Source organism: Pontibacter litorisediminis (assembly GCF_029360645.1).
Lineage (GTDB): Bacteria > Bacteroidota > Bacteroidia > Cytophagales > Hymenobacteraceae > Pontibacter > Pontibacter litorisediminis.
This window is the reverse complement of record NZ_JARDUA010000001.1, coordinates 1,324,175-1,381,845: the sequence shown is the minus strand read 5'-3', so window position 1 is coordinate 1,381,845 and position 57,671 is coordinate 1,324,175. Positions and strand designations below refer to the sequence as shown.

Annotated in this window: 43 protein-coding genes and 4 tRNA genes (2 of these 47 running past the window's edge); 25 read left to right on the top strand and 22 right to left on the bottom strand. The window is 51.3% G+C overall.

Annotated elements, in window-relative coordinates:
• Positions 1-1,248, bottom strand: partial view of a UDP-N-acetylmuramate--L-alanine ligase gene (locus PXG97_RS05805; protein ID WP_276496770.1) — the 5' portion only. Its footprint begins 138 nt before the window's first position; only the first 1,248 of its 1,386 coding nucleotides appear in the window; it begins with the start codon at positions 1,246-1,248; its stop codon lies off the left edge, out of view.
• 210 nt (positions 1,249-1,458) lie between these two features.
• Between PXG97_RS05805 and dnaB the strand changes: the two genes are divergently transcribed.
• From dnaB to PXG97_RS05780, 5 genes are all read left to right on the top strand, one after another.
• Positions 1,459-3,033, top strand: a complete 1,575-nt coding sequence (dnaB, locus tag PXG97_RS05800) for a replicative DNA helicase (RefSeq protein WP_276496769.1) — start codon at positions 1,459-1,461, stop codon at positions 3,031-3,033.
• A 996-nt stretch (positions 3,034-4,029) separates the two neighbouring features.
• Positions 4,030-6,732, top strand: a complete 2,703-nt coding sequence (locus tag PXG97_RS05795; RefSeq protein ID WP_276496768.1) for a D-alanine--D-alanine ligase family protein — start codon at positions 4,030-4,032, stop codon at positions 6,730-6,732.
• A gap of 84 nt (positions 6,733-6,816) precedes the next feature.
• Positions 6,817-7,593, top strand: coding sequence for a PASTA domain-containing protein (locus PXG97_RS05790; RefSeq protein ID WP_276496767.1), 777 nt, complete (start codon positions 6,817-6,819; stop codon positions 7,591-7,593).
• 250 nt (positions 7,594-7,843) lie between these two features.
• Entirely contained in the window at positions 7,844-9,661 is a 1,818-nt protein-coding gene (locus PXG97_RS05785) for a T9SS type A sorting domain-containing protein (protein WP_276496766.1), read from the top strand.
• 3 nt (positions 9,662-9,664) lie between these two features.
• Entirely contained in the window at positions 9,665-9,970 is a 306-nt protein-coding gene (locus tag PXG97_RS05780; RefSeq protein ID WP_276496765.1) for a rhodanese-like domain-containing protein, read from the top strand.
• 90 nt (positions 9,971-10,060) lie between these two features.
• Here PXG97_RS05780 and PXG97_RS05775 read toward each other — a convergent pair whose 3' ends face one another.
• Positions 10,061-11,347, bottom strand: coding sequence for a site-2 protease family protein (locus tag PXG97_RS05775; RefSeq protein WP_276496764.1), 1,287 nt, complete (start codon positions 11,345-11,347; stop codon positions 10,061-10,063).
• Positions 11,334-11,966, bottom strand: a complete 633-nt coding sequence (locus PXG97_RS05770) for an HAD family hydrolase (protein WP_276496763.1) — start codon at positions 11,964-11,966, stop codon at positions 11,334-11,336. The genes PXG97_RS05775 and PXG97_RS05770 overlap by 14 nt, the downstream gene beginning before the upstream one ends.
• 93 nt (positions 11,967-12,059) lie before the next feature.
• Between PXG97_RS05770 and PXG97_RS05765 the strand changes: the two genes are divergently transcribed.
• Positions 12,060-12,133 (top strand) — tRNA-Ile (locus PXG97_RS05765).
• Positions 12,134-12,462: 329 nt separating this feature from the next.
• Here the strand turns inward: PXG97_RS05765 and PXG97_RS05760 are convergent.
• On the bottom strand, positions 12,463-13,020 hold the full coding sequence (locus tag PXG97_RS05760; protein WP_276496762.1) for an RNA polymerase sigma-70 factor: 558 nt from the start codon (positions 13,018-13,020) through the stop codon (positions 12,463-12,465).
• 528 nt (positions 13,021-13,548) lie between these two features.
• On the opposite strand from PXG97_RS05760, the gene PXG97_RS05755 reads away from it, so the two are divergent.
• From PXG97_RS05755 to PXG97_RS05715, 9 genes are all read left to right on the top strand, one after another.
• Positions 13,549-14,742: a FecR domain-containing protein gene (locus PXG97_RS05755; protein ID WP_276496761.1), complete on the top strand. Its 1,194-nt coding sequence runs from the start codon at positions 13,549-13,551 to the stop codon at positions 14,740-14,742.
• A 199-nt stretch (positions 14,743-14,941) separates the two neighbouring features.
• On the top strand, positions 14,942-18,412 hold the full coding sequence (locus PXG97_RS05750; RefSeq protein ID WP_276496760.1) for a TonB-dependent receptor: 3,471 nt from the start codon (positions 14,942-14,944) through the stop codon (positions 18,410-18,412).
• 27 nt (positions 18,413-18,439) lie between these two features.
• A complete protein-coding gene (locus PXG97_RS05745) occupies positions 18,440-20,176 on the top strand; it encodes a RagB/SusD family nutrient uptake outer membrane protein (protein WP_276496759.1) in 1,737 nt (578 codons plus the stop codon).
• Positions 20,177-20,187: 11 nt separating this feature from the next.
• Entirely contained in the window at positions 20,188-21,150 is a 963-nt protein-coding gene (locus tag PXG97_RS05740; protein WP_276496758.1) for a sugar phosphate isomerase/epimerase family protein, read from the top strand.
• A 63-nt stretch (positions 21,151-21,213) separates the two neighbouring features.
• Complete coding sequence (locus PXG97_RS05735) at positions 21,214-22,899, top strand: right-handed parallel beta-helix repeat-containing protein (RefSeq protein ID WP_276496757.1); 1,686 nt, start codon at positions 21,214-21,216, stop codon at positions 22,897-22,899.
• 147 nt (positions 22,900-23,046) lie between these two features.
• Positions 23,047-24,285, top strand: a complete 1,239-nt coding sequence (locus tag PXG97_RS05730; protein WP_276496756.1) for a hemopexin repeat-containing protein — start codon at positions 23,047-23,049, stop codon at positions 24,283-24,285.
• 50 nt (positions 24,286-24,335) lie between these two features.
• Complete coding sequence (locus tag PXG97_RS05725) at positions 24,336-25,220, top strand: phosphodiester glycosidase family protein (RefSeq protein ID WP_276496755.1); 885 nt, start codon at positions 24,336-24,338, stop codon at positions 25,218-25,220.
• A gap of 110 nt (positions 25,221-25,330) precedes the next feature.
• Positions 25,331-26,422: an SGNH/GDSL hydrolase family protein gene (locus tag PXG97_RS05720; protein WP_338088597.1), complete on the top strand. Its 1,092-nt coding sequence runs from the start codon at positions 25,331-25,333 to the stop codon at positions 26,420-26,422.
• 935 nt (positions 26,423-27,357) lie between these two features.
• Positions 27,358-27,753, top strand: a complete 396-nt coding sequence (locus PXG97_RS05715) for a hypothetical protein (RefSeq protein ID WP_276496754.1) — start codon at positions 27,358-27,360, stop codon at positions 27,751-27,753.
• A 123-nt stretch (positions 27,754-27,876) separates the two neighbouring features.
• On the opposite strand, the gene PXG97_RS05710 is transcribed toward PXG97_RS05715, so the two are convergent.
• Positions 27,877-28,524, bottom strand: a complete 648-nt coding sequence (locus tag PXG97_RS05710; RefSeq protein WP_276496753.1) for an SIMPL domain-containing protein — start codon at positions 28,522-28,524, stop codon at positions 27,877-27,879.
• Between the two features lie 245 nt (positions 28,525-28,769).
• Here PXG97_RS05710 and PXG97_RS05705 point away from each other — a divergent pair, with 245 nt between their 5' ends.
• Positions 28,770-29,276 (top strand): cupin domain-containing protein, encoded by a 507-nt coding sequence (locus PXG97_RS05705; RefSeq protein ID WP_276496752.1) that lies wholly within the window; start codon positions 28,770-28,772, stop codon positions 29,274-29,276.
• Positions 29,277-29,384: 108 nt separating this feature from the next.
• Here PXG97_RS05705 and PXG97_RS05700 read toward each other — a convergent pair whose 3' ends face one another.
• The 3 genes from PXG97_RS05700 to PXG97_RS05690 all read right to left on the bottom strand — a co-directional run bounded on the left by PXG97_RS05700 (position 29,385) and on the right by PXG97_RS05690 (position 33,488).
• On the bottom strand, positions 29,385-30,449 hold the full coding sequence (locus PXG97_RS05700; protein WP_276496751.1) for an SDR family oxidoreductase: 1,065 nt from the start codon (positions 30,447-30,449) through the stop codon (positions 29,385-29,387).
• Positions 30,450-30,726: 277 nt separating this feature from the next.
• Entirely contained in the window at positions 30,727-32,046 is a 1,320-nt protein-coding gene (locus PXG97_RS05695) for a toxin-antitoxin system YwqK family antitoxin (RefSeq protein ID WP_276496750.1), read from the bottom strand.
• Between the two features lie 257 nt (positions 32,047-32,303).
• Positions 32,304-33,488, bottom strand: a complete 1,185-nt coding sequence (locus PXG97_RS05690; protein ID WP_276496749.1) for an acetyl-CoA C-acyltransferase — start codon at positions 33,486-33,488, stop codon at positions 32,304-32,306.
• A 342-nt stretch (positions 33,489-33,830) separates the two neighbouring features.
• On the opposite strand from PXG97_RS05690, the gene PXG97_RS05685 reads away from it, so the two are divergent.
• The gene (locus PXG97_RS05685) at positions 33,831-36,704 is read left to right on the top strand and encodes a prolyl oligopeptidase family serine peptidase (protein ID WP_276496748.1); all 2,874 of its coding nucleotides are present in this window, start codon (positions 33,831-33,833) and stop codon (positions 36,702-36,704) included.
• A gap of 89 nt (positions 36,705-36,793) precedes the next feature.
• Here PXG97_RS05685 and PXG97_RS05680 read toward each other — a convergent pair whose 3' ends face one another.
• Complete coding sequence (locus tag PXG97_RS05680; protein ID WP_276496747.1) at positions 36,794-37,405, bottom strand: hypothetical protein; 612 nt, start codon at positions 37,403-37,405, stop codon at positions 36,794-36,796.
• 367 nt (positions 37,406-37,772) lie between these two features.
• The gene (locus tag PXG97_RS05675; RefSeq protein WP_276496746.1) at positions 37,773-38,210 is read right to left on the bottom strand and encodes a PaaI family thioesterase; all 438 of its coding nucleotides are present in this window, start codon (positions 38,208-38,210) and stop codon (positions 37,773-37,775) included.
• 102 nt (positions 38,211-38,312) lie between these two features.
• On the opposite strand from PXG97_RS05675, the gene PXG97_RS05670 reads away from it, so the two are divergent.
• Positions 38,313-38,702 (top strand): VOC family protein, encoded by a 390-nt coding sequence (locus tag PXG97_RS05670; RefSeq protein ID WP_276496745.1) that lies wholly within the window; start codon positions 38,313-38,315, stop codon positions 38,700-38,702.
• A 175-nt stretch (positions 38,703-38,877) separates the two neighbouring features.
• Here PXG97_RS05670 and PXG97_RS05665 read toward each other — a convergent pair whose 3' ends face one another.
• The 3 genes from PXG97_RS05665 to PXG97_RS05655 all read right to left on the bottom strand — a co-directional run bounded on the left by PXG97_RS05665 (position 38,878) and on the right by PXG97_RS05655 (position 41,616).
• Positions 38,878-39,516, bottom strand: coding sequence for an HD domain-containing protein (locus tag PXG97_RS05665; protein ID WP_276496744.1), 639 nt, complete (start codon positions 39,514-39,516; stop codon positions 38,878-38,880).
• A gap of 184 nt (positions 39,517-39,700) precedes the next feature.
• On the bottom strand, positions 39,701-40,648 hold the full coding sequence (locus PXG97_RS05660; RefSeq protein ID WP_276496743.1) for a tetratricopeptide repeat protein: 948 nt from the start codon (positions 40,646-40,648) through the stop codon (positions 39,701-39,703).
• A complete protein-coding gene (locus tag PXG97_RS05655; protein ID WP_276496742.1) occupies positions 40,645-41,616 on the bottom strand; it encodes a VWA domain-containing protein in 972 nt (323 codons plus the stop codon). The genes PXG97_RS05660 and PXG97_RS05655 overlap by 4 nt, the downstream gene beginning before the upstream one ends.
• 330 nt (positions 41,617-41,946) lie before the next feature.
• On the opposite strand from PXG97_RS05655, the gene PXG97_RS05650 reads away from it, so the two are divergent.
• The 3 genes from PXG97_RS05650 (at position 41,947) to PXG97_RS05640 (ending at position 42,372) form a co-directional block, all read left to right on the top strand.
• A tRNA-Ser gene (locus tag PXG97_RS05650) sits at positions 41,947-42,033 on the top strand.
• 121 nt (positions 42,034-42,154) lie between these two features.
• A tRNA-Pro gene (locus PXG97_RS05645) sits at positions 42,155-42,228 on the top strand.
• Positions 42,229-42,298: 70 nt separating this feature from the next.
• Positions 42,299-42,372 (top strand) — tRNA-Arg (locus PXG97_RS05640).
• A gap of 79 nt (positions 42,373-42,451) precedes the next feature.
• On the opposite strand, the gene PXG97_RS05635 is transcribed toward PXG97_RS05640, so the two are convergent.
• From PXG97_RS05635 to PXG97_RS05610, 6 genes are read right to left on the bottom strand one after another with little or no spacing between them, the layout of a single operon-like run.
• Positions 42,452-45,355 carry a phage tail tape measure protein gene (locus PXG97_RS05635; protein WP_276496741.1) on the bottom strand — a complete coding sequence of 968 codons (2,904 nt, stop codon included), beginning with the start codon at positions 45,353-45,355 and terminating at the stop codon, positions 42,452-42,454.
• On the bottom strand, positions 45,355-45,789 hold the full coding sequence (locus PXG97_RS05630) for a hypothetical protein (protein WP_276496740.1): 435 nt from the start codon (positions 45,787-45,789) through the stop codon (positions 45,355-45,357). The genes PXG97_RS05635 and PXG97_RS05630 overlap by 1 nt, the downstream gene beginning before the upstream one ends.
• On the bottom strand, positions 45,789-47,006 hold the full coding sequence (locus tag PXG97_RS05625) for a hypothetical protein (protein WP_276496739.1): 1,218 nt from the start codon (positions 47,004-47,006) through the stop codon (positions 45,789-45,791). Before PXG97_RS05625 ends, PXG97_RS05630 begins: the two co-directional genes overlap by 1 nt.
• A complete protein-coding gene (locus PXG97_RS05620) occupies positions 47,003-49,105 on the bottom strand; it encodes a SprB repeat-containing protein (RefSeq protein ID WP_276496738.1) in 2,103 nt (700 codons plus the stop codon). Before PXG97_RS05620 ends, PXG97_RS05625 begins: the two co-directional genes overlap by 4 nt.
• A gap of 3 nt (positions 49,106-49,108) precedes the next feature.
• Complete coding sequence (locus PXG97_RS05615) at positions 49,109-49,645, bottom strand: hypothetical protein (RefSeq protein ID WP_276496737.1); 537 nt, start codon at positions 49,643-49,645, stop codon at positions 49,109-49,111.
• Complete coding sequence (locus PXG97_RS05610; protein WP_276496736.1) at positions 49,642-50,490, bottom strand: hypothetical protein; 849 nt, start codon at positions 50,488-50,490, stop codon at positions 49,642-49,644. The genes PXG97_RS05615 and PXG97_RS05610 overlap by 4 nt, the downstream gene beginning before the upstream one ends.
• A gap of 182 nt (positions 50,491-50,672) precedes the next feature.
• Here PXG97_RS05610 and PXG97_RS05605 point away from each other — a divergent pair, with 182 nt between their 5' ends.
• The gene (locus PXG97_RS05605; RefSeq protein WP_276496735.1) at positions 50,673-53,528 is read left to right on the top strand and encodes a DNA methyltransferase; all 2,856 of its coding nucleotides are present in this window, start codon (positions 50,673-50,675) and stop codon (positions 53,526-53,528) included.
• A gap of 24 nt (positions 53,529-53,552) precedes the next feature.
• Entirely contained in the window at positions 53,553-54,461 is a 909-nt protein-coding gene (locus tag PXG97_RS05600) for a DUF4062 domain-containing protein (RefSeq protein ID WP_276496733.1), read from the top strand.
• 60 nt (positions 54,462-54,521) lie between these two features.
• Here PXG97_RS05600 and PXG97_RS05595 read toward each other — a convergent pair whose 3' ends face one another.
• Complete coding sequence (locus tag PXG97_RS05595; RefSeq protein ID WP_276496732.1) at positions 54,522-54,800, bottom strand: hypothetical protein; 279 nt, start codon at positions 54,798-54,800, stop codon at positions 54,522-54,524.
• A gap of 2 nt (positions 54,801-54,802) precedes the next feature.
• Entirely contained in the window at positions 54,803-55,075 is a 273-nt protein-coding gene (locus PXG97_RS05590; RefSeq protein WP_276496731.1) for a hypothetical protein, read from the bottom strand.
• A 291-nt stretch (positions 55,076-55,366) separates the two neighbouring features.
• On the opposite strand from PXG97_RS05590, the gene PXG97_RS05585 reads away from it, so the two are divergent.
• Complete coding sequence (locus PXG97_RS05585) at positions 55,367-55,540, top strand: hypothetical protein (protein ID WP_276496730.1); 174 nt, start codon at positions 55,367-55,369, stop codon at positions 55,538-55,540.
• A gap of 50 nt (positions 55,541-55,590) precedes the next feature.
• On the top strand, positions 55,591-56,592 hold the full coding sequence (locus tag PXG97_RS05580) for a hypothetical protein (protein WP_276496729.1): 1,002 nt from the start codon (positions 55,591-55,593) through the stop codon (positions 56,590-56,592).
• Positions 56,593-56,649: 57 nt separating this feature from the next.
• Here the strand turns inward: PXG97_RS05580 and PXG97_RS05575 are convergent, their stop codons facing one another.
• Positions 56,650-57,671, bottom strand: the 3' portion of a protein-coding gene (locus tag PXG97_RS05575) for an ATP-dependent nuclease (RefSeq protein WP_276496728.1). The gene runs 646 nt beyond the window's last position; 1,022 of the gene's 1,668 nt are visible here — the last part of the coding sequence; its start codon lies off the right edge, out of view — the gene reads right to left on this strand; it ends in the stop codon at positions 56,650-56,652.

Genomic DNA, 57,671 nt, shown 5'->3' with positions numbered 1-57,671 from the left:
GTTCAGGTTTTGGTTTTTGAAAGCGTCTTTCAGCTCCTGCTCCGTCAGCATCTCCATGCGTTTGTGCTCCAGCGTTTTGGGGCTGAAGAACACGATCGGTTCATCGGCCAGGTCCAGGGCGCCGGCATACTGCGGAATAAATTTCTTGTTCAGGCTGCTGAAAGTATGCAGCTCCAGCACCGCCACCAGCGCACGCTGCGGGAACTGCTTTTTCACGGCCTCGGTGCTGGCCTTTACTTTAGACGGGGCGTGGGCAAAGTCGCGGTAGATGTTGGCCGTGGCCGACTCGCCTAATTTCTGCAGGCGCTTGGCGGCACCCTTAAAGGTCTTCATGGCCTCGTAAAAGTCATGCGCTTTTACACCAATCTTCTTGCACACTTCTTTGGCCGCGTTCAGGTTGCGCAGGTTGTGCTCCCCAAACAGCTGCACTTCCACATCGCCGTCCTTCTTCGTATGCAGTATAGTTTTGCCGTTGCGGATGCTATGCTCGTGCACGCCGTAGCCGATGTAGGAAATATCGGCTGGGTTGCGCGGCACGCTCACCAGCTGCACCTGCTCGTCGTCCTGGTTATAGATCAGGGTCCCGGCCTTCGGCGTCATCTCAGCAAAGATGCGGAATTGGTCGCGGTACATGTCCGGGTCCGGGAACACGTTGATGTGGTCCCAGCTGATGCCGCTGATCACAGCGATGTGGTGGTGGTAGAGGTGGAACTTCGGCACGCGCTTGATCGGGTCCGAGAGGTACTCGTCCCCCTCAATGATGATGACCGGGGCATCGTCCGAAAGTTTCACCATGCGGTCGAAGCCCTCCAGCTGCGCGCCCACGGCATAATCGAACTTGCGGCCGATATGCTGGAGCACGTGCATGATCATGCTGGTGATGGTGGTTTTGCCGTGGCTGCCGCCTATCACCACGCGCTGTTTGTCGCGGCTCTGCTCGTAGATAAACTCCGGAAAGGAGTAGATCGGGATATTCAGTTCCTGGGCGCGCTGCAGCTCCGGGTTATCGGGGCGGGCGTGCATGCCCAGAATAACGGCATCAGGCCGGCTGTCCAACTTCTCCGGGCACCAGCCTTCCTGCTCCGGCAGAATGCCGGCGGCAGCCAACCGGCTTTTGGCCGGCTCGTAAATCTCGTCATCCGAACCCGTCACTTTCAGCCCCTTGTCGTGCAGGGCCAGCGCCAGGTTGTGCATAATGCTACCGCCCATGGCGATGAGGTGTATATGCTGAAAATCCTTCTTCTCCATATGCAACAATTGTGTACTCAATCAGACAAAGTTAGAAGTCCTCGCTTAATATAAAATAGCTATAGGTTAATATGTGGATACTTTGTGGATATGTGTATATTGGTGTGGATAACCTGTGTAAAGCAAGCCCTGCAGCTGTTGAAACCCTAGTGGGCAAGTTTTACGAACATTTTTCGGGCGCAGGTTATATAAGGATATATCTTTGTGCTTATGGAGGAGATGAAAATGAATGTGCGACCTGCGGGAAACCGCAACGGCTGGCAGAAAAAAGCCCCCGTAGTTTCGGAGTTGGGCAAGAAGCCGCCGCAGGCACTTGATCTGGAAGAGGCCGTTTTAGGCGCTCTGATGTTGGAGAAGGACGCCCTGACTAACGTGATCGATATTCTGCGCCCGCAGAGCTTTTACAAAGAGGCGCACCAGCGCATTTTCAGGGCCATACTCTCCCTGTTCGATAAATCAGAACCTATTGATATCCTGACGGTAACGCAGGAGCTGCGCGAGCACGGGGAGCTGGAACTGGCGGGCGGAGCCTACTACGTCACGCAGCTGACCACCCGCGTGAACTCGGCCGCTAACATCGAGTACCACGCCCGTATCATCACGGAGAACTCCATCAAGCGCGACCTGATCTCGATCTCTTCCGAGGTGCTTTCCAGTGCCTTTGAGGATACCACCGACGTGTTCGAGCTGCTCGACAAGACCGAAGCCAAACTCTATGAGGTATCGGAATCCAACATCCGCAAGAATTTTGACGACATGCGCTCGCTCATGCACCAGGCCATTAAGGAACTGGAGGAGAAGCGTAAGCAGTCGGATGGCCTGACGGGGGTACCGAGTGGCTTGACGGCCCTGGACCGCGTAACCTCAGGCTGGCAGAAGTCTGACCTGGTTATACTTGCGGCACGTCCGGCGATGGGTAAAACGGCCTTCGTTCTGTCGTGTATGCGTAACGCTGCGGTGGACTTTGGCAAAGGTGTGGCTATTTTCTCGCTGGAGATGTCCTCGCTGCAGCTTGTGAATCGACTCATTTCCTCGGAGGCAGAGCTGGAGTCGGAGAAGATCAAGAAAGGTAGCCTGGAAGAGTATGAGTGGGCACAGCTCAACCATAAAATCGCTAAGCTCACCGAGGCACCTATTTACATTGACGATACGCCGGGCCTTTCAATCCGGGAGCTGCGTACCAAGTGCCGCCGCCTGAAGGCGCAGTACGACATCCAGATGATCATCATTGACTACCTGCAGCTGATGAGCGGCAACGCCGACGGCAAGGGTGGGGGTAACCGAGAGCAGGAAATTGCTTCCATTTCACGGGCCCTCAAGATGCTGGCCAAGGAACTCAATGTGCCGGTGATCGCGCTCTCGCAGCTGAGCCGCGCCGTGGAAACCCGTGGTGGCGACAAGCGGCCGCAACTCTCTGACCTTCGTGAATCCGGCTCGATTGAGCAGGACGCTGACATGGTATGCTTCCTGTACCGTCCGGAATACTACGGCATCACCGAAGATGAAATGGGCAACCCAACGGCAGGGGTAGGGGAAGTGATCATTGCCAAGCACCGTAACGGCTCCCTGGAGAACGTGCAGTTGAAATTCATTGGTAAGTTCACTAAGTTTACGAACCTCGACAATGACTTCGGGGGAGATGCCATGGGCGGTTTTAACGCGCTGCCGAATAGCACCTTCGACACGGAAACGCCCGGAGCCATACGCTTGGGTAGCCGCATGAACGACGGTGGCGGTGGGGGAGGTTTCCCGGCCTCGAATTTTGATGAGGAGCCGCCGTTTTAAAGAAATTTGAATCAGTACCTGTGCGTGGTCTGCGTTTCGTGCCTACGTCACAAGTATAAACGAATAGCCAAAGGAGGATTAGCCGCTGTGCCGCAAGCCAGTGGCTTTTCTGTTTTTATAGCTCTAGCAGCGTCTGAAAGTCCTGCGAGCGTCTGGCTTTTCCTAGCACAGACTTTCGCCTGAGCCTTTGTCCCTCCTCCTGGCGCAAGCGTCCGCTTGTGCCTCTCTTTGCTACTGCTTTCCATAGCCTGAGCCAAGCCCCCCTGCTGGTGCGGGTTTGCAACCCGTGCCTTTCTACAACCTCGGATTTGAAATCCGAGTGGCTTGAAAAGCCATACTTTATACTTTGGCTATAATTCCCTAATCAACCGCTTTCCGCAACCTGAAGCAAGCTATTCTTACTAGCCACTGTTCATCCTCCAGCTTTACATACCTAATGTTTCATAGTATACTTTCTGCCCTCCCAGGCCGGGAGGCCTCGCCTTCGGGCATCGCGCTGTGTTCCCTTCCTTTGCTACCCTTCGGTCGCAATACCGCCAAGGCGGCACCGGAATCTCACAAGGCGCTCAACCCAAAGGCTGGGAGCAAGTTCGATAGCCACTGCCTTTGCTATGAAACAAGTATAGCTCCTCTTGGAAAGGGGCAGGGGGATGACAATTGTTCATTAATTCCCCTCCTCGGAGGGGCAGGGGTGGTTAAACCCGGTACTGCAGAACTCCCTTCATTTGGATTAGCTACACGAGAGTTCATAGCTAGCGAGCATAGCTCTTAGGGTGGGTTTACACTTCTGCTGATGCTACGACCAGCCGCCATGAAGCTTATACTTCAGCCAAAGCAGCTACATCACCGCAGGTCCGGCTAAAGTATAAAAGCCCTTTGCTTTACACAGCCCTTTTAACCGTGTAAGTATGCTGCAAATGAAAGTATCAGGAGGCTGCATTTTTAAGCTCCTAAATTCTACTTAACTTAAGCCCCTCATTTATTACCTTTGCTTCAATGAAAGTAGGAATCATCTTTGGTGGCCCTTCGCGCGAGCGTGAAATCTCGTTTGCAGGTGGCCGTACGGTATACGATAATCTAGACAAGTCTCTGTTTGAGGCCGTTCCGGTGTTTGTAGACAGCCTGGGCAACTTTATTCTGCTCGACTGGCAGTTTATCTACAAAGGCACCATCCGCGACTTTTACCCACCGGTAGAGGCCTTGCCCGAGAGCGAGCACGGCCTGCAGATTTACCTGGAGTCGCTGGGTGAGCTAAGAGTGGAGGAGCAGGACAGGATTATCGCCAAAGCCGGTAAGCGCCTGCAGCCAAACGAGTTTAAGCAGCATTTCGACTTCGCCTTTCTGGCATTGCATGGCCCGTATGGCGAGGACGGCAGCATTCAGGGCCTGCTGGAGTGGTACCATATTCCGTACTCCGGGTCCGGTATACTTCCGTCGGCAATTGGTATCGATAAAGCCGCGCAGAAGGAAATGCTCAAGCAGCATGGCTTCCCGACGCCGGACTACAGAACGATACAGTACGCTGCGTGGAGCAACAAGGAAAACCGCCGTCAGATATTTGAGCAGTTAAAAGCTGACTTAAACTTGCCGCTGGTGCTCAAGGCGCCGCACCAGGGTTCCTCAATCGGTGTGTCCATCGTCAAAGAGGATGATTTTGATGCGTTTGAGGCAGGCGTAGAGCGCAGCTTCTTCACCAAGACCATTTACAAGAGCCAGTGGCTGGCGATGGGCGAGGAGAGGCAGCTGATGAGCATGAAGCAGCTGGTGGATATCCGTGAAGGAATTGGCATGCCGGTGGTGCTGGAAGATGGCCAGATCATTTACCACCCGGAGGAGCTATTCAACTACATCAACCATACGTTCAGCGCTACTGCCACCGACAGCATCACGCTGACAAACGTGGAACACGAGCAGCAGGTGCTGGTAGAGGCCTTTATACTGGGCCGGGAGTTCTCGTGCATTGTGGTGCAGGATGAGCAGGGGCAGCCAATTGCCCTGCCGCCAACCGAGATTGTGAAAGGCAGCGAAGTGTTCGACTACCGTTCGAAATACCTGCCGGGCCTGAGCCGCAAGATCACGCCAATTAACCTGCCAACCGAGCAGATACAAGAGATACGCAAAGCCACCAGCAGGCTATTCACTGCCTTCGGGTTTAACGTGTACGCCCGCCTGGACGGCTTTATTACTGAAGCAGGAGAGATTTTCCTGAACGACCCGAACACGACCTCGGGCATGCTGCCCTCGTCGTTCTTCTTCCATCAGGCGGCTGAGATCGGGTTGAACCCGTCGCAGTTCCTGACTTACATTATCCGCACCTCGGTGGCCGAGCGCCTGAAGACCGGTAAGGACACGGTAAGGCTGTCGCGCTTACTGCAGCAGCTGGATAAAAGTATAAAAGATGAGCAGGCGCACCGCCAGGAGAAGATCCGCGTGGGTGTGATCATGGGCGGTTACTCTTCGGAGCGCCATATTTCCGTGGAGAGCGGACGCAATATTTACGAGAAGCTGTCGTCTTCTGTCAAGTATGAGCCGCTTCCGATCTTTTTAACCGGAAGCAACGAGGCGCACCGCCTGTACACGATTCCGATCAACATCATGCTGAAGGATAACGCCGACGATATTAAGGAGAAGGTGCTATACTTTGAACAGGGCGGCAAGCCGCACCCGGTGTTGGCCCAGATCACGGAGGAAGCTGCCACTATTACCCGCAAGTATACAGGCCGCAGCCTGCAGGAGCCGCAGCGCATCACCTATGACCAGTTGAAGAACCTGGTGGATGTGGTGTTCATTGCCCTGCATGGCCGCCCGGGAGAGGATGGGGCGCTGCAGCAGGAGCTGGAGAAACTGCACATCCCGTACAACGGGTCGGGCATCCGCTCCTCGCAGATCACCATCAACAAGTATGAAACCAACGAGATCCTGGCTAAGCATGGCGTGCCGGTGGCGCACCATAAAATGGCCTGGAAAGAGGATTGGCTGCAGGATAAAGAAGCCTTCTTCCAAAGCCTGGAGGCGGAGTTCAGGTATCCGTTCATTGCCAAGCCCGCCGACGATGGCTGCAGCTCTGCCGTGAAGAAGATCAAGAACCGTCAGGAGTTGGAGGCCTTCACTACCCTGATTTTCCGGGAGATGGAGGAGCTGGACACAGAGTGTGCCCGCACCCTGTCGCTGGGCTTTAAAGAGGAATTTCCGAACAAGGCTGGCTTCCTGGTGGAGACGCTGATCAGTAAAAACGGCGCGAAGCACTTCCTGGAAATCACCGGCGGTTTGCTGACCAAGTATAACCCCGACGGCACCATTGGCTACGAGGTGTTTGAGGCCTCGGAGGCGCTGGCTGAGGGCGAAGTGCTATCGCTGGAGGAGAAGTTCCTGGCCGGAGAGGGACAGAACATCACGCCTGCCCGCTATGCTGCCGACCCGGAGCGCCGCCAGAAGATCTCCGACAAAGTGAAGGAGGACCTGAAGCGTGTGGCCCAGATTTTGAACATAGAAGGCTATGCCCGTATCGACGCCTTTGTGCGTGTGCTGGAGAACGACGAGGTGGAGACGATCATCATTGAGGTGAACTCCTTGCCGGGCATGACGCCGGCTACCTGCATCTTCCACCAGACGGCCATCAACGGGTATAAACCCTATGACTTCATCGACCGCATTTTGCAGTACGGGATGGAGCGGACAAGATTGAAAGCGGAGATTTAGAAGTTAAAGAATTTAGGCGTTTGGGAGTTAGAGAGTTGATGAAGTACAGTAACTAAAAGCTAACAACCAGCAACCAAAATACGCATGTTTAAAGCGAATACATTTTTAGGTGTGATCAAGCACCTGTTGATCATGGGCGTAATTGTGGCGGCCCTGATCCTGGGTTTCTTTTACTATTACCTGCCATCTACCACCAACCACGGTGAGAGTATTTCGGTGCCGAAGATAACCGGCATGCAGCTGCAGGATGCCGAGACGTTGCTGGAGGAGCAGAACCTGCGCTACTTCATCAACGACTCGACCTATAAGCCAGACCTGGAGCCGTTTCAGATCCTGACGCAGGACCCGGCACCGGGTTCTAAGGTGAAGGAGAACCGCAAAATCTATGTCTCGGTGAATATGAAGAACCCGCCGATGATCAAGATGCCGAAGCTGATTGACGGATCAGTTAAAAATGCGGAACTGATTCTTAAAAGCTACGACCTGCGCAAAGGCAAGATTACCTATGTGCCGGACCTGCAGCAAAACGCCGTGCTGAAGCAGTTTGTAAACGGCAAGGAGGTAAAACCGGGCGAGATGGTGGCGAAAGGAGCCTTGGTTGACCTGCACGTGGGCGATGGCCTGGGCGAGACAGAGTTTGAGATGCCGAAGGTTATCGGGATGCCGGTGGATGAAGCCTCGGTGCTGCTGGTAGGGCAGGGGCTGCAGATCGGCAACATCTTCTATGTACAGGGCAGCGGAGAGCCGGACGGAACCGTGCTGAAGCAGCGTCCTTTCTCAGAGGTGGGAGCCAAAATACGCGTGGGCGAGATGGTGGACCTATGGGTGGCCGGTCAGGAGCCGGTGCAGGGAATAGAGTAGACCTCCGGAAGTATAAACAGAAGCGCCTGCCAACTATGGCAGGCGCTTTTTTATTGCCTCAGCGTTGCAAGGAGGCAACCGCCACGCACGTTAAGAGTACAACGGCAGGTGCCCGGGCAGTGCCAACGCATAGCCCGGAGTGGCGCCGGAATTCGGCGCTAAACCGCAGCCACGTAGGCATGGTCGCAACCATAATGTTTGCATCAGAGTAGCGGAAATGCTACCTTTTGTCCTCAAATTAATGTCTGGAATGAAAAAACAGCTGGCGCTTATACTTTTTATACTTGGCGGGGCAGCCGCAGGAGCCTCTGCGCAGGCAGTGCTGCAGCCATTGCAGCAGGAGGCACGCCAGCCACAAAAGTATACAAAGGCAATCCAGCTACGGTTGGCGGCAGAACAAACGCTGCCCTTCTTCGATGACTTTGCGCAGGCAGATACCCTGAGCACTGCACGGTGGAACAGTGGCGGCGTGTTCATCAACAACCGTTACGCCCTGCGCCCGATCACACTAAACGTCGCCTCGCTGGACGGGCTGGATGCCCGTGGCCGCGCCTACGCCCCTAACTCGCTGGCAGCCGGTCCGTCAGACACGCTTACTTCCGCCCCTATACTTTTAGGCGGCCTCACGCCGGCGGACTCTGTGTACCTGAGCTTCTATTGGCAGTCGGGCGGCCTGGGCGATGTGCCGGATAGGACGGAGAGTAACCTGCGCTACCTGGCACTGGAGTTCCTGGACAATACCGGTACCTGGCAGGAAGTATGGCGGCAGCCAGCAGTGGGAGAGGTGACCGATTTTGCCCAGGTGTTTGTGGGGCTGCGGGAGGCGAGGTACTTCCACAGTGGCTTCCGGTTCCGGTTCCGTAACGTGGGGCTGCGCAACGGACTGGCCGATGTCTGGAACCTGGATTATGTGGAACTGGACAAGAATCGCCGCAAAGGCCAAAACACTAACCGCGACATCGCCATAAGCCAAAGTATAAGCAGGCTGCTGAAGAACTATACCGCCATGCCCGCTCGCCAGTTTCTGGCTAACCCCGAGGCAGAACTGGCCGAAGAGGTGCAAGCAACGCTCAATAACCTGGGTGACTTTCCGGGTGCCATCAGTTGGCGCGGCTACATCCGAAAGGCCGGAACGGCAGCAGCCGACACCTTCCTGCGGGAGCAGGCGCTCATCCCTGGCCTGGCGCGTCAGTATCCGGTGACAGGTATACCCACCGTTGAAAATATTAACCTGCCCGCCTCCGACAGCTTTGTGCTGGTACATGGCATCTGGCTGGATACCAAAGAGCAGAGCCCGCGGCAACGAGCCAACGACCTGACCGAGCGCAGCACCGTGTTTGCCGATTACTATGCCCTGGACGACGGCACCGCCGAGGCAGGGTTCAGCTTCCTGGGCACGGGCAACACGCAGGTGGCCCAGCGCTTCGATGCAAACCTGACAGACCAGGTGCGGGCTTTCCGTGTATACTTCCCGAGGGTGGGGCAGGATATCTCCGGCAGCTCCATCACCTTCAGGATTTGGGATGATGCGAATGGTTTGCCGGGCGAGTCGGTTTACCAGCAGAGTTTCCAGATACAGTATTCAGACTCCCTCAACGGCTTCTATGAGGTGGAGCTGACGCAGCCGGTGCGGGTGCAGGGGCCTTTTTACATCGGCTGGACGCAGCCGGGCAGCAGGTACGTGAACATCGGTTTCGATAAAAACGAGCACGCCGCCGGCCACCGGTTCACGTACACCGCCTCTGGTGGCTGGGCCGAGGAAACCACTTTTCAGGGTGCCATTATGATGCGTCCGGTGATGACGGGGCAGGAGCCGCTGGGCGTGGAGGATGATAAGTATAACGCCGCCATGCGGGTGTTCCCGAACCCAAGCCGGGGTGAGGTGTTCCTGAGCGAGCCGTATGAGCTGGTGCAGGTGTATGATATGCTGGGGCGGCAGGTGCATCATCAGAAGTATAAAAGTAGGCAGCAGCCTCTGCAATTAGGGCATCTGTCACCGGGAGTTTATACCTTGCGTATTCAGAATAGAAAAGCTAGTATCACAAAGAAAATTATCCTAACCAACTAAACTATGATTGCATCAGCAGACATTACCGCAGAAGAGTTAAAGGAGCGCCTGAACAAAGGGGAGACTCCTGTTATTATAGATGTACGCGAGGATTGGGAATATCAGGAAGCCAATATCGCCGGTGCCAAGAACATTCCGCTGGGCACGCTGCCACAGCGTCTAGAGGAGCTGGAAGACCTGAAGGATGAGGAAGTGATTGTGCAGTGCCGCTCCGGCGCCCGTTCCGCCTCTGCCAAGGCTTTCCTGCAGCAACAGGGCTTCAGCAACGTGCGAAACCTACTGGGAGGTTTCCTTGCTTACCAAGGCTGAGCTAAGATTGTTTTAAACAGAGAGGGAGCAGCTATGACAGCTGCTCCCTCTCTGTTTATACTTGCCCCTCTCGGTGATGCCAGTACTGCCTTAGTCTATGATGAAAGGCGTAGGGGTGAAGCAAAGCAGGAAGATAATAAAGGCGAGGATGCCCAAGGCTTTGCGCAATGGCGTAAGGGCGCGCTCATCGGGGCAGGAGGGGTGGAATATACCCATCACGCGGGAAAGCAAAAGACCAAACACCAGCCAACCACTGTAGCCATCGGACTCCGGGAAAACCAGCGAGATCAGCACCTGCGCCACCAGCACTATCCCGGCCAAGTATAAGCTGTACTTTAGACGCGGCGTGGCAGGTTGCAACACAAACACCAGGTACAGCACATAAAACGGCCACAGCCAAAAGTAGGCCTCCAGCTCCGGAAAGAAGCCGGCCAGGCTGTACTGCAGCAGCAGCATAGCCAGTGTAGCCCCCAGGGCATGGTTGCGGTTGCTCAGCAGTTTAGAGAAAGCCCAGTAAGCAAAAGGCGCCAGCACGACCAGCAACTCCTCGGCCCACACCGGCTCCGTATAGGGCGATATCACCCCCAGCCCCGCATAAAGTATAAACAAGGCAAAAAAGATTGGGGAGAGCTGGTTAAAACGGCGGTAGCCGATAAGGCCGTACAGCACATGGCCGCCGTCCAACTGGCCGATGGGCAGCAGGTTCAGGGCTGTGAAGAACAGCGCCAGGTAGCCAGCAAACAGGAAAGGGTAGTGGATAATTTCGTATTGGTTCGGCACCAGGGCCGGGTCAGCCACGTACCGTTCGAAAAGTATAAACAGCAGGTTTTTACCCAAGGAAAAGTTGCCGAAGCCTTGCTGGTATACATGCTGCGCATAATCTAACCCAAACTGTTCGTACTCCGGGTGTATGGTGAAGATGTACTCCGGCTCCGGCAGGTTCGTGAAGGCGTAGAAAAGCAGCGGAACGGCTACTACAAAGCCTGCCAGTGGGCCGGCGATGCCGATATCAAAGAATTGCCTTCGCGAAAAGATGCGCTCCTTAATCCGGATGAACGCCCCCATGGTACCAATGGAGGAGGTAATACCAAACCACAGCGGAATATAGTAAGGCAGCGTGACGGCGGTGCGGTAGTAGCGGGCCGTGAAGTAGTGCCCGAACTCGTGCACCGTTAGTACCCCCAGGAAAGGCAGCGAGAAGTATAAACCACCCAGGAACTCGGCCCAGGTAAGCGTCCCCGTCCAGCTGAACCCCTGAGGACCCAGAAAGAACAGCTTACCGTACCGCCATTCTGCCCCGGCAATGGTGGTGGTGATCAGTGTGAGGCAGAACAGCAGCAGATGTAGCCCATGTTGCCGCCGGTTAGACTGCAGCATCTGCGAAGAATGAGTTTATGGTAAGCGGTGGCTGCAGGTGTAGCGTGTGCAGGCCCAGCTTGCTCGCACTCTCGATATGCTGGATGCTGTCGTCGATGAACAGCGTTTCTGATTTGTTCAGACCGTTCTCAGCCAGGATCTGCTCAAAGATGGCAGCATCCGGCTTGCGTTTGCCCACCAGGTGCGAATAATAGGTTTTCTCGAACAGCGAGTCCAGGCTCGGAATGGTAAAGCTATGCGCCACGATCTGGTTGAAGCGCTGCAGGTGAATGTCGTTGGTATTGCTCAACAGGAAAATGCGGTACTTCTTGCCCAGCTCCAGCAGCAGGTCGATGCGCTCCTGCGGGATGTCGAGCAGCATAGCGTTCCAGGCCTCATCGATCTGCTCATCGGTGGCATCTATTCCATAGGTATCACGCAGGCCATTCCGGAAATCCTCATTAGAGCAGTTACCGGTCTCCAGCAGGTCAAACAGGTGCGACTGCTCTTTCTGACTGTAGGCGATGTTGCAATTGCTTTTGCACAGCTTCTGCAGTTCCTGTATGCTTTTGTCGTAATCCAGGTTAATGATGACGCCGCCAAGGTCGAAGATGATGTTGTTGATGTATGTCAGGTCCACGAAAAAAATTAGTTCTTTGTATTTGAAATATTGAATGCAAATATGTAAAATTGCACTCCCAATTCAAAGGAAGCATATCTGAAGAAAGGGAACGGGCCTATAGCTCAGTTGGTTAGAGCACCTGACTCATAATCAGGTGGTCCCTGGTTCGAGCCCAGGTGGGCCCACTGACAATCAAGCACTTACTAAGAGAAATCTGGTAAGTGCTTTTTTGTTTTCATGCGGCCTAGTTCACTGGCTCTCTCTACAGCGCTGTTAAGGTCCTCTTTAGTCAAATCACTTTTCTCAGGGTGCACTTCCTGTATTCTTTGTGTGTCGGGAAATAGAACTTCATGTGTTGCTTGGCTTCAGTTTTAAGCCTAAATAGGTAGTGCTGCACTGTTTTTTGCAGGCGTGGGCAAAGTTTGATAGCTAACTCAGTTGAGTATCGTTGTGAGGGCGTATTGGCTTGTTCAGGTTTTCAAATTGTGCTTGTTATCTATATAAGCATATGGTGTTACAGGCTTAGGACAAGCAGTAACGAGAATAGTTCTGGATTAAGCTTTAAACGAAGCAGTTGAAGGGCCCTCTGCTTTTGGGTCTTAACTGTGTTGATAGAAATTCCCAGCTCCTCGGCTACCTCCTGGTTTTTCATACCCTGAAGGTAGCACATTTTTGAAATTCGCTGGCAGTGCGCAGGCAGCGTACTTATAGCGTGGTGTAATTGCGCAAGTGCCTCAGCTTGAATGATAACAGTGTCTAAGCTCTCTTCGGTGGCCCTCATGGAACTAAGGGCAGCGGCATAATCTGCTTTAACTTTCTGGTGCCGTGCCAGGTTTAAGCTTGCATGTTTAACCGTGCTGTATAGGTAATTTTTAACAGCCAGCTGATGCGGAGCGACTTCAGAACGTTGGTTCCAGTACTTGACAAAAGCCTCCTGCGCTATGTCTTCGGCAGACTCCTTGCAATTCACAATTTGAGCGGAAAAATAAACCAGGCGCGGATAATACATTTCAAACAACTGCTTCAAAGTTGATTCATTGCCTGGTATCACTAAATCCTCGTTCTCGCTCATTTTTTAAAGATTTATAAGGGTATGAATATTCATGAGGTAATCTCGAAGGATACATAGTTGTAGAGGGTGAGGAAAATTACTCTAGCAGCTGTGCATTCTACTATACAAAGTTTTTCTGCCTTATAAACTTACAAAGAAAGTTATGGCAATCAAACAAAATAAAATGAAAGCTTTCTTTGAAAGTAAGTGCTCGCTCAGATAATAGCTTCTTAGCCTGGTGAAGAACACCAATCTATAAATCAGAGCTTTGCGTGTTCCTTTTCCCGGCAGCCACTATCACTATCTAAATCCTGGTATTTGAGCTCAAAACTATACCTTATATCACTCCCCTAATGCCTTTTTCAGGTTATGATACTGTTACTATTATGTAACGAAGGGGAAAGACGTCTACCTTCTAGTAAAGAGCAGGTAATGCTGGGTTGCTTCTTCCAGGTCTCCGGCTGATGAGCCTATTAGTTGATGAAAAAAAAGTCAGCTGCGTTTCACCCCTTTTGTCTCCACAAGTGTCTTTACTCTAACACAGCTAGTATGGAGAACCACGAAGAACATTTTAAGAAAGCCAGCCTACTATTAAGGTACCTCAGAGGGGAATTGACATTACAGGAGGAGGAGGATATAGAACGATGGATCCGGGAGAAGGAGTCGCATAAGCGACTCGTAGATAAGCTCAGGGATGAGCAGGTACTCGAGGAGGAGCTTCATTTCTTTTCATCCTTAGATACAGATAAGGCTTGGCAGCGAATCACATCACAGGCAGTAGATCATGAGCCTGTTAAAACCCTCTGGAGAAACACTACGGTCTGGAAGTATGCAGCCGTTGTTGCACTTGTTCTATCGGCGGCACTGGTTATTTATCAGGCACAGATAAAAACCAAACACTCTCCGGAAGTTACTGCTACGTCTACTCTAGATTTTGAGGCGCAGGAGGTGCTTCCGGGCGGTGACAAGGCGAAACTTGCTGTCAGCGATGGAGCCGTCTTTGTGCTCGAGGACATGGCTAATGGTACTGTTCTGGAAGAGAATGGTGTGAGGGTCTCGAAACAGGATGGGGTAGTCCAGTTCGAAATCGCTGCTGGAATGAGTGAGAAAGTGTTATACAATACAATTTCAACCCCAGTGGGGGGGCAGTACCAGGTGGTGTTGCCTGATGGTAGTAAAGTGTGGTTAAACTCGGCCTCCTCCCTTCGTTTTCCTTCGGCTTTTGTGGAAAGCGAGCGAAACGTGGAATTGACAGGCGAAGGGTACTTTGAGGTTGCAAGTAATAAAGAGCAGCCTTTTAAGGTGAAGGTAAATACGGCGACGGTAGAGGTATTGGGAACCCACTTCAACATCATGGCTTATGCCAGCGAAGGGCATGTAACCGCAACACTGCTGGAAGGATCAGTAAAAGTGAACAACGGCAGCAAAAGTAAAAAGATGGTGCCAGGGCAGCAGGCCGACATCGGAGAAGACATCTTATTAAAAGAAGTGGATGTGGACGAGGCGGTGGCCTGGAAGAATGGACTCTTTTACTTCAATAACGAGGATATTGCCACAGTAATGCGACAGCTTGAGCGGTGGTATGGAATAGAGGTAGCCTACAGCGGAGAGATGTCTTCGAAGCATTTCTCAGGCATTATCTCCCGCAATACGCAACTAGACAAAGTGCTGGAGATGCTGGCACTTACGGGCTCTGTGCGCTTCGAAACAGAGGGCAGAAAGGTCGTTGTCCGGACAATGTAGTGTTGTCGGGAGCAGGAAGCGTGAGGTAGTGGCTGCAGGTAAAGACCCGGCAAGTATGGCTAGAAATATAAGTAGAACCCATAACTATTTGAGCTTACTAATATCCAAACCCCCTTCATTTATGAAACAAGATCTACTTCTTAGAAGCAGCAGGGGGCTTCGGCATTTACTCCCGAAGCTGCCTTTTGCAAAGAGGTTAATGGCTTTGATATTGCTGGTAACCTGCCTGCATGTACATGCCTACGGCTACTCACAGGGCATCTCTATTTCGGAGCACAATGCCTCGTTAAAGAAGATTTTCAGGAGTATCAGCAAGCAAAGCAGTTACCTGTTTCTGTACAACGACGAGCTCCTGCAAAAGGCCCAGCCTGTCACACTAGATCTGAAAAATGCGACGCTAGAGCGCGTGCTTACTGCCTGCTTTCAGGGGCAGCCGCTGACCTACAGCCTAGTAGAGAACACAATTGTTGTAAAACCCGCGGAGGCAGGACCACAGCGCCAGGCTGAGGTGACTGTAACAGGAAAGGTAACCGACAAAGACGGGGTCGGGCTGCCTGGTGTAACTGTTGTACTGAAAGGGACAAACAAAGGAGCTCCGACAGACAGTGAAGGAAACTTCACGATCACTGTGCCTGACGGCAACGGCACACTTGTTTTTTCATACATAGGTTTTCAGACCCAGGAGGTAGAAATTAATGGGCGGTCAAGTATAAGTGTTACGCTGTCTGAAGATACAAAGTCGTTGGAAGAAGTGGTGATTGTTGGTTATGGCACTCAGAAAAAAGCAAACCTAACAGGCGCCGTAGAGCAGGTGAACGCTGAAGACATTGCGCTGCGCCCATCAGCTGACATCTCCAGTGCTTTGCAGGGCCTGATGCCGGGCCTGAACATCCAGGTAAACTCCGGTGATCCGACAGCCACGCCCGACATCAACATACGAGGGTTTAACTCCATCAATGGAGGTGGACCACTTGTGCTTATCGACGGGATTGAGGGGGACATTACCCGGGTTAACCCGCAGGACATAGAAAACGTGACGGTGCTGAAAGATGCCGCTTCGGCGGCCATTTATGGAGCCAGAGGTGCTTTTGGGGTGATTTTGATCACGACCAAGACAGGAAAGGCCGGTGAAATGGTGGTAAACTACTCCAATAACTTCGGTTGGACCAGGCCAACGACCCGAACTGACTTTATTTCGGACCCCTATGCGTACGCTAAAACCGTGGATGCCGCCATTTTCGGGTATAACGGCACGAGCTATACGGGTTATAATGACCTAGACTGGGAAACTATACGCATGGTTGCCAACGGAGAGATAGAGCCTTTCCATGAGCTGCAGCCCAATGGAACATATAAGTTCTTCCACAAGACGAATTGGTATGATTACCTATTTAAGGAATACCAGTACTCGAACATGCACAATATCTCTGTTTCGGGTGGAAGCGAGAAGCTTAAGGGGTACTTATCGGGAAGAGTCTTTGAGCGGGAAAATATCAATAACATTGCCGAAGGAGGCATGGACAGGTATAACCTGAAAGCAAACGTTACCTTTAAGCCTAACAAGTGGCTGGAGTTATCCAACAACATCCTGTTTAACCAAGAACAGGACGAGGACTTCGGAGGCTACCGAAATGGCTACGGTGGTATGTGGAGCACAACCACCTGGTATTACCTGTATCCTTTCCAGCCTAACATGGTGGATGGTATGCCTGTAGACGTGTATGGCCAGGGTGGCCCAGCCGCAATGGAGTATGCTCAGAATTGGGAGCGTGTCAATATCGAAGAGTTTACAAATACTTTTCGGGCGAAGGCCAACCCTTTGAAAAACCTGGAGCTTAATTTCAACTACAGCAACAGGTTTAATAACCAAAACAGCTCTACCCGCCTCAATGAGTTTGATTACCTGACAGGGGCGCGGCTGGATAGGCAGACAGTAGGGGTGAACCGCCTCAACGAGTGGCGCTGGAAAGACAACTACAAGGCCTTGAACGCCTTTGGCACTTACTCGCTCAGCTTAGCCAACAGGCACAATTTTAAGCTGATGGGTGGCTTCAACCAGGAGGAGTTTGACAGGGACCGTGTTTTTGCCCAGCAAGGCGGACTGCTGATCAGAGATCTGGAGAACCTTGCCCTCGGTACCGAGCTAATGGCCGCTGATGGCTCTGCAGAACTGTGGGCCGTACAAGGCTACTTTGGTCGCTTTAACTACGATTATGATGGCAAGTACCTGCTGGAGGTAAACGCCCGCTACGACGGCTCTTCCCGCTTTCCGAAAGAAAGCAGGTGGGGATGGTTCCCCTCTGTGTCTGTTGGCTGGCAGGTAAATCAGGAAAACTTCTGGAAGCCGCTGGAAAATGCCGTCAGCTTCTTTAAACTGAGGGCTTCCTATGGCTCCTTGGGCAACCAGAACATCAGCACCAACACGTTCCAGCAGACCATGAGCATTGGCCGCTCTGATTGGTTAGACAATGGGCAGCGCCTTATATACGCCAGCGCGCCGAGCCCCCTGCCAAAAGTTGTGAGCTGGGAAACCACCAGCACCCTTAACTTCGGGGCAGACCTGGGCTTTCTCAGAAACAGGCTGATGGCCTCCATAGATCTGTATGAGAAAAAGACAGAGGACATGTACCTGCCTGGCACGCCGCTGCCTGGGGTGTTTGGAGCTGCCGAGCCAAGGGAAAATCTGGCCTCGCTACGCAACCGGGGCTTTGACTTTAGCCTGAGCTATAACAACAGCTTCGAAGTTGGCGGCTCTCCGTTGTCTGTTTCCGCAACCGCGAGTGTGTCTAACTTCAAAGGGGAGATCACCAAGTTCGACAACCCGAACGGGCTGATGAGCACCTATTGGGAAGGGCAGGAACTGGGCCAGATCTGGGGCTATCATGTAGCCGGGCAATTCCAGTCGGATGAGGAGGCGCAAGCCTACCAAAACTCATTTGTTAACCCCGGAAACAGCCTAGGAAATGTGTATAACTACATTCTGAACGTGGTGCAGAACAATGAGTGGAACAAACTGCGCGCTGGCGACATCAAGTATGTAGACGTTGACGGCGACGGCAGGATTGACAGGGGAAACTATACGTTGGAGGATCACGGCGACCTGCAGCCTATCGGCAATGCAATGCCTAAATTTCCCTTCGGTTTTAACGTTGGGGCCAGCTGGAAGGGCTTTGATTTGTCTGTGGCCGGAGCCGGTGTAGGCAAGCAGCACTGGTATCCGACTGGGGATATTTACTGGGGTACCTACCAGCGACCTTACCTGTCCTTCCTGAGAAAAGACCTTGTTGACAATGCCTGGACGCCGGAGCAACCTGGTAAATACCCTCAGATAGAGCGAGGCTATGCTTCGCTGAACAGTGGGCGCTCCCTATATGAGATGAACGACTATTACCTGGAGAACATCGGTTTTCTGCGCGTGAAGAACCTGACCCTGGGCTACACATTGCCTGAGGCGCTGACATCCAAGGTTAGCGTGAAGAAGCTACGGGTGTACTTTAGTGGGGAGAACCTGTTTACCTGGCGCTTCGGTGGTCTGAGCAAGTACATAGATCCGGAGCAGGCGGGTTCGGCCATCAACTACTCCAACCCTGGTAGCGCTGTGGGTAGAGCTGATCTGAGATCTTACCCGATGGGCAAAACTTATTCCATGGGTATCAACCTGACCTTGTAATTCACCCGGATGACTGCATATACAAAGATGAAAAGCACATACCTTACCTCCGTTTTCGCTTTATTAGCCCTTCTGCTTTCAGGTTGTGAGAAAGATTTTCTGGACCGTCCGCCCAAGGATGAGGTGGATGCCGAATACTTCTTCAATACCGCCACCGACCTGGAAGTGGCCACGAATGATTTTTATACCATGCTGCCTACCACTGCGGTGTACAGCGACGATGCCGCCTCGGATAACATTATGCCCTTGATCGCGGCAGAAAGGGTAAGAGGCGGCCGTATCGTGCCGACCACGCGTGGGAGCGGGGGCTGGTCCTGGGGCAGGCTCCGGGATATTAACTTTTTCCTGCAGAACTACCATCGCGTGCCCGATGAGGCGGCTAAACGCAAGTATAGCGGCATCGCCCGGTTCTTCAGGGCCTTCTTTTACTTTGAGAAGGTGCAACGCTTTGGCGATGTGCCCTGGTACAGCAAAGTACTGGAAGCCGGTGACCCGGACCTTTACAAAGCGCGCGACTCCCGTAAGCTGGTGATCGATTCGGTGATGGCCGACATCGACTATGCCATCGAGAATATCCCGGCAGAGGTAAAGCTTAACCGCATCACAAAGTATACTGCCCTGTTGCTGAAAGCCAGAATCGCGCTGTATGAAGGTACGTTCAGAAAGTACCATGGGCTTGGGGATTATGAGGAACTGCTGCAAGAAGCGGTCTCTGCCTCAGAAGAGCTGGTTAACTCCGGCGCTTACAGGTTGTTTACGGCGGGCGGCCCCAACGAAGCCTACCGCGAGCTGTTTGCCAGAAACAACCAAGATCCGACAGAAACCATACTAGCCCGTGACTATGACTCGGAAATGGGGCAGCACAACCTCGGCTATCTGATGACTTCGCCGACGCAGGGTGCCTGGGGCATCACCAAGGATGTGATCAACAGCTACCTGATGAAGGATGGCAGCAGGTTTACGGACAAGCCGGGGTATGAAACCATGGAGTTTTACGAGGAAATGCAGAACCGCGACCCGCGCCTGACACAGACCACAGCCGGTCCTGATTTTAAAGTATACGGTGAGAGCAGTGCAGAGCCGGTGAACCTGAACGGCACGACCACCGGCTACCGCGTGATCAAGGCACTTCCGTCCAGAGACCAGTGGAATGCGGCGTACTTCGATATCATTGTTTTCCGCTATGCAGAAGCCCTGTTGATTTATGCAGAGGCCAAGGCCGAACTGGGAACCCTGACGCAGCAGGACCTGGACATAAGTATTAACAAATTAAGAGACAGGGTAAACATGCCGCACCTTAACCTGGCACAGGCCAACGCCAACCCCGATCCCTACCTGGCCGACATGTACCCTAACGTGGATAACGGAGCAAATAAGGGGGTAATTCTGGAAATTCGCCGGGAGCGCAGGATCGAAATGTTCAATGAGGGGCTGCGGTGGGATGACTTATTGCGCTGGAAAGAGGGCAACAAGCTGGAGCAGCCGATGCTGGGCATTTATTTCTCGAGCCTAGGTGCACATGATTTTAACAACGATGGTAAAGCAGATGTATTCCTGCACGATGGCAACGCCTCTGGGGCACCCAAAGAGGCCTCTACCATCATCAACATTCAGCAACGGCCTTTAACCAATGGCACCTCGGGTTATCTGAACCCTTTCCAACTGGGTGGTTACTTTGATGAAAGCCGCGATTATTACTATCCGATTCCCATTGAGGACCTGAGGCTGAACGAGAACCTGGCGCAGAACCCTAACTGGGAGTAATCTTCAACATTATGAAAAGAATCGCAATGTTCACAATACTACTTGCTTGCTTGATCAGCTTCAGCGCCTGCGACTCAGGGAAGGATGAGCCCGTGCCGGAGGAGCCTGCGAATGAAACGCCGGTAGCCCCCCTGAAGATTGGCTATGGCTTGGCCATCGGCAGTTTCACCCCAGAAAAGCTTACCTATGCCAAATCGGTTGGAGTGAGCTATGTGGAGGCCTCCGGCATGAGCCTTTTTCTGGACGGGAACAGAAACTTTAAACTATCTGATGAGGAAATCATCAAGAGGCTGGCGGATGCTAAGAAAGCAGCGGATGCGGCTGGCATCAAAGTATGGTCGGTGCATATGCCCTACGGCCAAAACATCGATCTTTCGATCATCAACGAGGAGGACAGGCAGGATGTGGTAGAAAAGCACAAGAAGCTGATCGCTTTCCTCAAGATTCTGGAGCCACAGATTATACTTTTCCACCCGAGTTATTACCTGGACCTCAACGAGCGCGACAGGCGCAAAAGCCAGTTGATCAAGTCGGCCACGGAGCTAAACAAGGCGGTGCAAAGTATAAACTCAATCATGGTGATCGAGAACATGTTGGGACCTGAACTGCTGGCCAGCAACGGTCGGGAGCGCCCCCTGATGCGCTCGGTAGAGGAAACGGTGGAGATTTTCGCCCGCTTGCCCAACACTATCTACTCGGCTATTGACATGAACCATATCAAGAACCCCGAGAACCTGATCAAGGCCATGGGCAGCCGTCTAAAAACGGTACACATTGCCGATGGGACTGGGGCGGCGGAGAACCATTTCTTCCCTTGCTCCGGCGAAGGCAAAAATGACTGGAATGCTATACTTGGCGCCTTGGAGGCGGTAGGGTATAACGGTCCGTTCATGTACGAGAGCGCCTACGAGGATGAGAAGGACTTTGCCACGTGCTATCAGTCGCTTTATACCAATTATATCAACAGCAAATAAGCATGGTGTTAGTGGGGCAGCCCTGTCCTGCTGACGCTAATGATAAAAAAACAGTATCAACCCATGAACAGAATACGACAATTCAGTTTTATCACGCGGTTCTTCCTGGCTGCCTTTTTACTTATCACGGTGGTTGGCTGCAAAGAGGATGACGAGGACTTTGAGCCAAAGCTGTTTCTGGAGAACGAGGCTTTCTCCGTGGCGAACACCAGCAGCAAACACACCATAATTTTTCTGACTAACCAGGCCTGGCAGGCCGAGACGGATGCAGATTGGATTAGCCTGGAACAAACCTCTGGCGAGAAAGGCAAGGTTAACCTCTCCTTCACGGTAGCGGAAAACGATGACGATGCAAGATCCGGCAGAATTATGGTGACGGCCAACGGCGTGACGCAGCAGGAGATCGTGGTAACACAGGAAGCCGGTAACCGGGATGACATCTACGTGAAGGTAGGCGCAACCGGAGAAGGATACTCCTGGAACGATGCCACCAGCCTGGAAAATGCGCTGTCCATAGCAGTTAGCGGCAATACCATCCATATCGCGGAGGGCGTTTATACGCCTACAGTAACCGTAACGGGTGGCGACGCCGGAGATGCCGGTGACGTTACCTTTGAGATCAGCAAGTATATCCGCCTGAAAGGAGGTTACCCTGCAGATGCCACAGAAGGCAGCCAGGCAAACCCGCAGCAGTATGTATCCACACTGTCCGGTGGGGGCGTGGCCTACCACGTGGTCACGGTTTCTGCCCCTAAAACAGAAGGCCAGAAAGTAGTACTGGAAGGGCTGAAAATTACAGATGGCAAGGCTGGCGCAGCGACCACTTCAGCCAAAATCAACGGCATCTCCTTCAGAAGAGACTATGGGGGGGGCATTACCATCGGTAACGCCGTGGTAGACATTCTAAATACCGAGGTTGTGGATAACAAATCTGATAAAAATGTGGCAGGCCTCTATGCCTTCGGCGGATCTGTTGTCACCTTGAGGAACAGTAAAATAAACCGTAACCTATCAGCTGGCAATGCCGGTGGCATATGGATCAGTGAGTCTGTCGCACACATTTTCGACTCCGAAGTCAAAGAAAATGAAGGAGGCACCGCAGCTGGTGTACACGGGTACCCGGATGCTACCGTCAACATGTACAACTCTGTGATTGCCGATAACAAAGGCAGGTCTTACGGAGCCGCTTTCTATATCAGAGAGAACTCCAAAGGCTTACTGGTTAACTGCCTGATCAACGGAAACACCAGCACCTCGGCAAATGGCGGTGGGGGCGTGATGATGTATAACAACAACGAGGCCATCATCATCAATTCCACCATTACTGGGAACACCATTGCCGGCCCGGGTGGCGGTATCTATAGAAGAGCTGGCGTTAATACTGTTAGCATCTACAACTCCATTGTATCAGGAAACACGCAGAAAGATGATGGCCCTGATGTGGATGCGTTTGAGGCTGATGCCCCGGCTCCGGTTGTACAAGCCTCCGTGCTGGGAAGTGTGGCTTATGATGCCAGTGGGCAAGCCATTGAAGGAGCCACTTTCAATGCAGGCACGATGCTAAGCGAAGCCTATGTTCCGTTAGGGGCAAACAACCCTGCTATGGAGCATGGCATGAGCGTCGATAACCTGACGCAGCTTGGAAACAGCCAGAACCCAGTGGTGGAGAGTGCACTTATTGCGGCTGATATGCTGCATAACAGCCGCTCTGGGTTGCGCACCATGGGCGCGCTGGTCGGCGGCGAATAAATAAAGGAAAGTGGGGCCAAAGTATTGCGAAACTCTCTTTGGACCCACTTCCATACTTCAATGCACAGCGGAGAACCCGCTGAAAGTAAAGGTGACAGGGCGGCTTTAGTAAGCGGCACCTCTTGTTTTAAAGACTATCAACTCCAAATGAGAAACAGACTTTTCCGGCCTATAGTTGTATTACTTTTGAGCATGTGCCTGCTTCCGGCATTCGGGAAGCACGTGGCAGTAGGTAAAAAGACCGGCATGCTTATCCTGGGCTCTGCCGACATGAAAACCCTGGTGGAAAGGGTTGAGATTGGCTATAGGCTGTATGCCTCTTCTGTTCCTTTCGATTATATAGTTGTGTCCGGGGGGTGTGCGGCACATGCGTCTGCGATTTGCGAAGCCTCTGAAATGGCCTCCCTGTTAATAGCCAAGGGCGTTCCGGCGGAGATCATTTTCAAAGAGGAGAAATCAAAGACAACGGTGCAGAACTACGCTTACAGCAGAGGGCTACGGAAGGCGGATGGGGCAAAGGTAATTAGCCCGGGCGATACGTTATATGTGGTGTCCAACCACTGGCATGCCATTCCGGTAGCAGCCCGATTTACGGAAAATGACAGCGTGACAGCCCGTTACCACATCGAAGGCGGCATTCTGCCCAAAAGCACCGACAAAGTAAACTACACAAATATTTTCGACCCTGAGGTCCATAGCGATGACTTCTCTGCAAAGGCACTCTGGCCCCTGGTGGAGGCTGGGTTTACAGTGGAAAACAAGAAGAAGCGGGAGCAAAGTTCTTACCGCCTGATAAATGAACTGGTGTACGTGGAAAACACAGCTAAGCTTGGTGGCGGAAGCGTTGAAAATGTTGAAAATATTGCTAAGGCCTTGCCCGCCGTTCCTGCAGCCTGGGCTGGGGAGCTGGATGCTGCATTCTACAACCACAGCGACAGCAAGGTCTATATCTTTAAAGGCACAGAATACGCCCGCTTCTCCCCGAATGCTAAAAAACTGGATGCCGGCTACCCTAAACCACTGACAGACCTGGTGCATAACCTGCCAAGCCATTGGCACAGCGGCTACCTGGATGCGGCTTTCTATGAGCCCAGCCGCAAGGAGGTGTTCCTTTTTAAAGGGGGGGAGTACCTGCAAGTGCCGGACGGCAGGAACAAAGGGGCAGGTGGTTCCCAAAAGATTACCGCGCTAGTGCCCAACTGGCCCTTCGGCTGGGGTAGCGGAGACCTGGATGCCGCCGACTACAACAGCCGTGATAATAAAGTATACTTGTTCAGGGGAAAGGAATACGTTGTAATTTCTCTGGATGAAAGTATGCAGGTTGAGCCGGGATATCCGAAGAAGATAGAAGTAGCCTGGCCCGAGACCATCCTTGGCAAGAAGTAAGTTTAACGTAAGGCATCGCGCGGTTAATGCACGCACTCACATTAAATTACATGAAAAAGCTTTTAGCCCTATTCCTGCTCCCGGCAATGCTTTTGGCCGGGTGCTCAAGAGATGAGGTAACTCCTGATACAGCACCGCCTGTTGTGCAGGAACCCCAAACCGTTGCCGAACAGCTTGCCAACGCTACCTGGGAAACCAGGAAAGTCTCGGAATCCATTACATGGAAGTATAAGCGCTTCGAAGACCTTTTTAACTCTAACCAAAGCCTCACCATCCTGGAGATCGACCTGAGCGATGAGAGCGTGCAGGTGGACTTGCCTTATGTAACGTCTGGTTTCCTGAAGACAAGTGAGGGAGCCGCCAACGTGAGGGCTACAGCGGCAATTAACGGGTCCTACTTTGACACGTCAAAAGGAGGCTCCACCGTCTTTTTTAAGAAAGATGGCGAGGTGATCAACACCACACGAAGCGGGTTTACCACTTACCGGGAGAATGCTGGTTTTGCCATTGGGGCGGATGGCAGCATTTCGATTGTAAAGAAGCCTACAGCAGGCTGGAGCTCGGTCCAGGAAGTTAATACTCTTCTCGCCTCGGGACCTTTACTCGTTTACGATAAAGCATTGGTAAACCAGGTGCAGGAAGCCTTTAACACAAACCGCCACCCTAGAACCGCGGTAGGGCTTACAGCAGATAAACGCCTAATAGCAGTAGTAGTGGACGGCAGGTTTACAGAGGCGCATGGGATGACCACCGAAGAATTGGCCACTGTGATGCAGGCGCTGGGCTGTGTGGAGGCAATGAATTTGGATGGAGGTGGCTCCTCCACTGCCTGGGTGCGCAACCGAGGCGTAGTAAACTATCCTAGCGATAACAAGAAGTATGATCACGAGGGCGAGCGCGGAGTTGCTACCGTGCTAGCTTTTGTGGAGAACTAGCAGCATGAAGAAATATAGAGGATGGGAGCAGGTATGGGAAATATTACGCCTATGCCGTGGGGCAGAACAGTGGCCATAAACAATTCACTAAATACCAGTACACCAAAAGAATGAAAAAATCAATAATCATATGCATGCAGACAGTGTTTTGTGTAGTAATGGTGAGTCTTTCTTATGCACAAACTCCTGTATATAGGCCTGCCACTGATTTTACATTGGTCGGGAAAATACTGCCGACCCAACAGGTATACCACAGAGTAGACACCACGCAACACCCCGGTATGCCTCGGGCTGTCAAGAGACTGGTAACGAATTCAACGGGCCTTGCCATTGCCTTCAAAACAAACAGTACTGCTATATCGGCCAAGTGGTGCACTGGCAGCCGCAAGACCCTGCCTAACATGACGGCCATTGCGTATGAGGGCCTTGATCTTTACATTAAAAAGGATGGCCGCTGGCAGTTCGCAGGTGTAGGGAGGCCCAACGGAGACTGTACAGAGTATACCTTGGTGCAAAACATGGAGGAAGGTGAGAAAGAGTGTCTGCTCTACCTTCCCTTGTATGACGAGACAGTAAGCCTGGAAATTGGCGTTGATGCGGGTGCTACTATACAGTCTTCGCCTGACCCTTTTCAGAAGCGCATCCTGATGTATGGCTCGAGCATCTTACAGGGAGCCTCCGCCAGCAGGCCAGGTATGGCGTATCCTGCTCGCCTGAGCCGGGACACAGGTCTGAACTTTCTGAACCTGGGCCTGAGTGGCAGCGCCAAAATGGAAAAGGCCGTGGCCGATATGATTGCCACTGTCTCGGCTGATGCCTTTGTGCTGGACTGTGTGCCAAACTCTTCCCCTGAGGAAATCCGTGATCGAACAGCCTATTTGGTAAATACCATCAGGCAACATCACCCGAAGGTGCCCATTCTGGTAATTCCAAGGACTGTCCGTGAGCACGGAGCTTTCGACCAGGAAGTGGGGAATTGGGTGAAAGCGCAAAACGAGCAGATAAAGCAGGAGATTTCAAAGCTGCTGCGCAGCGGGGTGAAAGATTTATACCTGCTCTCATACGACGAGGGACTTGGTGATGACCATGAAGGCACGATTGACGGCGGCCATCCTAATGATTTAGGCTTTGACCGCATGCTGCAGCAGCTCCGGCCTCAGCTCCTGAGGATATTGAGCAAGTATAAGATCACCAGGGAATAAGATGTATGAGCGTTGCCGGAAGTATTCTCTTGAGTTTCGGAATTTGAAGGTCTAACTTTACTCTACCGTTCTCTGGCCAAAAATGTAGGCCATAAAGAGCACACCGCCTGTTTCAGCAAGAGTGCGGTGCCCTTCTTCTCTTTACCTATACAACCTGCCTTGTCCACCTGTCAGTAATTGGTTATAAACACATTTTACTGTTCAAGCCGACTCGCAGCACGAAAGAACACCACCCCTCCAGTCAATAAACTTCGCCATGATGTGTGTCGCGCTGTTGATGAGCGAAGCTCCAAATGACCAGATGAATCTATTGCTAGAACATACGTAGTGGCCCTGCTGAACCTGCCCCATAGTGATGTCAGCATTGCTGGTTTTGGGAGGGAAAAGGCTTCTTTTATTAAGTGGTATGATAAAGCTGGACTCTGGTAATTTCTCCATAAATTTGCAAATATTTTGCTCTTGAGCCGCATTCTCAACTTGTACTCTTTTAGTGCAGTGCCATGTGTGAAGGACATATCTTTTTAAAGCCTACAGATAATGGGTTGAACCTAACAGGATAGTGTTTCTGCTTGCGCTGAAGGATAATTTAGTTTTTACCTGATAGGGGAAGTATTGAAATATCCAGAGGGTTTCCAGCATAGCAGAGCCCTATTACTAGAAGGACTTTTACCTGCACGGCAACGGCTTAATAATAAGCTGATGGAGTATGGGCCTGTAGCAGGTGTTCATGAGAGAAAGAAGTTGTTGTTTCTCCATCAAGTTTAACTAAAACCCTGAAAGCTTGGGTACTAGTTGGGAAGTGGCGGTTACCCTTATGCCCCGGAACCACTTTAGACAGGCTTTTGTAGAAGGTGGTATTGGTGTGTGTGTTGATAACGTAAATAATAGCAGGGGGAGCCTTTACCGCGTATATGAAATTGTATAGTACGAATTATGTGGAGATACGTCTCGATGTGTACAATCAGCTGTTAATCGTTCGTTGGTTAAGGCCTGTACTTAGCTACGAGTATAGGAACGGCATTGAGGAAACCGGTAAAATCCTTCTGGCGCAAAATCTGGAGAAACTATTGGTCAACAACCAGAGGATGGGAGTTCTCACAGCTGATGACCAGGGGTGGCTGGCTAAAGTATCGGTTGAGGTCATTTCTAAAAGTAATCTCAAGCAGCTGGCCATTGTCTCTTCTACTGATGTGCTGCAACAGATGACAAACGAGGTACTGGACAAAAGAGTGAAAGACGAAACCCCACATTTTGATACACACTATTTTCTGTCGGAGGAGGATGCCCTGGAGTGGCTGATAATGCCTCTGCAGCCTCACAGCTACAGGTAAGAGACAGGCGGAGCAAAGCGCGCACCGCAGCCTTTCCCTTTTTCACAACCTTTCCCTGGCCTCTCCCATCAATACCTTCCTGGTTGCATGTGCCAGGCGCTATCACAAGTATAAAAGTAAAAATCAGTCAATCCTCCAGGTAATTGTCACGGTCTCAGTTACCTCAATGTCATCGGGCTCAAAGTCCGGGGAGGCATCGTAGGTGCTTGCCATATTCGTTTCATACAGCTGGTAATTGTGGCGCTGGGAACGAATGGTGAGCTCACGGTAGGAGTAGTCTATGTCAATAATCTCCATCAGCGTGACACCTGTGGCGTTAGCAATGAGGGCGGCGTTCTCCTTGGCCTTCGCTATGGCCCCTAGGATAAGCTGTTGCTGTTGTACCGAGGCATCTCTCACCCCAAAGGCGATGCTAAAGTCGAGATTGTCTAGGCTATGCGCGATTTGGATTAGCAGCCTGTTGATGATAGCTTTGTCGAGAGGCAGTTCTAACTCTAAATGGTGTGACGCGCTAAAACCGTTGAAATCGTGCTTTCCCGTTTCCTTATTCCAGCTAGTGTCTTTTCTGACGCTGAAGTCTTTCGTCTTTAGGCTCTTTCGCTCCAGCCCCATGTTTTCGATGATCCTGCGTAGTTCTTCCACCTTCCCGTTCAGGGCGTTCACTGTTTTCTCATACTCCCATTGCTGTGCAGTGGCATCAAAAGAAAGGATAACAATGTCGGGTGCCACGGATAGTTTGCCTTTCCCCGTAATCTGTAGTTTGCGTACCATAGCCTTTTGGTTTATTTATATTTATAAATATATAAATATAAATTAAATAATTGAGTTGGCGGGGCAATTAGAGCAGTGCATGAACGGGAGCAGTTCAAAGGCACTTTCAGAGTCAGCACCAGACAGCCTGGGGTACGGAACCCATATTAAACGTCTTTTTTATGTAAATTTCCGCCGCAGTCTTCGTATTGCTATATTTGGGTCTTAATATAAATTTGGCACAATAGGTTGTAGATTGATCAGATATGACAACAGAACAAGAAATGAAAGAGAGCCTTTTTAATGAGTTGGAGCAGGAACTACAGGCAAAAGGCTTCAAGATAGATAAGCAGGACCAGTCGCGGCCTTGGGGAGGCTTTTTTGTGATTGAAGAGGCACAAGCCCAGCAGTTTGCAGATACTTATTTTGACGGCATCCCGGTAGACGACCTGAAGATATCCGGTAAGTTGAGCCCAAAAATACTGGTGGTTGCCCCACAGAAGCGGCTGTCGTGGCAGTACCACCACCGCAGGGCCGAGATTTGGCGCGTGGTAAGCGGCACCGTTGGCGTGGTGACCAGTGATACCGACGAGGAAGGGGAGCAAAGGACACTGAATTCGGGCGAGCAGATCAAGCTGCAGCAAGGCGAGCGTCACCGCCTGGTAGGCCTGCAGGGCTGGGGGGTGCTGGCCGAGATCTGGCAACATACCGACGCTGCCCAGCCATCCGACGAAGAGGACATCGTGCGTGTGCAGGACGATTTTGGACGCTAAACCATACCCTTATACAGGAAGAGGCCGCTACAGTACTGTGGCGGCCTCTTTTGCTTACATGCTGGAGGGCGGAAAACGAGTTTGCCTCTCCAAAACAAGCCAGCGCTGTTAAATGACAAAGTCCTGCTTCAGGTCTTCTTCCCCGTCTTGCCGCCACTTCTTGGTGAGCAGGCTGCCCAGTACAAGCGCTCCCAGGGCAACGGCGCCTGTCAGTACCTCTTGGCGGTGCAGGCTTAGCCATACTTGCGGGCTGCTGTATGTGGCTTGCTCATCAAACGTGCCGTGGGCGCCGTGGTCGCCAGGCAGCGGCTCGTAGAGGTTGTTCTGGCGGTTTGGATCTTCCGGTATGTTTGTCTGCTGGCCATCAAAGCCGGTGTTGGCAAGCACATAGTCAGCATACCAGGGGGCTATTTTGTTGCCGATGATCGCTTTCAGGGTAGGGTACCCCACACGGTACTCGCGGCGCTCGTGCTCGGCGGCATACACAATCACCTCTGCCGCTACCTCAGGTTGGTAAATCTTGCCCATGGGGCGCGGCTTGTTAGGCAGCCGCGACTTCACAAACCCAAACTGGGTGGTGTTCATGGCCGGCAGCTGCACCATCGTTACTTTCACGTTGCTCTTGTCGTGCATTAGCTCGGTACGCAGCGAGTCATAGAAGCCTTGAATGGCGTGCTTTGCCCCGCAGTAGGCTGATTGCAGCGGAATGCCACGGTAAGCCAGCGCTGAGCCTACGAGTACAATAGAGCCTCGGTCGCGGGGGAGCATGCGTTTGAGGGCAGACAGCGTGCCGTATACCTGCCCTAAGTAGGTAACATCGGTTACGCGCTTGTAGTCATCAGGCTCCATTTTCTTTATAGGGCTAAACACGCTGTTCATGGCGTTGTTTACCCACACATCAATCTCCCCTAATTCCTGCTCTATCTTTGCGGCCGCCTGCTCAACAGCCTGTGCGTCGGCAACATCCACCTGCACATAGGTGGCCCTGCGCCCCATGGCCTCTATTTCGCGTTTGGCAGCCTCCAGGCCGTCAGTGCCACGGGCCAACAAGCCTACGTCATACCCGCTCTTGGCGAACTCGCGGGCGCAGGCGCGGCCTAATCCTGCAGAGGCCCCGGTTATGACAGCCACTCCCTTGCGGGCACCGCTGTGTTTGTTTTCATCAGTCGTCATCTTGTATCACTTAAATTAATATTTCAGTTACCCTGATGGTACGCCTGCCAATCTATCATAGTTTTAGGAGGAGGGGTAGATGGGCCAACAGGTACTGTTGTTTATACCTGGGCTGCGTGTACGGATACAAGAAAAGCGGGAAGGCGGTAGGAAAGGCCGCTAAGTGTCCTTCTCAGGAGAGCATAAGAGTGTGGGGGAATGGCTGCTGCCACGTTTCAGGACCGGTTGGAAACACAAAAGCACCCGGAAAGGGTGCTTTTGCTAGAGCTGCTTTGCTCTACTTCTCTTTTTCCTCCATCACCTGCCCGTTGCGGTAGAGGCGCGTTTTAACCACCTTGCCATCCGGGTTATAGTACTTCCAGGTACCGGTTTCGCGGTTGTTCCGGAACTGACCCGTTGCCTCTGTTTTACCATCCTCGAAGTAGGCCTTATAAGGGCCAAAACGCAGGCCATCTTTATGGTTGGTCTCCGATTTAAGCTTGCCAGAAGGGTAATAGGTATAACTGGTGCCGATGATCTTGCCTTTCTCGTACACATGCTTCTCCTGCACTTGTCCATTGTCGTAGTAGCTCAGGCGCTCCCCGGTCAGCACATCGGCGTTATAGTTCTGGCTGAGCTGCACTTTCTTGCCCGGGGCGTCATAATAGAGTTTCCAGTTTCCGTGCTTCTTCTTGTCCTTCAGCTGCTCTTCGGCCTGCAGGTGGCCGCTAGGGTAGTAGCGCAGTGTCTTTACCGATGCGCCATTGCCGCTCACCGTGATCTCCTCCTTCAGCTTGCCGTCCTCATAGAAGTACTGTGCCGTGCCGCTAATCTCCCCATTTTTATAGTTGATGACACTGCGGGGCTGCCCGCTCTCGTAGAATGCTTTGGCGGGCCCATGCATTTTCCCGGCCAGGAACCGGCCTTCGGTGTTGAGCTTGCCACTTCGGTAATAGCTCTTGTAGGTTCCCTGTTTCTCGCCCGCCACGTTTTGCACCTCTGTCTCTACCTGGCCGTTGTCGTAGTAAGTTTTGTAAGACCCTTGCAGCATGCCGTTGCTGTAGCTAGCCTCTGTTTCCAGTTTGCCGTTGGTATAGTAGGTTTTTGCGGGGCCGTTCTGTTTGCTGTTGCGGTAGGTGATCTCCGATTTAAGCTTGCCTGAAGGGTAATACTCGCGCACCACCCCCTCCGGAAAGCCATTTACGAACTCCGTCTCTTTTTGCAGGGTGCCATCCGCATAAAAGGTTTTATAGAGCTTGCTCTGCTGGTCGTTTTCAAAATAGCCTTCCTGCAGCAGCTTGCCATCGGGGCGGTAGGCCCTGAAAGGCCCCTGCTTCACGTCCAGGTGGTAGGTGAGTTGCAGCTTGGGCTGGCCGCTTGGGTAATACTCCGTGTACACACTGTCTTTCTTGCCCTCCACAAACTTGATCAGTGCCTCACGCTCGCCGGTAGGGTAGTAGCGGCGGTAGTAACCTACAATGGCAGAGTCTGGGGTAATATAATACTCTTCCTTCACCTGTGTGAAGTTATCATCGTGGTAGGTTACGACCTGCTGCTGCGCCAGGGCCATGCTCTGCACGAAGCCCAACGGAAGCAGTAATGCCAGGAGTTTACGCATGTCTTTTAACTGTGATGTATACTTAGTAAGGCCAGGGCTTGCCGGCCGTGTAAAGATAAACAGGATTTATACTTAAAGCATTCCAAACGTGCTCCCTGCCAGGCACTTCAGGGGCAAGGATGACAGCGCTTCATTTTCCAACAGGTACACATTATACTTTGGTGAGCCTGTTCCATCCATCCTGAAATCCTGATTCAAAAAAAGAGCCTTACGCGCTTAACGTAAGGCTCTCTGCAAATTATATACCGAAGTATAATTTATACTTTCTCGATCACGATAGCAGAGGCACCGCCACCGCCGTTGCAGATGCCGGTAACACCGATCTTGCCGCCTTTCTTATCCAGCACGTTGCAGAGCGTGGTCACGATACGCGCGCCGGAGGCGCCAAGTGGGTGGCCCAGCGATACCGCACCACCGAACACGTTCACGTTGCCGCCTTCGAGGCCCAGCTTCTGGTTATTGGCGATAGACACCACCGAGAAGGCCTCGTTGATCTCGTAGAAGTCTACTTCCTCAGGAGACACGCCGGCGTTCTTCAGTGCCTTAGGTATAGCCAGCGATGGCGTGGTGGTGAACCAGATCGGGTCCTGCTCGGCGTCGGCAAAGCCACGGATCTTCGCGATCGGCTTCACGCCCAGCTCCTCGGCCTTCTCCTTGCTCATCAGCACCAGGGCAGCGGCACCGTCGTTCAGGGTAGAGGCGTTGGCGGCCGTTACGGTACCGGCCTTATCAAACACAGGGCGCAGGCCCGGGATCTTCTCGAAATTTACCTTTCTAAACTCCTCGTCCTCGCTTACCACGATCGAATCTTTGCCACGCTGCGGAATCTCCACTGGCACGATCTCGTCTTTCAGCAGGCCGGCTTCGGCAGCCTCGGCCACTTTCTTGTAAGACCCGATGGCGTACTCGTCCTGCATCTCGCGCGAGATTTTCATTTCGCGGGCGGTGTTCTCGGCCGCATTACCCATATGGAAGTCGTTGTACACATCCCACAGGCCGTCTTTCAGCAGGCCGTCGATCATCTGACCATGGCCCAGCTTAGCTCCGAAACGGGCTTTGTCGAGGTAGAAAGGCACGTTGCTCATGCTCTCCATGCCGCCTGCCACGATCACATCCTTATGGCCCAGCATGATGGCCTGCGCCGCAAACATGATAGCCTTAGAGCCCGAGGCGCATACTTTGTTGATGGTGGTGCACTCTACCTCGTGCCCCAGCCCGGCAAAGATGGCCGCCTGGCGGGCAGGGGCCTGGCCCAGGTTGGCCGAGAGTACGTTGCCCATGATCACCTCCTGCACCTCCTTCTTATCGACACCTGCTTTTTCCAGGGCACCTTTAATGGCGGCAGCCCCAAGCTGTGTGGCCGAAAGGCTGGCCAGGGCACCGCCGAAAGAGCCGATCGGGGTACGGACCGCCGAAATGATATATACTTCTTTTACTTGCATAGTTTTGATGTTATTTATTGGGTTTCGTTGTGAAGTTACAGGGATTTGCGCTTAAAACCAAACGAGCGTTAGCTTTCTCAGAGGCTCTGCGGCGCGCACTGCTCCTACGGGCTTCCAAGGGATGAGGTTGGTTACTGTAGGGGCTTGAGACGCCGTAAGGGCAACCTTATTTAAGTATACGGGGCAGAGCCTTATACTTTCTACCCATCTTCCTTTTTAACATTCCAGCTCCTTAAACCTCGCCAGCTTTTGCCAGTCTAAGCCTCAACAGCGGCTGTACTTTGGCAGTTTATGCTTAACTTTATTCGCAACTCTTAGCTATTTTCAATCTTTTCACCCGACATGAAGAAACTTTTATGCCTGGCTGTGGTCCTGAGCGCTGGCCTTTTACAAGCAGAGGCGCAACAGCAAACAGCTAAAAAAACACTCACCCATGATGTATACGACAGCTGGAAAGGGCTGGAGGGGGACAAGCTCTCCAACAACGGCAAGTACGTGCTCTATAACATTAACCCGCAGGAGGGCGACGGCGAGCTTTACATCCGCAACATGGTTACCAATGCCGTGGAGAGGTATAACCGTGGCAGCAAAGCCAGTTTCAGCAACGACAGCCGTTACGCAGTTTTCCAGGTAAAGCCGGAGCACCAGAAGGTGCGCGCCCTGAAGCTGAAGAAGAAGAAAGGCGATGACCTTCCCAAAGACTCCCTGGCCATTGTGAAGCTGGAGGACATGAGTGTGGTGAAACTGCCGCGCGTGAAGTCTTACAAACTGCCGAAGGAGGGAAGCGGATGGCTAGCCTATCACCTGGAGAAGCCACTGCCGGAGAAGAAAGAAGACAAGAAAGCAGAAGCGGCCGAGGGTGAGAAAAAAACGGAAGCTAAAAAAACCGCCCCAAAAAAGAACAAGGATGCCAAAGGCACTGAGCTGGTGCTGCGCAACCTGAGCACTGGAAAGGAACACCGCTTCGCGCGCGTGGTGGATTATATTTTCTCGGAGCAGGGCAACATGCTGTACTTCGTGAAGGATGAACTGGACTCGCTGCACCGTGCCGGCGTGTTTGCCTTCAGCACCGCCGAGCTAAAGGAAATGCCGATTGACACTGGCCTTGTCACGTACAAGGGCATCAGCGCCGATAAGGCGGGCAACCAGTTGGCCTACGTGGCTACCGCCGACACCCTGAAGGCTGACATCCGCTACTTCAGTCTGAACTACTGGAACGCCAAAGACCGCAAAAAGCAGGTGCTGGCCGATACCGTGGCTAAAGGCATGCCGCAGGACTGGATGGTGAGCGAACACGGCAACCTAATGTTCTCGGAGGATGGCAAGCGCCTTTTCTTCGGCACGTTCCCGCGCCCGGTGCGCTATGAAAAGGACACTACGCAGCTGGAGGAGGACAAGGTAAGCCTCGACATCTGGACCTACAAAGACCCGCTCATCCAGCCGATGCAGCTCAAGCAAAACGAGCGGGAGCTGAAGCGCTCGTTCCTGGCTATGTACGACCTGAAGGGCGGTAAGATGCAGCAGCTGGCCACGCTGGAGATGCCGGATGTATACCTGGATGCCTATAAGACCGGCGATGTGGCGCTGGGCGTGAGCGATGAGAAGTATAAAATCACCATCGGCTACGACACCCCTACCCGCAAAGATGCTTTCCTGATCGACCTGAAGAAAGGAACGACGAAGCAGGTGCTCTCTGAATCCAGAGGCAACCCGCGCCTGTCGCCGATGGGCAAGTATGTGTATTGGTATGAACCGATGGACAGCAGCTGGCATGCGCTGGGCACTAAGAACGGAGCGAGCATCAACCTCACCAAAAAGATCAATGTGCCCTTCTACGACGTGGACTTTGATATGCCGATGCTGCCGGACGATTACGGTTTTGCCGGTTGGGTAGAGGACGATGCCTCCCTGCTGGTGTACGACCAGCACGACATTTGGAAGCTGGACCCGGCAGGCAAGAAGGCAGCCGTAAACCTGACCGACAAGTATGGCCGCCAAAACAACCTGCGCCTGCGCTACGAAAAGCTGGACCCGGAGGAGAAGTTTATACCTGCCAATGCCGCGCTGTACCTGAGCGGCTTCAACATCCGGACCAAGGCTGACGGGTACTACAAAGACTACGTGAGCAAAGAGGCAAAGCCCGAGAAGCTGATCAGCTCCGACCACGCCTACTCCTCGCTAAGCAAAGCGAAGAATTCAAACTTGGTGACTTTCCGCCGCGGGGACTTCCGAAACTACAACGATTTGTATGCCTCTGACCTGCGCTTTGCCAGCGTGAAGCAGCTGACTGATGCCAACCCGCAGGCGGCGGAGTATAAGTGGGGCACTGTGGAGCTGGTGGACTGGAAATCGACAGACGGTATTCCGCTGCAGGGCCTGCTGTACAAGCCGGAGAACTTCGACGCGAATAAAAAGTACCCCATGATGGTGTACTTCTACGAGCGCTCCTCAGACCGCATGCACGCACACCGCACGCCTGCCCCAAGCGCCTCTACTATCAATATCCCGCTGTTTGTAAGCAACGATTACCTGGTGTTTGTGCCGGACATCGTGTACCAGGACGGCTACCCGGGCGAGAGCGCCATGGACTGCATTATACCTGGTGTGCAAATGCTGGTGCAGCAAGGCTTCGTGGACGACAAGAACATGGCGCTGCAGGGCCAGAGCTGGGGCGGCTATCAGATCGCCTACATGGTAACCCGCACCAACCTATTCAAGGCGGCCATGGCGGGGGCGCCGGTATCAAACATGACGAGTGCGTACGGCGGCATCCGCTGGGGCACGGGCCTGAGCCGTCAGTTCCAGTACGAGCGCACGCAGAGCCGCATTGGAGGCACGCTGTGGGAGAAGCCGATACAGTTTATCGAGAACTCGCCATTGTTCTTCGCCGACCGTGTAAAAACGCCGCTGCTGATTATGCACAACGACGCCGACGGGGCTGTGCCGTGGTACCAGGGCATCGAGTACTTTATGGCGTTGCGTCGCCTCAACAAGCCTGTCTGGATGCTGGTGTACAACGGCGAGGAGCACAACCTGATGCAGCGCAAGAACCGCAAAGACCTCTCAGTGCGCATGTCGCAGTTCTTTGACCATTACCTGAAAGGAGCCCCGGCCCCGAAATGGATGGAACAGGGCGTGCCATCGGTGGTAAAAGGCAAAGACTACGGCCTGGAGCTGGTGACGAAGCCGGAAGTTGCCGGTGAGCTAATGGAGTAGCTTAAACTTAGTTAAAACAAAAAGAGGCTGTCTGACAAAGACAGCCTCTTTTTGTTTTCTGGAAACTTGAGTAAAAAGTAGGGGTGCCCCTATTTGTTTTTACCGCTGTTGCCGGGCTTTATCATGCCGCAGGCAACAGGGAGGGTAGCGATATACTCTCCGTCTACTGTCATGCCGTGGAGCACGATGACATTATTCTGCAAGGGCAGCAGGTGCATGTAGTCTGCCACGTTGAAGGTGCGTGTGTAATCGATAGTGCCGTCCGGTGCGGTTGGGAATGGCTCCAGCGGGAGTATTACCGGCCCATAGAACGGTAAGCCTTCCCCGAGCTCTATCAGCCCGTCCCCATCCGTATCAGCTGACATTGGAGGGCAAACTGAATTTTTGTTGTTTTCCATAAAGCCATGGATGTGCTGCGGGTGTACCATACCTGGCTCAAGTCCGCTTGCCTGTATATGAACGGTCAGCTCGTCGCCCATCAAGGTCAGGGTCGCCGTGCCACTCACCCCGGAACCATTCAAGGACATTATTTCCGCAGTGTATGTCTTGTGCAGGTTTAGAGAGTTGCTGTTCCGCGCATCCTCAGTATTCTGAGCTGTTAAAGCCGCATCAGGAGACACTTCTTCCGAATCACAGGCAGAAAAGGCAAAAAGAGAGCAGATAGCTACAGCGGATGTAGCTCTTTGTAAGAAATTCTTCATAGTTTTTAATTTATTAGATTTGTGCTACTTACGATTAAGAACCTGCTCACTAACAGATTGTTGAGATTGTGGGGGTAAGGGTAAATCAATACCCTGTCAACCGACTTGAAAAGTAAGTGAAGGAAAAATCCAGTTTTGCGAAGCAGAGAGGTGGGCCGCTCCTTTTGCTCAAGGCGCAAGGAACCTGGTATGTCTTGAATGGATTGACAAAGTGGTGCCGCCGCAGGTGTTAGGGCTAGTGCTGCAGTAGCGGCCACAGCGAGTCCTGCAGCACCGCCTGGGTGGAGGATGACCGCCAGTAGCTAACTTATAAAGTTAGCTGAGATAAGGGGCAGGCCTGAAATCGCCCTGCTTTCTACGTTTTAACTTACACGTATCCCTCCAGGCTCTCCAGCGGCTGTGCAGTGCGCACAAACTGTCCGGTGCCAAAAGCTACCTCCTTGCCACGGTCGTTATATAAGGTGGCTTCGGCAACAAACAGGCTCTTGCTTTGGGAGCGCAGGGTGCCTACGGCTCTCAGTTTCCCGCCGGTTACAGGCCGGATCAGGTTCAGCTGAAAAGAGGCCGTCACAATGAACACATCGCGCACGACAGAGGCCACGGCGAAATAAGAGGCGTCATCGAGCAGCTTAAAGTATACGGCACCGTGTAGGGCGTTTGCTCCATGGAAATAGCTGTCCTGAACTGGTAGCGTGATCTCGGCGCGGCTGTGATTGACTTCAATGCTGCTGCCACTGAATAGCTCCTGCACCTTTGCCTTATGGTAGAGCCGCTCCAGCCGCTCGTAATGTTCTTCGTGTTGCATAAAGCAAGTATAAGTATAAATCTGAGGTAAGCGAAGGGGTGCCCCTGCTTTCGCCGCTAAAAATCCATACTTTCGCAGGGAGCAACCTAAACCCGTAAGACAATGGCGTACAAGTATGGCGTGGGCATAAACCACCTGGAGTTCTGGGTAAAAGACCTGGAGGAGTCGCTGGCGTTCTACAGCGGGCTGTTTCCTTTGATTGGCTGGTACGAGCTGACCAGCACCTCTTACAGCTGCGGCGCGCATGAGCTGTACTTTAAGGAGGCGCCGGTGCCGCTGCACGACAGCCTTGGGGTGCGCCACATCTGCTTTCATGCGCCCAGCCGTGCGGTAGTAGACAGGGTGGGGGAGTGGCTCCAAAGTATACACGCCGATATCATCCGCGGTCCAAAAGCCATGCCGGACTACTCGGAGCAGTACTATACCGTTGACTTCCGCGACCCGAACGGCTTTGTGCTGGAAGTGGCTTTTACACCAGATATCAGGCTATAAAAAACCCCGGACACCATGTGGTGCCCGGGACCGGCAATGATTCTTCAACAGTGCTTTTCATATTTAGACAAGGGCCGCATTTCCTGATAAAGTAGTGCGCTCTCTACTTCTGTTTGTTGTAGGGAGCATAGCTGCTACCTTGGCGGCACAGGCACGCTTAAAGCTTGGCCTATACCTAGGCCCTTACAGCGGGTTGAGCAAAAAGCCTTTGCTTCACATCTGTTACGTTGATCCCGGCAGCTTCCATCTTCTCCACCGCCTGCGCCTCTATCAGCTCCTTAAGCTGCTGCAGGCAGCTGTCAAACTCTGTGTGGCGGCCCATCAGGAAAACGAACTCCTGCTCAATCTCCAGCCAGGTGTTTATGTCGGCGTGGTTGTGCTGTATCTGTACTTCCAGTTTATCGAGGGCGTTGGCCACACGTGCTTCATACGTAAGCTTGTCCTCAAACTCGTGCCAAAGCTCGTACACGTGCTGCCCCAAGCCGTTGCCCAATGCCTGGCGCAGGTTCTCAATGGCTTTTAGCTCCTTCTGGCGCTTCAGCTCTTTTAGGGCTATGGTGTTCACCTCAAAGGCAGGTATGTCTCCGGCCTCTGCCTCAACCAAGTCATGCACAATCACCATTTTGAGGGTGCGGGCAACGTCTATCTCATTGTCCAGGTAGGGCTCCAGCAGTACCACCATCAGCGCCATGCGCCAGGTATGCTCTGCCACGCTCTCCTGCCGGCCGTTAGACAGCCAGCTGTGGCGCAGCTCATACTTTAGTTTTTCGGAGAGGTTCAGTACCTCCAGCACGTTTTTCAGTTGTTCTTTCATACTTTATTTTGCTTCTGACTAGGCAGCAGCCTATGGCAAAGTTTATAGTTGCAGTGGCTTGCAAAGGTATGAAAAACAGGGTTTATACAGGTAGCCGAAGCACTGGGGCACAGGCTGAAATATACGAACAGGCCTGGCTCCTAAACGAATAGCTGATTAACCTAGACAGAACGCTTGCTCTGGCCTACCAATCTGGCTTTTTAGGGTCCGGCTGGCGGGTCGGTTTTTTGGGAAGCTGTTGGATGTACTGCAGTTCGGCATTGCGCATGGCATCGAGCAGCAGCCTGGCTTTTTCGGGGCTCATGTTGGCCTGCCGTAGCCTGGCGCGGCGCGTCTGCGCCAGCCGGTCTTCTGCCGATACGCCCTCTGAGCTCGCGCGGTGCTGCTGGCCGCTGCTGTCGAAGGGGCTGTTCAGCTGCTGGCCCCGCTCATCTCCGGCCACTTCGCCGGCGGCCTCTTCTCGTTCTTTCTCTCCCTCGGGCTGCTCTTCGCTGCCGGAAGGCTGTTGCTGCGAACCGTTCTGATCCGGCTCAGGCGTTTCTTTCTCCTGCTGCTCGCCTTGCTCGTCAGGCTTCTGCTTCGGTTGCGGCTCCAGGTCTTCTGAGGCCGGTGGCGGCGCCTGCTCCTCCTCCGGCTCAGCTGAGTCTTCTTGCTCAGCCTCTGCTTGCTCCTGTTCCGCTGCAGCCGCCTCTGGGTGCAGGGCCAGGTACTTCTTCAGAAGCTCATAATTATATCTTGCCGCATCGTTTGCGGGTTCGGCCACCAGCGCCTGTTTGTAGAGGGCCAGGGCGCGTTTGTACTTTCCTTGCCTGCTGTGGATGTTCCCCAGCTGCAGGTGTGCCAGCGCGCGCAGGTGAGCCATGGGGTGGTCGGCCAGGTACTGGTATGCTGCAGTGGCCTGCGGCAAGAGCCCCGCCTGGTAATAGGAGTGGGCCAGGTTGAGGCGCAGCTGATCATCGTCTATCTCCAGGTCGTCCAAGAGGTACTTGTAAGAGGCAATAGCCTCTATATAATCATGCCGCTGATAGGCAACAGCCGCCTCGCTGGCATATTGGTTAATGCGTGTAATAACCGAGATGCCCCCGCTAAACAGGCTCACAAGCAATATGGCTGCCAACGTTACTGCTTTCATAGCCGGATTAGTTTAACAGTGACCAAGACATCCAGCAGGATGAGGAGCAGCGCCAGCGCCAAGGGATAAACGTACTTGTTGGCGGTCACATCAATGGTTTTGCTCTCGCGTAACTCACCCTCTATCTTGTTGATGGCGCTGATTAGCTTGCTTGTCTCGCTGATGCGGTCGTTTACTTCAAAATAAGCTCCGCCCGTAAGCTCTGCGAGCTGCATTAAGGGCTCCGGCTTTAGCTGCGTCACTACCTCGTTTCCCTGCAAGTCTGTTTTAAAGGCCTGCGCCACCGGAATACGGCTGCCGTCGGTGGTGCCGACTCCCAATGTATACACGCGTATGTTTTCCTGTTGCAGCTGTTCCGCTAGTTTTTTTACATCCCCCCCAAAGTCTTCGCCGTCGCTTATCAGCACGAGTACCCGCGCCTTTTGCTTCTCCGCTGCAGTGTTAGACTTTTGCCGCAGCTTGTCCAGGGCCAGTTCCAGCACGGGAGCGTAGTTGGTGCCGGAGTGGGGGAGCAGGCTAGTGCGCAGCGTTTGGGTATAGAGCTGCAGCGCGTTCTGGTCGTAGGTCAGCGGGCTTTGGATATATGCCTCATCTGAGAAGATCATGAGGCCGATACGGTCGGAGTTGAAGCGGCTGATAAGGCGCTGTGTTACGTGCTTTGCTTTTTCCAGGCGCGAAGGCTGCACATCCGTAGCGTTCATGGATTGTGAGAGATCTACAGCAATGTATAAGTCCTTGCCAATGGTGCGGATCTCTTTCTTCATCGCCCCGAAAGAGGGGCCGAGGATGGCTATGATCAGCAGGACCAGGTAGACGTGGCGCAGCAAAAACTTAAACCAGACACCGTGTGGGCGTTGCTTAAAGAACAACGCCACCCTACGCACGCGCAGCAGATAGCCGATGTAGAGCGCAAGAAAAGCCGCGCCGAACAGGATCTCCAGGAAAGTAAGGGTCTGGTACCAGGTCATGTTACAGTGAAAGCAAACGGCGTTTTACCCACGAGGCACTCCGTCTGTCAGCTACAAATATACTAAACCGCTGCCACACTGCAGCTGCTCGAGAGAAAGCCTTCTTAAGGTATAAATCGCCTACATCAACGGCGGGAGCAAAGTGACAGGTATAAATGGGGAAGCGTAATTTTAAAAATTTTTGCATCAAGAAGCCTTGCTGTATCAATGAGTTAGCTTTTAGGAGGGAGGCCATGGAAAAATGTTTGTCAGGAATTTTATAGCAGGGTATTGCGTTGTACGGATCGATGTAGTATGTTTGCAGTCTCTTAAGCAGTAAGAGATTTCCACGGAGAGGTGGGTGAGTGGCTTAAACCAGCAGTTTGCTAAACTGCCGTACTCGTAAGGGTACCGGGGGTTCGAATCCCCCCTTCTCCGCTGCAAGATGATGACGAAAAAAGTTAAAAAAAGCTTTTGCAAATCTGAAATCTTCACTTACCTTTGCATCGCAATCAGATAAAACGGTTTAAACACCGAAATCCGAAAGCGAAAACTAGTTCGGGGTGTAGCGTAGCCCGGTATCGCGCCACATTTGGGATGTGGAGGTCGTAGGTTCGAATCCTGCCACCCCGACTAAAAAATTTCGGAAGAGATTCCGAAATTTTTTGTTTAAGGGCAGAGCATTGCTCTCCCGTTAGACGCTGGTCTCGTAGCTCAGCTGGATAGAGCAACTGCCTTCTAAGCAGTAGGTCTTTGGTTCGAATCCAAACGGGATCACAAAAAGCCTCTCTACATCGCGTAGAGGGGCTTTTTTGTTTTATGGGCACCAAATTGGGCACCATTTTCGAGTCCATCCCTACCCGAAGGCCCGTCTTTCCAGTTCGTTCAGTTGCTGTAATTTCTCCCTGGTATCGCCAATATTGTTGTGCACCTCCAGCCGGTTTGGCCAGCTCAGCACCTCCTGTTTCATTTCCCTTACTTCCTGCAGCAACTGCTCTTCAAATTTGGTCAATGCTCTGTTTTCATAATTGCTGTTTGGCAGGGCAGGAGCAGGTGCCGGTGTGGTCATGCCACCGTCTGCGAATGCTCGTACTCCCTTCTGGCGCTCGGCCTCCAGCCACTGCACCACATTGGCGTACTTCGGCGATTCCACCATCCAGTTCGGCAGCACCAGCTCCCGGCCGCGCTCCCCGATCAGGCCCAGCTGCGCATTGTTCACAAAACCGCCGTCGGCAAAGGCTCCGATGCTGCCCCCGGAGAAACCGCTGGCCGTCTGCCACAGCCCATTCACTTCTTTCATCGGGATGGTCTTGCCTCCGGAGCCGGTAAAGCCACCCTGCTCGAATGCTACTACCTTGGCCATGGATATTCCCGCACGAACGGTGGAGAGGATGTTGGCGGCTTTCAGCTGCGCGACACCGGCGGCTCCAAAGGTAACAGCATTCAGCGGGTTGGCAGCCGCTGCCACGGCATTGAAGGCCAGTTCCTTCTCCAGGTTCATGATGATTTCGGCCACCGTCAGTGTTTTGCGGATCGCCTTGAACACCTGGTACGCAGCTGACTCCTCATTCAGGAAGCCCATCAGGCCATCCAGGGTATCGCCTGCGATAGACAGGCGCATCTCGGCCATGCTGCGCTCAAAGTTTGCCCGCTCCTGGGCCAGTGCCTTGCTCTTTTCCGTCTTCTCTTTTTCGATGTGCAGGATCTCGTTCTTAATTTTGAGTGCCTCCAGTGTTTCTCCCTGGCCAGCGGCCTGCAGGAACTCCAGTTTCTGGTGAAGCGTCTGCTGGTGCAGCTCCAGCAGGGCTTGCTCTTGGGCGGCCTCGGCATCATAGGCCCGCAGAAACTGCTCCTCCCTGGCGATGGCCTGGTACTCTTCCTCCTCCTCCAGCTGGGCAAAGTACTCCTCCCGTTGCAGTTCCCTGTCGGCCTGCTTGGTTTCTTCCTGCGCCAGCTTGTACTCCTCATCCTTTAACCGCTGCTGCTCGGCATAGGTGGCTAGCAGTTCCTGCTTTTCCTCCTCAGTGGCCGCAATGTTTTCCAGCACCTCGGTCTTGTGCTTCTCCCGTTCGGCTTTATCCTCCTCATAATGCAGGCGCAACGCCTCCAGCTCTTTGGACAGCCCGTCCCGCTGCACCTGCACCATCAGCTTGGCCAGCTCGGTCTGTGCTTTTTCCTTGGCTTTGGCATAGTCACCGAGTGCTTTTTCCATGGCGCGGGCTTCCTCTTTGCGCTGGCGTTCGGCCTCCCTGGCGGAAGCTTTAGCAGCGGCTTCCTTCTCCTTACGCGTGGCCTCCGCTTCTTTCCTGGCCTGGGCAGCTGCCTCAGCTACGGCTTTGTCATTTTCCTGCTGCTGTAGTTTCTTCTCGTCTTCCTGCGCTTTCAGGCGGTAGTGCAGGCGCCCTTGGGTAAAGGCTTTCTCCACTCTGCCTCCCAAGCCCTTAAAAGCATCACCAATACCGCTGAAGTCACCGCTCATCAGCGCATCCCAACCAGCGGTGATACTTTTCCATACCTCAGCGAACACGAAACCCAGTCCGACAATATCATCCCGTAGCAGGCGGGTGCCATCTACAAAGAAGTTCAGCACCTTCATGCCATAGGCTTGCGTCATCGTCCAGAGCCATTGCAACGTGGAACCGGTGCCACTGAAGCTTTCTCCCAGCTCGGCCTGCGCCTCCGCCAGTAGTTTTTCGGCCTCCAGCTGATCCATCTGTGCGGAAGTGAGGTTGTTGTTTTTGTCCACCATGGCGTCAAGTTCCCCGCCGATCTCTTGCAGGCTCTTGAGGTACTCCATGCCCACATCCTCACCCGGACCTCCGAACACGTCAGCCACCACCGTCTGCAGCTTGCTGGCTGGCACGGTGGTGTCGTTCATCTGGGCACTAACCTGCTTGAGGGCATCGATGGTGGAGAGGGAGCCGTCGTTGATGCCTTTGAAAATCTTATCAGTGAATTCCTGACCAAACGCATCGTCTAGTGCGTCGCGGGTGGCGGTGGTCTGTTCCCGGATCCGGAGGCCAAACTCCTTGACCGTGTCAGCTGCTTTATCTGAGAAGATGCCTTTGTTCTCGGCGTCCACCAGCACCATCATGAAGTCCTCGGCAGAGGCGCCGGCACCGGCAAACTGTGTGGAGTACTCCTTTATCTGGTCGAGCATCTCACCGCTGGCGTTGCCGCCGGCCAGGAATCCTTTCTCCAGCATGTCGAAAGCCTCGCCATAGCTGATCTTAAACTCCTTTGCCAGCACGTTGGCCGACTTGATCACGTCCTGGTGCTCTTGGTCAAATGTTTTAGAGAAAGCTTCTGTTAGCACATATAGCGCGTCTAACTCTTCGGTTTGGGTTACGCCCAGGCGTTGCCAGGATCCACGGATTTTATCCACGTTGTCCACAATGCCCAGCAGGTGCCTGCCCAAATTCACAAGCTCCTGGAAAGCCAGTAGCGGCAAGAAAGCAGCGACCGCCGCTTTAAAACCTGCTTTAAGCAAACCGGTGGCAGAGGTCATGCCGCCGAGTCCGGCCTTGGCCGTGGCCGATGCTTTCTCCACGCCATAAAGCTCGGTGCGCATTTCCTTGATGCGGTCGCGCATGGCGTGAAAGTCTTTTTTAAGTGCCTCGCGCTTGGGATCATCCGCGCTCATTTTCTTGAGCTGGTTGTTCATCAGTGCCGCCGCTGCATTCATTTCCTTTAGGGAGGCGCTTACTTTTTGCCCGTTGAGGATAATCTCAATCTCCCTTGTTTCCTTGTTCGTGGCCATTAAAAGTTGATCACAATGTTATGGTCTATACTTCCTTTGATTTTCTCGATGCCCATCTTTGCGTTTAACTCCGCCATCAGCACCGATAGTCGGAAAGCCTGGTAGCTGACCGAGTCCCGCTTCTTTGATTTCCAGGGTTTAGGTTTGCGACGGTTGCCATGCACCCGGCCGACAAGTCTTCGGGACTCCGCCGTTTCACGCACGTCTCCGGAGCGGGTGCCCCGGCCCACGCCCATGTCCACCATCTGGCCGTACCAGGCGTAGGCGATGGTGATCCGGATACGGTCGCCGCCGGCCTGCTCTATCACCTGCTCTTTGAAGCTGTTAAAGAGGGTGTTGGTGTCGCGAATGCGCATCGTGGTAATGTTGTTGCGCCAGTTCTCCAGCGCATACTTCAGCCATTCCTCGGCCAGTTGGCGTTTGGTCATTTCCATCAAATGCGGGTTTTATAGAGTGGTACCTTGGCGCGTTTGATGCCGTCCTGGAGGCTGATGCTCACGCTTACTTTCCCCCAGAGTGCCTTGATGAAGCTTTGCCCATCATACACGAGCACCTTCCGGTCCTGGCGCAGGGTGCGCAGGTCAGTGATGTTCAGGTCAACCTCTGTTTCTATCAGCTCGGTTACAGAAAGAAATTCCAGCCAGTCGCGGTGGCACTCTTGATATAGTAATGCAGGGTCCAGCGCCTGGCCACGAGGTGTAGCGCCAGGTATGGAGGTGAGAAGTATAAGATCAAACTTGCCATCGTAGCTGGCCTCGGCGCTATCCACCGGCACATCTCCACTCATGGCCAGTGTGCTCAGGTTAATCGGGATAGCTTGCTTGCCGCGCCCTACCTGGTATGCCAATGGCTGCTCATTTACCGGCTTGAATTCAAGTTTGAACCCATCCGTCTCGTTGGGCGTCCACTCTTTCACCAGTACCGGCTTTTCCCGCCAGTCCACGTAAGCAGTTTCCTTGATTACATCCTTTAGCCGGACAATTTCCATCGTGCGGGTAGTGGTGTTAAAGAGATAGCCCAGGCCGAAAGCTGCGCGGATGGCCTTCATGAACTCGTTTACCTTCATGTCAGGTAGGTGCTGGGCATAGACCACTTGCCCAGGAGCAGGCGGCTGCGTGTTATAGAGTACCAGCGCTTTGGTGCTCTCTTTTTCCAGCCAAGGTCCGGAGATCGTGTAACCGTACTGGCGCATGACCTGCCGCAGGATATTCACCAGGTAGGGGTAGGGCACACTGCCGTTCTCCGGAAACTTATCGTTCTGCACCTTAAGTAGCGCATACTCCGAACCTGTGCCCAAATCCAAGTCTCGGAGGCTGTCGTTCTTAAAGCCTTCGCCCAGGTCGCCCACTTCGCTCTGGAAGTTTACCTTGATGCCTTTCTCCGAGGTGCCCAGCATGTAAAGCTTGCCCACGCGCCATAGGTTCTCCAGGTACATCTCGCAAGCAAAAGGCTCCTTACGGTAACTTCGGACAGATAGCTGGCCGGGAAATCCCAGCAGGCGCTTGTTCTTTTTGCTCCACGGCAGGGTGATGGGGTAAGTAAGCATGCCTGGGATCCGCTCCACATCAAACAGAGAGCTGTGGTACTCCACCTGCACAGTAGTGCTCGGCTCCAGGTCCAGCTCCTCACCGTTCACTCTGAACTTGATCATGGGGCAAGCGGCGTTAAGTTGGCTGACTCATCGCTGTACCCAGCCAGCCTCAGCGCAGGAGTGTACCGGTGCATTTTGGAAAGTATAAAGTCAAAAGAGAGAGCCGGCAGCTTGTCCGGATCATCGTCGCTTACCACCGCAGATTTATCGGAAAGCCTGCCCACAATGTAGCGGTCGCTGCCCACCAGGCGCACGTCCTCGGAATTCAAAAAGTCCTGTAGGGCAATGATCTCGGCTTTGCTCTTGTAGCCGGTGCTCATCTGCAGGGTGCGCTTGCTGTACTTGGAAATTACCATGGCGTCGCCGCTGTCGGCGTCCAGTGGCCGGTTGCGTTCCATTACCTCGGCCTCCGCATCCACCTGCAGCTTGGCCCGGCCGGTGGCAGCCAAGGTGTTGTAACCGCCGATGGAGTTGGCGTACAGGAAATAGCGCACCTGCGCATAACTGCGGGTGTCGATGGTAAAGCGCCTGGTCTCAGAGAGCACGTTGGCAAAGCCGTCGACGATGTAGACATCCCAGCTGCGCACCTCTTTGCCTGACTGCAGTGTGCCCAGTCCGAGCTGGTCGTGGCCCACCGGGATGCAGTAGAGTTCAAAGCGCTTGATCTCAGACTGCAGGTAAGGCTGGAAAGTGGTGGTGGTCCCATCGGCAAACACCACTTTAACCTTCACGCGGAAATCTGTCAGCTCATAGCTGTTGGGCATGAAGAAGAGGTGCTCCGGCTGGTTCTTGAAAACGGGTTTTACCGAAGGGTCCCAGGTGAAGAAGGGCTTGCGGTTAGGCAGGAAACTCCGGAAGAAGGTATTGGCGTAGTGCTCACTCATGTCCAGGCCGCCGCAGAGCACGTAGCGGTTGTCCTGCACCGTGAACGGATCCATGGTGTTGTCGCCGTAGACTTCAGTATAGCGCAGGTAGAAACGTTTGAAGGCTTTATCGGCTCTTTTCACCATGGCCTGGTTAAAGTCCGGCAGGTGCGGCTCCACGAAAGCGTCCAGGATCTCGGATACATCAAAGCGGGTGCGGCCCTCTCTGTCTGCCGGGTGCTCGAAGGGATCCGGAGTTGCCAGCAGGAAATTGCCTGACTGGTACTCGGGCTCCACCCACACCTCGCAGATAAAGCGCAGGTTCGGTTTTGCCTCCAGGTTGGTGGCCTGCAGCTCCAGCAGCACAGGATTTTTAGAAAAGAAAAATCGCTCCAGCGAAATGGTAAAGGTCACGGTCTGCATGCAGCCCAGCGCGTCGCGCACAGTGAGCTCATAAGTGCCCGGCTCCACATCACTTCTGTCCTTGCTGGTCACGCCGTCGCTCCAGGAGTAAGTATAGGGGAAGGTGCCACCGCTCACCTGCACTGTAATGGAGTTGTTGCCAATATTGCCCTCCACCAGGATTTGGGTGTTTTCGCCCACATTAATCGTGAGCTCCACCACACCTGGGTGATCCTCCGAAAAAGTCTGGTAGAAACTGTCTGGAGGAAGGTCTGGGTTAAGGGGCTGCGGTTTGGCGCTATCGGTAATAATGACCTTGTAAGTACCTCTTGGCAGCATGGAGCGGTTCTGCTCCGTAGATCCGTCGCTCCACTCAAAAGTATAGGGAGCCTGGCCACCGATCACATTCAGCTCTATGCTGCCGGTGCTGCTGCCAAAGCAACGCGCCACCTCAGCGGCATAGTTAGCGGAAGGTGGGTAAGCGTTGGTACTCGTAATGGTGGCGCTGCCATAGCTGCCCTGCAGGTTTGAGGCACTGGCAGAATCGAAGTTGAGCTCGTCGCTGTACTCCTTCGCTTTGATAAAGACCGTGTAGCTGGAGGGGTAGCCCATAAAGTCTGTCGCCCAGGTATAACTAACTTCATAGCGCTGCTCCCCAAGCTGTGCTAGGAACTCGTTAATGGCGTTAACCAGCTGCTGGGCATTGTAGCCGACATCGATGAGTCCGTACTCCGCCGCTCTTTTTTGGTTGAAGTACCACTGGTTATTTCCAGCATAGTAGCTGGCCGTGGAGGCGGTGAAACGTGCCACTTGGCCACGAAGGCCGATCTCAAACACAACTCCCTCTAGTGTTGCCGCATTGCTGTTGATGGTGAGTTTAGAAAATCTTGCCATAGTCTATACTTGCAGGTATTTTTCCTTTTTGTGGCGGAGCGCCGGGTTGGCGCCTTGGGTGAAGAAGAAACTGAACTTGGTGCCGTGGAAGGTCTCGCCGACGGGGCCGATGCGCTCGCTGGTGATGCCGTTCACGGTCATGTGCTTGCGGGGCAGGGTAGCTTCCTTGTTGATCAGCTCTACGGTGGTGCCCATGATGTCTTCTCCGATTTCCTCTGTGGCATCCAGCACGGCCTCCAGCCCATCGAAGTCGCCGGGCTCCACGTGGTGCAGGATGTAAAAGGCGCCGTGGTACTCTTTCTTTTTCTGATCGCCGGTGTTGTCGGTGTAGTCGGCTTCGTAGCTTTCCAGCACCAGCACGAAGCCCTCGGCTAGCTGGCTCCGGAGGCCGTCGAAGAACTCGCGGCTGTCGAGCATGCGCTGCAGCGGGTCTGAACTTAGGATCATGCGTACGAAGCGGCACTCGTGCTCGGAGTGCCGGATGGCCACGTGCTGCTCGGCCAGCCTCCGGAAGAAGTGGGTGTATTCGGAATGTCTCATGATTGGGTACGCTTGTGTCGTTTCTCGATCTCCTCATGCTCGCGTGCCAGGCGCTGCATCTCCTTAAAAATGGTGTGCACGCGCTGAGTGGCCGTCTGCTCCAGGGTGCCGAACTTGCCGCCGGAGAGGCTCAGCACCACATCCCCCCAGTCGGAGCGGGAGGCTTTCTGCTGGTTGCCCTCGGTAAACACTTTGTCATAAAGCGCCTCCAGCTCCTTTTTACAGCCCCGGTACCAGGCCAGGATGGCAAGCTTGTAGTGCATGGGCAGCTGGCGGATCAGCGGCTCACGCCCGGCAAACAGGTGCTCGTTGAAATCCTCGCGGATATCACCTTTATAGTTAGGGCTGGCAGGGTTGTAGTTCTGCCGCTGGGGGCGGTAAAGTACGGCAATGAGCCGATCCAGCGTCTCCTCGTCCAGCTTTTTGGCAAGGCGGGTGTAGAGCGTTTCGGTGTAGATAAACTCGGCGAAAGTGAGGTTACGGAAGCGCTCGTCGGGACCATACAGCACCGTACCTGCCACTGGCTCTATACTTGGCAGCAGCTGTTTGGTAAGGCTGTTTTCCTGCAGAAAGCTCAGGAGCGGATAGAGGCTCAGGCGCTGTACCGCAGTGAACAAGTGCAGGTGCGCCCACTCTACCTGCAGCAGCACTTTCAGCAGGTGCAGGTTCTGCAGGTGGCCAGGCTCGAAGTTGAACTGGATGCGGATGATCTCCAGGAGCTGCGCTTGTGTAAGCTCATTCCACTTAGTGACTACTTTCTTGTTGAGCACCAGTGTTTCTTCCTTCTTCTGTAGAGTAGGATATTGGCGCTTTTTATACTTTATGCGGAGGATGATGTCGTGCATTTAGCTGATGCTTTGCACGAAGTTGATTATTGACTACGGCTTAATAAAAGACAGAAAACAGGTCAAAACTATGTATTGAATTAATTATATATAGTATATTCGTTTCTTGAGTTGTAACATGTTGTTAATACACCCCTGATAAATTTAAATTAATCCTGATACTACCAAAACAAGCTTAAAGCATGAGAGAGAAGATTGAGGAGTTCGTAAAATATTCTGCGTCACTGGAAGGGGACGAGAAGGGGGAAGCACAAGTATTTTGTGACCGTTTCTTTAGAGCTTTTGGCTATGAAGGGTATAAAGAGGCTGGTGCAAAGTTAGAGTTTCGGGTAAAAGCGAAAAAGAGTACTCGTTTTGCTGACTTGCTGTGGGGAGACCGTGTGCTGATTGAAATGAAGAAGAAAGGAGCTCAGCTCCAAAGCCATCGTGGTCAGTTATTTGATTACTGGTGGAAGCTAAGGCCTAACCAACCCAAATATTCTATTCTGTGCAACTTCAACGAGTTTATCATATATGACTTTGCAATACAAGACGAGCCTCTTGACCGCATTAAAATAGAAGACCTGCCTGATCGGTATACGGCTTTTAATTTTATGCTACCCCGACCTGCAACTCCTGTATTTAATAATAATCTTGAAGAAGCTACACGGGAAACAGCGGATCTAGTAGCTAAGGTTTTTAATTCCCTTTTAAAAAGAGGGGAGGACCGGGAGCGTGCTCAACGGTTCATCCTGCAGTGTATATTTACTCTATTTGCAGAGGATTATCAACTGCTACCGAAAGATCTTTTCACACAAATACTACTGGATTGTAAAAAAGGATTAGGAAATTCTTATGACCTCATAAATGCTTTGTTCATCCAGATGGATACGAAGCAGAGGGCTCATGGCGGAAGGTTTAAAGATGTCCAATATTTCAATGGTGGCTTGTTTGCTCAACCGGCAGCTATTGAGCTTACTGATGATGAGTTAGACAAATTATATCAAGCGGCCACTAAGAAGTGGAATAAGGTAAACCCAGCCATTTTTGGTACTGTGTTTCAAAGTAGTATGGGGGCCGAGGCTCGACATGCGTATGGCGCTCACTTTACGACTGAGTTGGATATTCTCAAAATTGTTCATCCATGTATTATTCAGCCTTGGCGCGAGAAAATTGAAAAAGCGAAGACCTTAGCTGACATGAAGCGGTTGAGGAAGGAGATAGCTAATTACAAGGTACTAGACCCAGCTTGTGGTAGTGGTAACTTCCTCTATGTAGCTTATCGTGAGCTTAAGCGCATTGAAATGGACCTACTCAACAAAATCCATACTGAATTTCCAAAAAGTGCGTCTGAAATAGGCACACAATCTATTGTAAGTATCAAACAATTCTACGGTATGGACTACAATAGTTTTGCTGTAGAATTAGCAAAGGTTACCCTTATGCTTGCTAAAGAAATAGCTATAAATGAAACACGTGACTGGGTTAATACTTTGCAGGTCGGAATTGGCTTTCAAATGGAGGCGACTCTTCCATTAGATAATATGGACGACAATATTCTGTTTGCTGATGCTTTATTTACTAGCTGGCCGGATGCTGATGTGATAATTGGCAACCCACCTTATCAAAGTAAAAACAAGATGCAACAGGAATATGGAATTGGATATTTGAATCAGCTTTGGGATGCTTTTCCTGAAGTTCCTGGCAGAGCAGATTATTGTGTGTATTGGTTTTATAAAGCACACAATCAGTTGAAGGAAGGTGGTTACGCAGGTTTAGTAGGAACAAACACTATTAGACAAAACTATAGTAGGAAAGGGAGCCTTGATTTCATAGTAAACAATGGAGGCATAATCTTTAGTGCTGTTTCTTCACAACCCTGGTCAGGTGATGCAGTAGTCTTTGTATCTATAGTTAATTGGAAAAAAGGAAAGTACGAGGGGAAAAAGAGACTATATATTGAGGACGAAAAAGATGAGCTACAGGAGTATGTCTTAGAAGAAATTAACAGTAGTTTGACCCTAGAAATAGATATAACTAAGGCTAAAGTCCTAGCTTGTAATAAGCATCCTAAGGTTGTTTATCAAGGACAGACGCATGGTCATAAAGGCTTTTTGCTTATTAATAGAAAAGCTCAAGAGCTTATAGCACTAGATGAGAAGAACAAGGATGTAATTAAACCTATGTTGATAGGGGAAGAGCTTATTGCAAACAAGGCAAGCCAACCCGATAGACATGTGATTGATTTCTCCAGAATGGATATACTGGAAGCCGCATCTTATAAAGAGCCTTATGAAATTGTCAGAAGTAAAGTACTTGCAGATAGAGAAGCAAAGGCAAAAGAGCAGGAGGAGAAAAACAAAGAGGAACTAAAGAAGAACCCTAAAGCGAAAGTGAATAAGCACCACATTAATTTTTATAATAAGTGGTGGCAACTTTCCTATGGTAGGAAAGATATGCTTGATGCATTATCAAAATTGAAAAGATATATTGCTTGTTCGCGTGTTTCTGCAAGGCCAATATTTGATTTTGTCTCTTCTGATATACACCCTAATGATGCCCTCATGGCTTTTGCTTTTGAGGATGATTATACATTTGGTATAATCCAGTCTCAAGTTCACATTCTTTGGTATCAAGAGAAATGCTCCTCATTAAAAGGGGATCCTAGGTACACTACTGATTCTATCTGGGATACGTTTCCATTTCCACAAAATCCAAAATTCAATGAAGTTAAGAAAGTTGCTAAGGCAGCAGTTGATTTGAGAGTCAAGCGTGCTGCTATTCTAAAGCAACATAATTATTCATTAAGAGACATTTACCGAATACTTGAGGCGCCAGGAGCAAACCCATTAAAAGAGCTACATCAAAAGCTTGATGATGCAGTGCTGTCTGTGTATGGATTCACTAAGCGTAAAGATTTGCTTTCCCAGTTACTTGAATTGAACTATGAGGTAGCTTCTAAAATCGAAGTAGGTGAAGAAGTTCAAGGACCTGGACTACCTAAATGTGTAACTAATAAGGAAGAGTTTACCAGTGATGATTGCGTTCAGTTAAATTAAAGAATTAGTTATTAAAACGAATTAATGAAAGATAAAAAACTGCAAGTTTTTGTTTCCTCTACTTATACAGATCTGAAAGAAGAAAGGCAGGCTGCTGTTGAAGCAATTTTATCCTCTGGTCATATACCTGCTGGTATGGAACTGTTTACAGCTGGCGATGAATCACAAATGACTGTAATTGAAAGGTGGATTGATGAGTCAGATGTATACCTTCTAATATTAGGAGGTAGATATGGAAGTGTGGAGAGAAAGACGGGGAAAAGCTATACCCATTTAGAATATGAATACGCGCTTAAAACAAAGAAGCCTTCTTTCTCTGTTGTTATCACCAATACAGCTTTAGATCAGAAAGTAGAAGTTTTGGGAAGAGGTGCCTTAGAGCAGGATTATCCAAAAGAACTTAAAGAATTTATTGAGGAGGTATTAGGAAGTAGTGTGGTTAAATTCTGGGATGATCCTAAAGACATTAAATTAGCTATACATGAGACACTTTCTGAATTTTTATATAGCAAAAATTTAGTTGGTTGGATAAGGGGTAGTGAATCAGTAAATACAGGTTTCTTAGCTGAGGAAATTGCAAGACTAACTAAAGAGAACTCTGATTTAAGAAATCAACTTAATACTTCTGGCAGTCAAAATACTCTCTACTGTGGTTTAACTTATCTTCAACTGGAAAAATTATTGCAGAAGGAATCTGTAAAAGTTAACGAGAGGTATCGAAATCTATTTGATCTCCTGTTAGAATATGGTTCAGAGTTTAGCGTTTGGGGAAAAGCCTCAGAAGTTGAAACTTCAATTCTTCATTTGTTGATACAGTTTAAGCTTGTAATGCAGGAAATAAGAGGCATGGTAGGGTACTACTATAAATTTACTGAAGATGGACATAATTTCTATTTGAAGGCACTCTACAATGTTTCTGAAATCAATCAGTAGTACTAATAGCATTTTTAAAAATCAAATCGGCCCAAGCAATCAGCTTGGGCCGATTTACTTCTACCCTGTACTATCCCCACTCTGCCCGAACCTTATCTTCTTCAGAAACTCGTGCAGGTAGAGGAGCTGCTCCTGGTCCTGCTCCCAGAGGGTGAAGTCGGGGGTGGCGTGGAGCTTGCAGGTGGCTTCCATGTGGTGGAGGAGCTGCTGTAGCTCGGAGACGTCCGGCACCTGAGTAACAAACTCAATGAGTGCGCCGAGGATTGCCTCCGTGATCTCGGGTTGGTTGCGGATGACCAGCTCTTGCTGGCCCTCCACAGTTCTGCTGGAGATGCTCATGGCTATTCAGCTTTATACTCTGCCAACTTGCCGAACACATCCTTTATCTCGAACAGGAAGCCGAGGGTGTTCTTGAGTTCCAGGCTGTCTGCTTCGTGGCTATCGAAGTTGAGGGAGACGAAGCGGATGGTAGCCTCTATCTTTTCCTCTACCTGAGCTGGGTTATCGCGGCGCTTCTCGTTGAGGTACTTGAGCAGCGGCTGTATGTTGATGTAGCGCTGGCTGAACGGGTTGAGCACCAGCTGCGGCGTGTTCTCTGATCTATTGCTTTGCATGGCGTACCTGGTTAGAAGTGGAAGATAGGTTTAACTTCTTGGCAGGCAGGTGCCATACCCCAACAGGGGCTAGTTTCTTTTTAGTAGCAATTTGCATAACTTGCAGTTCCTTTAGTTTAACAATTCATTTTGTTGAGCTAGCCCGGATGCGCCAACATCCGGGCTTTTTTTATTACTATATAAGTATTTATAACTGTTAGTTATAAATAGTTACAAATGTTTATTAATTATAACTAATAAGCAATAGTTATAGCATATATTTTTTATAACTATTAATTATTATCTTTGAGCATGAAGAAGTTGCAGATACAAATTTCAGACGAGAGTCATGCTGAACTACTTAAGATTCAGCTTGAAAGAAAAGTAAAGAAGGAGCCTAGAACTACACTAATAGAAATTGCCAGTGATGTTTTGGAAGAAGCATTGCTTAAAGGAAAAGCTGACCCAAAAGAACCCAGCAAGTAGAGCTGCGGCTTTTCCGGGAAAGTTTTGAGGAAAAAGAACTTAGTTATACTATGGACGAGAAGGTAAAAAGATTTTACAAAGTGATGTCAGATTTTAAAAAAGTAGGTCTGATCAAAACCTGTTTCCATCATAAGAAGGAGGAATGTAATGGAGCTATAAAGCAGGCACACAGCGTCCAAAGAAATGGAAGGCTTTCTATTATTGAAGGTGAAGTTAATGGTAATATGTGTGTTTACACCTTCACTAGTGGTATTCCAAATGAAAAGTCTCCAATTGCTGATTTAAAACCAATAGGAAAGAAAGAAGCATCTACTTTTTTTGGCTTCTGTGATTATCATGATAGCAAGCTTTTTAGTGATATTGAGAATAATCAATTTGACGGTAGCGATAAACATCTTTTTTTACATTCGTATCGATCATTTGCACATTCCTATCACAGAAAAAATGAAGAAGTTAAAGTTTATAATAACCCTGATTCAGAGTTTGTAAAGATATTGCCTCCTAAATTAGTAGAAACTATGAAGAAGGGAGGAGAGCAATCTTTAAACGAGTTGAATGAAAGGAAAAAGCAACTAGATATTTATCTTGAAAGTGAAGATTACTCAGTACTAAACTACCTGGTATATGAAAAGGAAGGACTTTACCCCTTTGCAGTTTCTTCACAAATGGGACCTAAGGTTTCATACAGGAATAAGCCCATGAATAACCATAATGATTATAATGTTCCTTTTTCTCAGTTGATGGTTACAATGTTACCTGATGTAAATAAAACATTTGTAGTACTTGCAGCATTCCCAGATGATGCTAAGGCAATAAATCTGCTTGATGAATTAGATCAACTTGAAGATCTTGAGCTGGAAAGAGCTATTACATCTCTGATAATAGCAAATTGTGAGAATACATTCTTTTCCCCTAGCTTTTGGAATTCTTTAAGTAAATCTGAAAAGGAACGACTCTTACTTGAAGTAGAGATGAATACTTCCAGTCCCATGCTTCATGATCATTTTTTTAAAAGCCACTTCAATTTTTTCGATTCTAAGTATAAGGTCTAAGTTTTCGTAACCATTTAAAGTGTCTTTGGATATTTGTAAGTGATAAGACGTTTTTGATTAAGTGTTCCAGATCTGTATAGCTCTTACTAAAGCCTTGATCTGCTTTCTAAGATCTAAAACATCTAAGCTGTTTTCATTAACATAGCCTTCTAATTTTCTTATATAGCCATTCTTGTCCCTCTCATACTTTATATTCGAGTTTACTTTTCTTAAGCTTTCCCCAAATTGTAAGTCTATATCATTGTTAAAAGTGCTTGTCTGTAACCAACTATTTACTGTATCATCATGTAAGTAGTTCTCAATTTCTCTACCTTTTGTGACCCAAAACTTACCTTGACCAATCTCTTCACAAATTCTAGTTTTAGTTCTATTTAATGATGCTTTAGAATTGAACCCGTCTCTATCAATTACTACGTATGCGTTTTTGTTGATCCTAAGTAGTGGTATTAGTTCTTTTGCTAATTCTTCTGCGTTATGATCAGAACTAAATGTTAGAGCTGACAAGAGCCTACCTCCATAGTACATGATCGAATAATGAATGCCTTCGATCAAGGTATCATCTACTAGAGATATCCATTTATTTATCAATGTTCTGTCACTTGGTCCTTCTACCCATATAATCCCATTTGAGTGTAGAAGGTCGCTAGCCTTGTAACCAAGATTTGCCAGTAATTCATAAGACTGAGCTGTTGTATTACAGTGATTAACGGATGATTTTATCCCATCATAAGAAACATGATATATAGAGACATCATCATTATGTTCTAAGAAAATATTAGAATGAGTTGTGATAAAATAGGTATTATCAGTAGTAAGTAGGAAGGATAAGAATTTGCGCTGCAGTTCTGGGTGTAAGTGAATTTCAGGTTCCTCTATACACACTACTGAATTTTCATGAATTACTAAGGTGCTGCAAAGAAGAACAAGTTGATGTATGCCTGTACCATAATGATCTAAAGGAAGTCTATTGTCATGCAGAGATATAATTATATCATCCTTTGTATAAGGAATTTCTATTACAAGTTCTTCATCATTAAGTAATTCACGAACAAACTGTTGAATTTTAAAGAACTTATTTC

Coding starts and splice junctions, on each gene's coding strand:
- dnaB (WP_276496769.1), top strand. CDS start 1,459: ATGGAGGAGATGAAAATGAATGTGCGACCTGCGGGAAACCGCAACGGC.
- PXG97_RS05795 (WP_276496768.1), top strand. CDS start 4,030: ATGAAAGTAGGAATCATCTTTGGTGGCCCTTCGCGCGAGCGTGAAATC.
- PXG97_RS05790 (WP_276496767.1), top strand. CDS start 6,817: ATGTTTAAAGCGAATACATTTTTAGGTGTGATCAAGCACCTGTTGATC.
- PXG97_RS05785 (WP_276496766.1), top strand. CDS start 7,844: ATGAAAAAACAGCTGGCGCTTATACTTTTTATACTTGGCGGGGCAGCC.
- PXG97_RS05780 (WP_276496765.1), top strand. CDS start 9,665: ATGATTGCATCAGCAGACATTACCGCAGAAGAGTTAAAGGAGCGCCTG.
- PXG97_RS05775 (WP_276496764.1), bottom strand. CDS start 11,347: ATGCTGCAGTCTAACCGGCGGCAACATGGGCTACATCTGCTGCTGTTC.
- PXG97_RS05760 (WP_276496762.1), bottom strand. CDS start 13,020: ATGAGCGAGAACGAGGATTTAGTGATACCAGGCAATGAATCAACTTTG.
- PXG97_RS05755 (WP_276496761.1), top strand. CDS start 13,549: ATGGAGAACCACGAAGAACATTTTAAGAAAGCCAGCCTACTATTAAGG.
- PXG97_RS05750 (WP_276496760.1), top strand. CDS start 14,942: ATGGCTTTGATATTGCTGGTAACCTGCCTGCATGTACATGCCTACGGC.
- PXG97_RS05745 (WP_276496759.1), top strand. CDS start 18,440: ATGAAAAGCACATACCTTACCTCCGTTTTCGCTTTATTAGCCCTTCTG.
- PXG97_RS05740 (WP_276496758.1), top strand. CDS start 20,188: ATGAAAAGAATCGCAATGTTCACAATACTACTTGCTTGCTTGATCAGC.
- PXG97_RS05735 (WP_276496757.1), top strand. CDS start 21,214: ATGAACAGAATACGACAATTCAGTTTTATCACGCGGTTCTTCCTGGCT.
- PXG97_RS05730 (WP_276496756.1), top strand. CDS start 23,047: ATGAGAAACAGACTTTTCCGGCCTATAGTTGTATTACTTTTGAGCATG.
- PXG97_RS05725 (WP_276496755.1), top strand. CDS start 24,336: ATGAAAAAGCTTTTAGCCCTATTCCTGCTCCCGGCAATGCTTTTGGCC.
- PXG97_RS05720 (WP_338088597.1), top strand. CDS start 25,331: ATGAAAAAATCAATAATCATATGCATGCAGACAGTGTTTTGTGTAGTA.
- PXG97_RS05710 (WP_276496753.1), bottom strand. CDS start 28,524: ATGGTACGCAAACTACAGATTACGGGGAAAGGCAAACTATCCGTGGCA.
- PXG97_RS05705 (WP_276496752.1), top strand. CDS start 28,770: ATGACAACAGAACAAGAAATGAAAGAGAGCCTTTTTAATGAGTTGGAG.
- PXG97_RS05700 (WP_276496751.1), bottom strand. CDS start 30,449: ATGACGACTGATGAAAACAAACACAGCGGTGCCCGCAAGGGAGTGGCT.
- PXG97_RS05695 (WP_276496750.1), bottom strand. CDS start 32,046: ATGCGTAAACTCCTGGCATTACTGCTTCCGTTGGGCTTCGTGCAGAGC.
- PXG97_RS05690 (WP_276496749.1), bottom strand. CDS start 33,488: ATGCAAGTAAAAGAAGTATATATCATTTCGGCGGTCCGTACCCCGATC.
- PXG97_RS05685 (WP_276496748.1), top strand. CDS start 33,831: ATGAAGAAACTTTTATGCCTGGCTGTGGTCCTGAGCGCTGGCCTTTTA.
- PXG97_RS05680 (WP_276496747.1), bottom strand. CDS start 37,405: ATGAAGAATTTCTTACAAAGAGCTACATCCGCTGTAGCTATCTGCTCT.
- PXG97_RS05675 (WP_276496746.1), bottom strand. CDS start 38,210: ATGCAACACGAAGAACATTACGAGCGGCTGGAGCGGCTCTACCATAAG.
- PXG97_RS05670 (WP_276496745.1), top strand. CDS start 38,313: ATGGCGTACAAGTATGGCGTGGGCATAAACCACCTGGAGTTCTGGGTA.
- PXG97_RS05665 (WP_276496744.1), bottom strand. CDS start 39,516: ATGAAAGAACAACTGAAAAACGTGCTGGAGGTACTGAACCTCTCCGAA.
- PXG97_RS05660 (WP_276496743.1), bottom strand. CDS start 40,648: ATGAAAGCAGTAACGTTGGCAGCCATATTGCTTGTGAGCCTGTTTAGC.
- PXG97_RS05655 (WP_276496742.1), bottom strand. CDS start 41,616: ATGACCTGGTACCAGACCCTTACTTTCCTGGAGATCCTGTTCGGCGCG.
- PXG97_RS05635 (WP_276496741.1), bottom strand. CDS start 45,355: ATGGCCACGAACAAGGAAACAAGGGAGATTGAGATTATCCTCAACGGG.
- PXG97_RS05630 (WP_276496740.1), bottom strand. CDS start 45,789: ATGGAAATGACCAAACGCCAACTGGCCGAGGAATGGCTGAAGTATGCG.
- PXG97_RS05625 (WP_276496739.1), bottom strand. CDS start 47,006: ATGATCAAGTTCAGAGTGAACGGTGAGGAGCTGGACCTGGAGCCGAGC.
- PXG97_RS05620 (WP_276496738.1), bottom strand. CDS start 49,105: ATGGCAAGATTTTCTAAACTCACCATCAACAGCAATGCGGCAACACTA.
- PXG97_RS05615 (WP_276496737.1), bottom strand. CDS start 49,645: ATGAGACATTCCGAATACACCCACTTCTTCCGGAGGCTGGCCGAGCAG.
- PXG97_RS05610 (WP_276496736.1), bottom strand. CDS start 50,490: ATGCACGACATCATCCTCCGCATAAAGTATAAAAAGCGCCAATATCCT.
- PXG97_RS05605 (WP_276496735.1), top strand. CDS start 50,673: ATGAGAGAGAAGATTGAGGAGTTCGTAAAATATTCTGCGTCACTGGAA.
- PXG97_RS05600 (WP_276496733.1), top strand. CDS start 53,553: ATGAAAGATAAAAAACTGCAAGTTTTTGTTTCCTCTACTTATACAGAT.
- PXG97_RS05595 (WP_276496732.1), bottom strand. CDS start 54,800: ATGAGCATCTCCAGCAGAACTGTGGAGGGCCAGCAAGAGCTGGTCATC.
- PXG97_RS05590 (WP_276496731.1), bottom strand. CDS start 55,075: ATGCAAAGCAATAGATCAGAGAACACGCCGCAGCTGGTGCTCAACCCG.
- PXG97_RS05585 (WP_276496730.1), top strand. CDS start 55,367: ATGAAGAAGTTGCAGATACAAATTTCAGACGAGAGTCATGCTGAACTA.
- PXG97_RS05580 (WP_276496729.1), top strand. CDS start 55,591: ATGGACGAGAAGGTAAAAAGATTTTACAAAGTGATGTCAGATTTTAAA.